At 61.5% G+C, this 57,671-nt stretch carries 46 protein-coding genes; 20 read left to right on the forward strand and 26 right to left on the reverse strand.

From position 1 onward, the window contains the following. A partial coding sequence (locus CKW29_RS00005; RefSeq protein WP_143496809.1) for an RHS repeat-associated core domain-containing protein occupies positions 1 to 3,152 on the forward strand: 3,152 nt, incomplete at its 5' end. Between the two features lie 67 nt (positions 3,153 to 3,219). Here CKW29_RS00005 and CKW29_RS00010 read toward each other — a convergent pair. Both CKW29_RS00010 and CKW29_RS00015 read right to left on the reverse strand, forming a co-directional pair. Beyond that, positions 3,220 to 3,954, reverse strand: a complete 735-nt coding sequence (locus CKW29_RS00010; protein ID WP_095147618.1) for a response regulator transcription factor — start codon at positions 3,952 to 3,954, stop codon at positions 3,220 to 3,222. Between the two features lie 52 nt (positions 3,955 to 4,006). Continuing rightward, entirely contained in the window at positions 4,007 to 4,291 is a 285-nt protein-coding gene (locus CKW29_RS00015) for a helix-turn-helix domain-containing protein (protein ID WP_095147619.1), read from the reverse strand. 488 nt (positions 4,292 to 4,779) lie between these two features. Here CKW29_RS00015 and CKW29_RS00020 point away from each other — a divergent pair, with 488 nt between their 5' ends. Further along, positions 4,780 to 6,174 (forward strand): fibronectin type III domain-containing protein, encoded by a 1,395-nt coding sequence (locus CKW29_RS00020; RefSeq protein WP_159950195.1) that lies wholly within the window; start codon positions 4,780 to 4,782, stop codon positions 6,172 to 6,174. Between the two features lie 97 nt (positions 6,175 to 6,271). Here the strand turns inward: CKW29_RS00020 and CKW29_RS00025 are convergent, their stop codons facing one another. The 3 genes from CKW29_RS00025 to CKW29_RS00035 form a co-directional block, all read right to left on the reverse strand. Then, the gene (locus tag CKW29_RS00025) at positions 6,272 to 6,913 is read right to left on the reverse strand and encodes a DUF1345 domain-containing protein (RefSeq protein WP_095143553.1); all 642 of its coding nucleotides are present in this window, start codon (positions 6,911 to 6,913) and stop codon (positions 6,272 to 6,274) included. Positions 6,914 to 7,035: 122 nt separating this feature from the next. Further along, positions 7,036 to 10,134 carry an efflux RND transporter permease subunit gene (locus tag CKW29_RS00030; protein WP_095147621.1) on the reverse strand — a complete coding sequence of 1,033 codons (3,099 nt, stop codon included), beginning with the start codon at positions 10,132 to 10,134 and terminating at the stop codon, positions 7,036 to 7,038. Positions 10,135 to 10,150: 16 nt separating this feature from the next. Then, entirely contained in the window at positions 10,151 to 11,308 is a 1,158-nt protein-coding gene (locus CKW29_RS00035; protein ID WP_095147622.1) for an efflux RND transporter periplasmic adaptor subunit, read from the reverse strand. A 385-nt stretch (positions 11,309 to 11,693) separates the two neighbouring features. Between CKW29_RS00035 and CKW29_RS00040 the strand changes: the two genes are divergently transcribed. The 3 genes from CKW29_RS00040 (at position 11,694) to CKW29_RS00050 (ending at position 14,093) form a co-directional block, all read left to right on the forward strand. Then, the gene (locus CKW29_RS00040) at positions 11,694 to 12,395 is read left to right on the forward strand and encodes a response regulator transcription factor (RefSeq protein ID WP_095143556.1); all 702 of its coding nucleotides are present in this window, start codon (positions 11,694 to 11,696) and stop codon (positions 12,393 to 12,395) included. A gap of 4 nt (positions 12,396 to 12,399) precedes the next feature. Continuing rightward, a complete protein-coding gene (locus CKW29_RS00045; protein WP_095147623.1) occupies positions 12,400 to 13,701 on the forward strand; it encodes an ATP-binding protein in 1,302 nt (433 codons plus the stop codon). A 176-nt stretch (positions 13,702 to 13,877) separates the two neighbouring features. Further along, positions 13,878 to 14,093, forward strand: a complete 216-nt coding sequence (locus CKW29_RS00050) for a hypothetical protein (protein WP_095143558.1) — start codon at positions 13,878 to 13,880, stop codon at positions 14,091 to 14,093. Here the strand turns inward: CKW29_RS00050 and CKW29_RS00055 are convergent. After that, on the reverse strand, positions 14,083 to 15,480 hold the full coding sequence (locus CKW29_RS00055) for a HAMP domain-containing sensor histidine kinase (protein ID WP_095147624.1): 1,398 nt from the start codon (positions 15,478 to 15,480) through the stop codon (positions 14,083 to 14,085). The two genes, CKW29_RS00050 and CKW29_RS00055, sit on opposite strands and share 11 nt — an antisense overlap. Further along, positions 15,458 to 16,141, reverse strand: coding sequence for a response regulator transcription factor (locus CKW29_RS00060; RefSeq protein WP_095143560.1), 684 nt, complete (start codon positions 16,139 to 16,141; stop codon positions 15,458 to 15,460). The genes CKW29_RS00055 and CKW29_RS00060 overlap by 23 nt, the downstream gene beginning before the upstream one ends. A gap of 203 nt (positions 16,142 to 16,344) precedes the next feature. Between CKW29_RS00060 and CKW29_RS25885 the strand changes: the two genes are divergently transcribed. The 9 genes from CKW29_RS25885 (at position 16,345) to CKW29_RS25895 (ending at position 23,356) form a co-directional block, all read left to right on the forward strand. Next, positions 16,345 to 16,668, forward strand: coding sequence for a hypothetical protein (locus tag CKW29_RS25885; RefSeq protein WP_095143615.1), 324 nt, complete (start codon positions 16,345 to 16,347; stop codon positions 16,666 to 16,668). A 374-nt stretch (positions 16,669 to 17,042) separates the two neighbouring features. After that, positions 17,043 to 18,095: a YCF48-related protein gene (locus tag CKW29_RS00070; protein ID WP_095147625.1), complete on the forward strand. Its 1,053-nt coding sequence runs from the start codon at positions 17,043 to 17,045 to the stop codon at positions 18,093 to 18,095. Between the two features lie 32 nt (positions 18,096 to 18,127). Beyond that, a complete protein-coding gene (locus CKW29_RS00075) occupies positions 18,128 to 20,503 on the forward strand; it encodes an RND family transporter (protein ID WP_095147626.1) in 2,376 nt (791 codons plus the stop codon). A 155-nt stretch (positions 20,504 to 20,658) separates the two neighbouring features. After that, the gene (locus CKW29_RS00080; RefSeq protein WP_095147627.1) at positions 20,659 to 20,955 is read left to right on the forward strand and encodes a DUF5629 family protein; all 297 of its coding nucleotides are present in this window, start codon (positions 20,659 to 20,661) and stop codon (positions 20,953 to 20,955) included. Further along, a complete protein-coding gene (locus CKW29_RS00085) occupies positions 20,948 to 22,117 on the forward strand; it encodes a lactonase family protein (protein WP_095147628.1) in 1,170 nt (389 codons plus the stop codon). The genes CKW29_RS00080 and CKW29_RS00085 overlap by 8 nt, the downstream gene beginning before the upstream one ends. 156 nt (positions 22,118 to 22,273) lie before the next feature. Next, complete coding sequence (locus CKW29_RS00090; RefSeq protein ID WP_095147629.1) at positions 22,274 to 22,453, forward strand: hypothetical protein; 180 nt, start codon at positions 22,274 to 22,276, stop codon at positions 22,451 to 22,453. A gap of 195 nt (positions 22,454 to 22,648) precedes the next feature. Further along, positions 22,649 to 22,774, forward strand: coding sequence for a hypothetical protein (locus CKW29_RS25890; protein ID WP_256584804.1), 126 nt, complete (start codon positions 22,649 to 22,651; stop codon positions 22,772 to 22,774). Between the two features lie 115 nt (positions 22,775 to 22,889). Further along, the gene (locus CKW29_RS00095) at positions 22,890 to 23,102 is read left to right on the forward strand and encodes a hypothetical protein (RefSeq protein WP_095147630.1); all 213 of its coding nucleotides are present in this window, start codon (positions 22,890 to 22,892) and stop codon (positions 23,100 to 23,102) included. Beyond that, positions 23,099 to 23,356 carry a hypothetical protein gene (locus tag CKW29_RS25895; RefSeq protein WP_095143567.1) on the forward strand — a complete coding sequence of 86 codons (258 nt, stop codon included), beginning with the start codon at positions 23,099 to 23,101 and terminating at the stop codon, positions 23,354 to 23,356. The genes CKW29_RS00095 and CKW29_RS25895 overlap by 4 nt, the downstream gene beginning before the upstream one ends. 136 nt (positions 23,357 to 23,492) lie before the next feature. Here the strand turns inward: CKW29_RS25895 and CKW29_RS00105 are convergent, their stop codons facing one another. From CKW29_RS00105 to CKW29_RS00165, 13 genes are all read right to left on the reverse strand, one after another. Beyond that, positions 23,493 to 24,104, reverse strand: a complete 612-nt coding sequence (locus CKW29_RS00105) for a glutathione S-transferase (RefSeq protein ID WP_095147631.1) — start codon at positions 24,102 to 24,104, stop codon at positions 23,493 to 23,495. Next, positions 24,101 to 27,742 (reverse strand): AAA family ATPase, encoded by a 3,642-nt coding sequence (locus CKW29_RS00110; protein ID WP_095147632.1) that lies wholly within the window; start codon positions 27,740 to 27,742, stop codon positions 24,101 to 24,103. Before CKW29_RS00110 ends, CKW29_RS00105 begins: the two co-directional genes overlap by 4 nt. After that, positions 27,739 to 28,983, reverse strand: coding sequence for an exonuclease SbcCD subunit D C-terminal domain-containing protein (locus CKW29_RS00115; protein WP_095147633.1), 1,245 nt, complete (start codon positions 28,981 to 28,983; stop codon positions 27,739 to 27,741). Before CKW29_RS00115 ends, CKW29_RS00110 begins: the two co-directional genes overlap by 4 nt. A gap of 82 nt (positions 28,984 to 29,065) precedes the next feature. Beyond that, on the reverse strand, positions 29,066 to 30,706 hold the full coding sequence (locus tag CKW29_RS00120; protein WP_095147634.1) for a BatD family protein: 1,641 nt from the start codon (positions 30,704 to 30,706) through the stop codon (positions 29,066 to 29,068). Then, positions 30,703 to 32,460 carry a VWA domain-containing protein gene (locus CKW29_RS00125; RefSeq protein ID WP_095147635.1) on the reverse strand — a complete coding sequence of 586 codons (1,758 nt, stop codon included), beginning with the start codon at positions 32,458 to 32,460 and terminating at the stop codon, positions 30,703 to 30,705. The genes CKW29_RS00120 and CKW29_RS00125 overlap by 4 nt, the downstream gene beginning before the upstream one ends. Then, a complete protein-coding gene (locus CKW29_RS00130; RefSeq protein WP_095147636.1) occupies positions 32,457 to 33,533 on the reverse strand; it encodes a VWA domain-containing protein in 1,077 nt (358 codons plus the stop codon). Before CKW29_RS00130 ends, CKW29_RS00125 begins: the two co-directional genes overlap by 4 nt. Next, entirely contained in the window at positions 33,526 to 34,020 is a 495-nt protein-coding gene (locus CKW29_RS00135) for a DUF4381 domain-containing protein (protein ID WP_095147637.1), read from the reverse strand. Before CKW29_RS00135 ends, CKW29_RS00130 begins: the two co-directional genes overlap by 8 nt. Then, entirely contained in the window at positions 34,017 to 34,961 is a 945-nt protein-coding gene (locus CKW29_RS00140) for a DUF58 domain-containing protein (RefSeq protein ID WP_095147638.1), read from the reverse strand. Before CKW29_RS00140 ends, CKW29_RS00135 begins: the two co-directional genes overlap by 4 nt. A gap of 5 nt (positions 34,962 to 34,966) precedes the next feature. Further along, complete coding sequence (locus tag CKW29_RS00145; protein ID WP_095147639.1) at positions 34,967 to 35,926, reverse strand: MoxR family ATPase; 960 nt, start codon at positions 35,924 to 35,926, stop codon at positions 34,967 to 34,969. A 211-nt stretch (positions 35,927 to 36,137) separates the two neighbouring features. Continuing rightward, positions 36,138 to 37,466 (reverse strand): MFS transporter, encoded by a 1,329-nt coding sequence (locus CKW29_RS00150; RefSeq protein WP_095143576.1) that lies wholly within the window; start codon positions 37,464 to 37,466, stop codon positions 36,138 to 36,140. Positions 37,467 to 37,511: 45 nt separating this feature from the next. Further along, a complete protein-coding gene (gene lhgO, locus CKW29_RS00155) occupies positions 37,512 to 38,705 on the reverse strand; it encodes an L-2-hydroxyglutarate oxidase (RefSeq protein WP_095147640.1) in 1,194 nt (397 codons plus the stop codon). A 116-nt stretch (positions 38,706 to 38,821) separates the two neighbouring features. Continuing rightward, complete coding sequence (locus tag CKW29_RS00160; protein ID WP_095147641.1) at positions 38,822 to 39,532, reverse strand: FadR/GntR family transcriptional regulator; 711 nt, start codon at positions 39,530 to 39,532, stop codon at positions 38,822 to 38,824. Positions 39,533 to 39,608: 76 nt separating this feature from the next. Next, positions 39,609 to 39,962 (reverse strand): hypothetical protein, encoded by a 354-nt coding sequence (locus CKW29_RS00165; RefSeq protein ID WP_095147642.1) that lies wholly within the window; start codon positions 39,960 to 39,962, stop codon positions 39,609 to 39,611. A gap of 256 nt (positions 39,963 to 40,218) precedes the next feature. Between CKW29_RS00165 and CKW29_RS00170 the strand changes: the two genes are divergently transcribed. Together CKW29_RS00170 and CKW29_RS00175 are read left to right on the forward strand one after the other, a co-directional pair. Beyond that, a complete protein-coding gene (locus CKW29_RS00170) occupies positions 40,219 to 41,703 on the forward strand; it encodes a hypothetical protein (RefSeq protein ID WP_256584805.1) in 1,485 nt (494 codons plus the stop codon). A gap of 487 nt (positions 41,704 to 42,190) precedes the next feature. Further along, positions 42,191 to 47,062, forward strand: coding sequence for an NAD-glutamate dehydrogenase (locus CKW29_RS00175; RefSeq protein WP_095143581.1), 4,872 nt, complete (start codon positions 42,191 to 42,193; stop codon positions 47,060 to 47,062). A 124-nt stretch (positions 47,063 to 47,186) separates the two neighbouring features. Here the strand turns inward: CKW29_RS00175 and CKW29_RS00180 are convergent, their stop codons facing one another. The 3 genes from CKW29_RS00180 to CKW29_RS00190 all read right to left on the reverse strand — a co-directional run bounded on the left by CKW29_RS00180 (position 47,187) and on the right by CKW29_RS00190 (position 49,604). Then, the gene (locus CKW29_RS00180) at positions 47,187 to 47,606 is read right to left on the reverse strand and encodes a cupin domain-containing protein (protein ID WP_095147644.1); all 420 of its coding nucleotides are present in this window, start codon (positions 47,604 to 47,606) and stop codon (positions 47,187 to 47,189) included. A gap of 145 nt (positions 47,607 to 47,751) precedes the next feature. Next, a complete protein-coding gene (locus CKW29_RS00185) occupies positions 47,752 to 48,045 on the reverse strand; it encodes a putative quinol monooxygenase (protein ID WP_095144076.1) in 294 nt (97 codons plus the stop codon). A gap of 125 nt (positions 48,046 to 48,170) precedes the next feature. Beyond that, on the reverse strand, positions 48,171 to 49,604 hold the full coding sequence (locus tag CKW29_RS00190; RefSeq protein ID WP_095147645.1) for a PLP-dependent aminotransferase family protein: 1,434 nt from the start codon (positions 49,602 to 49,604) through the stop codon (positions 48,171 to 48,173). Positions 49,605 to 49,822: 218 nt separating this feature from the next. Here CKW29_RS00190 and CKW29_RS00195 point away from each other — a divergent pair, with 218 nt between their 5' ends. Together CKW29_RS00195 and CKW29_RS00200 are read left to right on the forward strand one after the other, a co-directional pair. Beyond that, positions 49,823 to 50,344, forward strand: coding sequence for a GNAT family N-acetyltransferase (locus CKW29_RS00195; protein WP_095144078.1), 522 nt, complete (start codon positions 49,823 to 49,825; stop codon positions 50,342 to 50,344). 137 nt (positions 50,345 to 50,481) lie between these two features. Continuing rightward, on the forward strand, positions 50,482 to 50,976 hold the full coding sequence (locus CKW29_RS00200) for a hypothetical protein (protein WP_095079153.1): 495 nt from the start codon (positions 50,482 to 50,484) through the stop codon (positions 50,974 to 50,976). A gap of 56 nt (positions 50,977 to 51,032) precedes the next feature. Here CKW29_RS00200 and CKW29_RS00205 read toward each other — a convergent pair whose 3' ends face one another. Then, the gene (locus tag CKW29_RS00205) at positions 51,033 to 51,254 is read right to left on the reverse strand and encodes a CcoQ/FixQ family Cbb3-type cytochrome c oxidase assembly chaperone (protein WP_095147646.1); all 222 of its coding nucleotides are present in this window, start codon (positions 51,252 to 51,254) and stop codon (positions 51,033 to 51,035) included. Positions 51,255 to 51,311: 57 nt separating this feature from the next. Further along, a complete protein-coding gene (ccoN, locus tag CKW29_RS00210) occupies positions 51,312 to 52,739 on the reverse strand; it encodes a cytochrome-c oxidase, cbb3-type subunit I (protein ID WP_095144080.1) in 1,428 nt (475 codons plus the stop codon). A gap of 263 nt (positions 52,740 to 53,002) precedes the next feature. On the opposite strand from ccoN, the gene CKW29_RS00220 reads away from it, so the two are divergent. Beyond that, positions 53,003 to 54,676: a nitrite/sulfite reductase gene (locus tag CKW29_RS00220; RefSeq protein WP_095147647.1), complete on the forward strand. Its 1,674-nt coding sequence runs from the start codon at positions 53,003 to 53,005 to the stop codon at positions 54,674 to 54,676. Beyond that, positions 54,673 to 55,155, forward strand: coding sequence for a DUF934 domain-containing protein (locus CKW29_RS00225; RefSeq protein ID WP_095144082.1), 483 nt, complete (start codon positions 54,673 to 54,675; stop codon positions 55,153 to 55,155). The genes CKW29_RS00220 and CKW29_RS00225 overlap by 4 nt, the downstream gene beginning before the upstream one ends. Positions 55,156 to 55,225: 70 nt before the next feature. Here the strand turns inward: CKW29_RS00225 and CKW29_RS00230 are convergent, their stop codons facing one another. Next, positions 55,226 to 57,577 carry a tetratricopeptide repeat protein gene (locus tag CKW29_RS00230; RefSeq protein WP_095147648.1) on the reverse strand — a complete coding sequence of 784 codons (2,352 nt, stop codon included), beginning with the start codon at positions 57,575 to 57,577 and terminating at the stop codon, positions 55,226 to 55,228. Positions 57,578 to 57,671 lie beyond the last annotated feature (94 nt).

Below are 57,671 nucleotides of genomic sequence, written 5' to 3' on the forward strand. Positions count from 1 at the left end.
TGCTGCAGGTCGGCAATGATCAGGAGCCACTGCAAGTCACGGCATATACCTATATCGACCAACCGGACAACCCCTTCGAGCACGGCCGCAAGCTGCGCGATGAGGTGACCCTCAACGGCAAGACCACCACCACGGGTTACCGCTACACCCAGGAGCGTTTTGCCCGGACTGATGAAGCGGTATTACGCACTGATAGCGAGACGATCGGTTTTGATGACCAATCTGTACGGTCGGTGCGCAAGCGCATCACGCTGTTGGACTCCTTGCACAGTGGTGAGTCGCTGCGTACCCATGACGACACCAATGTGGAAATAGACTACGAGTACGATGTGTTGCGCCGCGTGACCAAGGAAACCGTGGCACCGAATTCAACCCAATACAAAGCCAGCCGTACCTATACCTACACGCTCACTAACGCGGTCGGTCAGCAGGCGATGCAAACCGCCTGCGATGTCAAGGGTGTCACCACCACCACCTGGTTGGACGGGTTGAACCGGGTGATTGAGGAGGCCCGCCAGGATGCCGATGCGACGGGCTTCGATCGCAATGCCGAGCCTCGCAAGATCTACCAGGCGAGATACAACAATCGAGAGCAGTTGGTCAGCGAAACGGTCATCGATTGGGAAGGCGCTAAGGATGTTGTCCTGACCAGCACCTTCAATTACGACGATTGGGGTGAACAGCGCCGGATGATCCGTCCGGACGGCATCGAGGAGTACGAAGTCACCGACCCGATCAACCAGACAACGACTCAATGGCTTGGCGTCAAGGACGAAGAGGGCAAGGACAAGCAGGTCAGGGGAAAAACCGTGACCACCAACAATCTGTTCGGCAAGCCTGATGATATCAAGCGTTACCACCTAGGTGATGACGTTCGGCCGTACAGCGAGCACATTTACCATTACGACGGTATGGGGCGGACCGCCGAGGAATATGATGCTGTCCATAACAAGACGATGTATGAGTACGATGCGTTCGACCGCATGATCAAAACCCGGCTGCCGGACTATAACGTCGTCGAGCGAGTGTACGCAGTGCATAGCCGTGAAGACTTGCCGATCAAGATCAGTGTCAACGGTGTTGTCCTGGGCGAACAACGCTACGATGGCCTTGACCGGATGATCACATCCATCACCGGCGGGCGTGAAAGTGTCTACACCTTCGATCCTGGGCAAACCCAGCCCAAGAGCGTCAAGCGCCCCAGCGGCGTGGAAACCGCTTATGTCTACCGTCCGGAGTTGGGCGAGGACCCGGAGCAGCGCATTGCGCTCGAGAGTACCGCCAACTATGAGTATGACCACGAGAACGCACGCCTGCGTAAAACCGAGGAGGTCGATAAGGACTGCATCACCCATAACCTTGTCCGTGAGTATTTCAGCACCGGTGAACTGAAGAGCGAACGACGCGAGAAACGACGCGAGGGTGAAGAAGAGCCGTTCGAGAGTTTCGAGATGCATTACGGGTACAGTCGGCAAGCGAGAATATTGAGCTACACCGATGTCCTTGGGCAAACCCAGACGTACACGTACGACGCGAGTAAAAACGCACGGCTGATTGCCACGAAACTGGGCAACACGGAATCGACCTTTGCCTATGACGAAGCAGGAGAACTGGCGAAAATCGACACCCGCGATGGCGCGCAGAGGCTGATAACCGAGCTCGAGTACGATGACTTTGGTCGCGAGGTACTGCGTACATTCCATCTGGGTAACGGGATCACCCAGACCCTGAGCCAGACCTACGATGAGGTCGACAGGCTGACCCAGCGTACCCTCACGCAAATGGTTGAAGGCGAGCCCGAGGAAACCTTGCGTGAGGAAATCTACAGTTATGACGAGCGTGGACGTCTGGTCTTTTATGACTGCAGCGGCAGACAGCCACCGGTGGACCCATATGGCAAAGCCATCAAGAGCCAGATGTTCAGTTTTGATGCCCAGGACAATCTGGATTTCGTGGAGACCACATTCGACGGGGGGCGCCATTCGATCTACTTCGAGTACGGGAATGAGCTCGACCCTTGCCAACTGACCGGGCTGAGAAATGATCTGAAACCTCCGCGGCCTGGAGACCCGGACTACCCGGACAGGATCGATTTTCCTTATGACGATGATGGCAACCTGTTGCAAGATGAAGTCGGGCATTTCCTGAGTTACGACAGCCTGGGTCGTTTGATCAGCGTCAGCGTCGGGTCGGGCGGAACGGCCAATGAGTATGACTATGACTCACTGGATACGCTGAGTGGCGGCAGCAACGGCGGCACTCACGAACGGCGTTTCTACCAGGGCGATCAACTGGCGAACCGGATTCAGGGTTCTGACAGCAGCACCTACGTGCGAGCGAACAGGGTTGTGCTCGCCGAGCACCAGGCAGGTGCTGACCCAAAGTCCCTGTTGTTGGCCGGTGATGACAAGAACAGTGTGTTGTGTGAGGTCAGTCAGCACCAGCGCCAGGAAAGCGCTTATTCACCTTATGGCCATCGTGCGAATGATGCGGCGGCGAGCAGTCATTTGGGCTACAACGGAGAACTGCGTGAGGAACAGACCGGTTGGTATTTGTTGGGCAATGGCTATCGGGCTTATAACTCAGAGGTGATGCGTTTTCAGAGCTCGGACAGTTTGAGCCCGTTTGGTCGGGGGGGAAGGAATGCCTATATGTATTGTGGGGGCGAACCGATCAATTTTCTGGACAGGACCGGGGGTTATCGCTTCTTTCATTGGCTAGCGAAGCGACTTGGGCTCTCTTCAAAAACAGCAGCAAATAAAGCACCCAAGAGAGCGACAGCCCCAACGGTCAAATCTTCCGGTCGCGCAGAAAAACCGAATGCGGGTTTAGTTAATGAAGAGGCAGCGACATTTAAAGGTTACGAAAAGGGAGGGCGAGCTTCTGACAAACCATTGTCACCAGCACAGATCGAGTATACAGAACGGCTGATTAGCCGAGGGGAACCCTTTGATCTTAAAAACGAATTTAACGTTTTGGGGTTTCGCACAAATGCAATTGAAGAATTGCCTATGACACCTCCAACTCCTCGTCGTATTGGGGCCGCGCCGACGTCATCACGTACAGCAGTAGTTGATACGGCGACAGTCATTAGAACAACAGAAAAAAAGCCTAGTGTAATGTCGAAAGCCATGCAAAGACGCAACCAATAGTAACGCCTGCTGTTAGCTCCCGTGCTTCACGGTACGGGAGCTGCTTTCTTCTGTGCGCTAGTGCAGATTACTCCCTCAACCCACTCACCCGCGCAAACTCCACCAACCCACCGTCATGGTCAAGTCCCAACTTGTCCATGGCGGTGCGTTTTTGCCGGCTGATGGTTTTTTCGCTGCGATTCAATTGCGCGGCGATCTGCCGGCCGGATAGGCCTTGAACGAACAGGCGCACCACTTCCAGTTCCCGTTCTGACAGGTTTACCAACGGTGTGTCGGCGCTGGAAGACGGCAAGGTCTGGGCCTCAAGAATCCTGGCGAATGTCGGGCAGAGGTGGCGACGGTCTCTGACCACGCTCTGTACCGCACGTCTGAGTTCACTCAAGGGGCTGCGTTTGTCGAACAGTCCGCAGGCCCCCTGGTTGAGCAACGCCTGCAGCAGGGACGGATTGCGCAGCATAGTCATCACAATCAACCGTACATGGCCGAAGTGGCGTTTCACGTAGCCCATCAACGCCAGGCCATCGGGAAAGCTGCCGTAAGGCATCGAGTAATCGCTGATCAGGATGTCACAGGGCGTGCGCTCCAGGCGGTCGATCAGCTCATCGGCGCTGTGGGCCTGGGCGACAATCGCGAACCCGTTGCTGGAGGGCGGGCACAAGGCCATTTCGGCGCCCATCAGTACAACGGGGTGGTCGTCGGCGAGAATAATGCGCGGTGCGTTCAGTGTGCGGCGAGCACGGTGTTCAGGTGTGTCGCCGCTGCAGGTGGTAGCAGTAGGGTATAGCAATTGCTCAGGGTTCATGCAGTGTCTCGACAGGGGCCAATGGCGCGCCGTACACCGCAGTCAGCCAGGCTCAAGACAGCTGAATCAAACCTTGCTCCAGTGCCTTGAACACTGCGGTCCAGCGCGAGCTCACGCCGAATTTTCGGCGGATATTGCAAAAGTGATAATTCACACCGGATTCGCTGCAATTGACGATTTGACCGATTTCCCAGGACGACTTGCCTCTGGCACTCCATAGCAGCACTTCTTTTTCACGCGTGGTCAGTGTGATGCCTTGTGGCTGCCCGGTTTGCTGCAGTTGTAACCCGGACTGGATGTTGCGAGCGCGAGTGGCGATCGGGGCCGAATGGTTCATGACAGGCACTCCCATTTATCAATCAATGAGGTGGGCGCGACGGATCCTTCCTGAGGCGGGCGTGGTTCCTGCGTCCGGCTGACAGACGCTGCTTAGGGCGCTGTCGGTTCGGCCCAGTTATAGCGTGGATCCAACACCTTGAAACCTGTAAGAACTAACAGGTAGGGCACCTTAATGCAGAGGGTTGAGACGTTTCTGTCTTTTTTTTCTCGGGTTCGAGCAGGACTTTTCTCTGAATTTGCGCGATTAAACGCTCTCGTAAGTCTTGGCATGGAACAGGTTTTGCCGTTTATGCCGTTCATCACATTTTTACCGGCAGCGGGTTATCGAGCGGAACGCACGAGATTTGCGCCGCACATCCTGAATGGTTGCACCGGGTGGCACGTCTGATGATCTGGCGAAGGTGCCGCCACCGTCGACCAGCACACAATTCTCAGGAACACCACTATCAGATCTGTCAGTGGCGTGGACCCTCGAACAGTTCTTCAATGACAACCCATCGTGATCCGCCGACCGAGGCTGTTTCGGGCCTGGCGCTATCAAAACGTAGAGGCGATCAAAAAATGACGGCTGAAGAAATCGACCTTTCAGTGCTCACCCAAGTGCGCAATCTACGCAATCCAGGGCGAACGTTTAATGAGGCGTGGATCACCTGGGAGGTACCTTTCGACTCTTCCTACCTGATCGATTATGTCGTCAGGTGGGGAGGGCCGGCGCCGGTCCATACCACGGAGTGCGAATGCCTTCTCCAGGGATTGACTCCTGAAGTCGAATACACGGTAGAGGTTCAACCCAGGCGTTCCCAGGGAGCGCCGGCACCTGTGGTATCGATCAAGGTGGTGACGCATGATCGAGTGCCGCCCACCCGCCCCCGGGGATTACACCTGGACAGGATGCCAGGCAACAGGTCGATGCTGAGTTGGGATGTGTCGCAAGATAATGTGGGTGTCACCGGTTATTTGCTCCGATGGAATGAAGGGGCTGAACTCCCGATCAACACCTCTACGTTTGCCGTGGACTTGCCTGTGGAACGTATGAAATCCTGGCAGGTAAGAGCCCGGGACGCTGCTGGAAACCTTTCTCGGGTAGCCCGTTGGAACAGCGGGGTGCCACCAAGCAAACCCACCGGCCTGAGCGCTTCCAGTGTGACCGGGAACAGTGCCACCCTGGAGTGGGTCGCATCCATTGATGATATTGAGGTTACCGGCTATCAGATCTACCGTGACAACAGGCCGATCGACAATGTCGACAGCACCCGTTACACCGCCATCGGCCTGGATGATGCAACCACTTACACGTTCAAGGTGCGTGCGCTGGATGCCGATGGACATTTTGCCGATTCCGACCCATTGACGGTCACCACCGCGGATACGAAAGCCCCTTCCATGCCCGGAAATTTCAGGGCGACTACTATTACCAGCCATTCGGTTGGCCTTGAATGGGCCTCGTCGCAAGACAATGTCGCGGTCACCGGTTATGAAATCTACCAAGGTGCCGCGTACCTGGAAACGATCCCGGATATTCATTACACCATCAGCGGATTGAGCAGCTCCAGGCTTTACAGCTTTGCAGTGTGTGCCATGGATGCAGCGGGTAATCGTTCGATAATGTCGACCATCCAGGTGACAACACCCGTGAGCAATGCGCCAACCAATCTGGAGTTTAATCGGCTTTCCTTCATGCACGGAGCCCTCCAGTGGGCGCCACCGGTCGAGAGTGAGGGCGTCACCGGTTACGAGCTATCGCGCGATAGCGTCGTCTTTCGAGAAATCCCGGAACTCTATTTCTTGTTTACTGATTTGGAGGCTGGCACGACTTATCTCTTTGAGGTGCGCGCAATACGTCACGGAAGGCTCTCCGAGCCCGCATCGATCAGAGGATAAGTGGTGTTGCACAAGGCTTGTTTTCGATCACGTTGCCAAGCTTCCCGAGTCAGGCGTTTCGCAGTTAAACCCACGGCAATGAAATAGCGTATGTAGTCTAACCAAACAACCCTGCCGCGATATTGATCGAAAACCCCAATATCGCGGTATTGAACACAAACCCGATCAAGGACTGCGCGAGAACAATCCTGCGCAGTTCCCGAGTGGCGACCCCAACATCGGCGGTTTGCACCGCCACGCCGATGGTGAAGGAGAAATACAGAAAGTCCCAGTAGTCGGGGGTTTTCAAGCCTTCGGCGAACCGTAGCGCCGGCTCCTTGCCACCCCAGGTGTAGAACAGTCGGGCGTAATGCACGCTGAAAATCACCCCGGTCAGCAGCCATGAGCCAATGACCGTCATGCCGGTAAAACCGTAGTGCAGGAGCTTGCGCGAGGTTTCCAGGTCCCTGTTGCCCGCCAGTTCAAAGGTAATGGCGGCGAGGCTGGTGATGGCGGCGATGCTGACGATGAACAGCACCAGCCCGGCATTTTCGTCTTCGACTTCGGCAATGTGTTTGACGTCATCGGCCTTGGCGCGGACGGTGAGCCATAGCATCAGCCCCAGATAAACCCAGACGCCGGCATTCCAGCCGACGAGGACTTTGCTGATCAGGGGGTGGGCGGGAACCAGGATGCCGACCGCCACGCCCAGCAAGGTTGCGGCGGTCAGGCGAGGGTGGGTGCGTAGGAGGTGGGGCATGCGAGCTCGATGGGCCGGGGTGTTGCATCACCTTAGCCCAGTGCGGTCCATTGTGGCGAGGGAGCTTGCTCCCGTTTGATCGTTCCCACGCAGAGCGCGGGAACGATCACCGTCACTGCCTGTCAGCTGTCCTTATGGCGTTTACGAACCAGCCTCATCACCACCACAAAGAACACCGGCACAAACACCACGGCCAAGGTTGCGGTGATCATCCCGCCAATCACTCCGGTGCCGATCGCCTGCTGGCTCGCCGAGCTGGCGCCGGTAGCGATCGCCAGCGGCACCACACCGAGGATGAACGCCAGCGAGGTCATGACAATCGGCCGCAGACGCAGGCGCGCGGCTTGCACCGTGGCGTCGATCAGGTCGTGGCCTTCGTCATACAGGCTCTTGGCGAACTCGATGATCAGGATCGCGTTTTTCGCCGACAGGCCAATGATGGTGATCAGGCCGACCTTGAAGAACACATCGTTGGGCATGCCCCGCAGGGTCACGGCCAATACCGCTCCCAGTACCCCCAACGGGACCACCAGCAGCACCGAGGTCGGGATCGACCAGCTCTCGTACAGCGCCGCCAGGCACAGGAACACCACCAGCAACGACAGGCCCAGCAAGATCGGCGCCTGACTGCCGGACAAGCGCTCCTGCAATGACAGCCCGGTCCATTCCTGACCCAGGCCGGTCGGGCCGAGGGCCACCAGGCGCTCGATTTCCGCCATGGCTTCACCGGAGCTGCGACCCGGGCTCGGTTCGCCGGAAATGCTGATGGCCGGGTAGCCGTTGTAGCGGGTCAACTGGGTTGGCCCCTGGGTCCATTCGGCACGGACGAAGGTCGACAGCGGCACCATTTTCCCGGCGTTGTTGCGCACGTGGATCTTCAGCAAGTCCTCGACCTGGCTGCGTTGGTCGCCTTCAGCCTGCACCACCACCCGTTGCATCCGCCCCTGGTTGGGGAAGTCATTGATGTAGGCCGAACCCACGGCCGTGGACAGCACGTCGCCGATATCGGCGAACGAAACTCCCAGGGCGTTGGCCTGTTTGCGGTCGACGATCAGTTGCACCTGTGGGGCTTCGGCCAGGGCGCTTTCGCGCACGTTCATCAGCACCGGGCTTTTCTCGGCGGCGTCCAGCAGAGCGGTGCGTGCTTGCATCAGCGCGGCGTGGCCAAGGCCGCCACGGTCTTGCAGGCGGAATTCGAAACCGCTGGAGGTGCCGAGGCCGTCCACCGGCGGTGGCAGTATGGAATAGGCCACCGCGTCCTTGATCTGGCTAAAAGCGATGTTGGCGCGGTCGGCGATGGAGGCCGCGGAGTCCTGGCTGTCGCGCATCGACCAGTCCTTCAGCGTACTGAACGCCAGCGCCGCGTTCTGGCCGCTGCCGGAGAAGCTGAAGCCGAGAATGATGGTGCTGTCCCCGATCCCCGACTCCGTGGCGTTGTGTGCTTCGATCTGTTCCACAACCTGCACCGTGCGATTCTTGCTGGCGCCCGGCGGCAGCTGAATGTCGGTGATGGTGTAGCCCTGGTCTTCGACGGGTAGGAAAGAGGAGGGCAGGCGGCTGAAGAGTACGCCGAGGCCAATCAGCAGCACGACATAGATCAACAGATAACGCCCGTTGCGTTTGAGCGCATACACCACCCAGCTTTCATAGCGCGTGGTCAGTTGGTCAAAGCGTCGGTTGAAGGCGCCGAAGAAACCACCCTTGGCGTGATGCTCACCCTTGGCAATGGGCTTGAGCAAGGTGGCGCAGAGTGCCGGGGTCAAGGTCAGGGCGAGCAGCGCCGAGAACAGGATCGAGGTGGCCATCGACAACGAGAACTGCTGGTAGATCACGCCCACCGAGCCCTGCATGAACGCCATCGGGATAAACACTGCCACCAGCACCAGGGTGATGCCGATGATGGCCCCGGTGATCTGGCTCATGGCTTTGCGCGTAGCCTCCTTGGGCGACAGGCCCTCGGTGGCCATGATCCGCTCGACGTTCTCCACCACGACGATGGCGTCGTCCACCAGGATGCCGATGGCCAGCACCATGCCGAACATGGTCAGCACGTTGATCGAGAAACCCAGCGCCAGCATGGTGGCGAAGGTGCCCATCAGTGCCACCGGCACCACCAGGGTAGGGATCAGCGTATAGCGGATGTTCTGCAGGAACAGGAACATCACCGCGAACACCAGCACCATGGCTTCGCCGAGGGTCACCACCACCTTGGTGATCGAGACTTTGACGAACGGCGAGGTGTCGTACGGGATCTTGTATTCCACGCCGGCCGGGAAGTAGCGCGCCAGCTCGTCCATCTTCTCGCGCACCAGGGTCGCGGTGTGCAGGGCGTTGGCACCGGGTGCCAGTTGTACGCCGACTGCGGTCGAAGGCTTGCCATTAAGGCGGGTGGAGAACTGGTATTCCTGGCTGCCGACCTCGACCCGCGCCACGTCGCTCACGCGCACGGTGGAGCCGTCGGGGTTGGCCCGCAAGACAATGTCAGCGAACTCTTCGGGTGTGGACAGCTGCCCCTTGACCAGTACGGTGGCGGTGATTTCCTGGGTGGTGCGGGTCGGCAAGTCACCGATGCTGCCGGCCGAGACCTGGGCGTTCTGCGCGACAATCGCGGCGTTGACGTCGGCCGGGGTCAGGTTGAAACCGACCAGTTTCCGCGGGTCGATCCAGATCCGCATGGCCCGTTCGGAGCCGTATAGCGTGGCCTTGCCGACGCCGTCCAGACGCTTGATCTCGTTCATCACGTTACGCGCCAGGTAATCACTGAGCGCCACGTCGTCGAGCTTGCCGTCGCTGGAGGTGAGGGTGATCAGCAGCAGGAAGCCGGCCGAGACCTTCTCGATCGACAAGCCTTGCTGGATCACCGCTTGCGGCAGGCGCGACTCCACCGCCTTGAGGCGGTTCTGCACATCGACCTGGGCCATTTCCGGGTCGGTGCCGGGCTGGAAGGTGGCGGTGATGGTGGCGCTGCCGAGGCTGCTCTGGGACTCGAAATACAGCAGGTGATCGGCGCCGTTGAGTTCTTCCTCGATCAGGCTGACCACGCTTTCATCGACCGTCTGCGCCGAGGCGCCGGGGTACACCGCGTAAATCTCGATCTTCGGCGGTGCGACGTTGGGGTACTGCGCCACTGGCAGTTGCGGGATGGCCAAGGCGCCTGCCAACAGGATAAACAGCGCGACCACCCAGGCGAACACTGGGCGGTCGATAAAGAATTGCGGCATAAAGTCTGCGTCCTGCCTACTGCCCGGTGACCTGGGCAAGGGGAAGAGGGGTGTCGTCGATCGCTACTTGCTCGCCGGGACGGGCGTGCTGCAGGCCTTCGATGACAATGCGGTCGCCGGGCTTGAGGCCACCGGTGACGATCCAGCGATCCTGCTGTGCCTGGCCCAGTTGCACCGGTTGCTGGCTGACCCGGGCCTCGCTGTCGAGCAACAGCACCTGGGCGATGCCGGCGCTGTCACGCAGAATCGCCCGTTGCGGCACGCTGATGCCTTGCAGCTGTACTGCTTGCTCAAGGCGCACGCGAATGAAGCTACCCGGCAGCAGGTCGAGGTCCGGGTTGGGGAACTCGCTGCGCACAATGATCTGCCCGGTGCCCGGGTCGACACTGATGTCGGAGAACAACAGCTTGCCGGGCAACGGATAGAGGCTGCCGTCGTCCTGAATCAGCGTGGCCTTGGCTTGATCCTGGCCGACCTGTTGCAGCTGGCCAGCCCGTAGGGCCCGGCGCAGGTCGTTAAGCTCGCGGGTCGACTGGGTCAGGTCCGCGTGGATCGGGTCCAGTTGTTGGATCACCGCCAGGGGCGTGCTTTCGTTCTGCCCCACCAGTGCACCCTCGGTCACCAGCGCCCGGCCAATGCGCCCGGAGATCGGCGCGGTGACGGTGGCATAACCCAGGTTCAGCCTGGCCAGCGCGACAGCGGCCTTGCTGGCGGCAACGTCGGCGGCGGTTTGCAGGGCATTGGCCCGTGCGTTGTCGTAGTCCTGGGCGCTGATGGCCTTGTCCGCGATCAGGCTGGCGTAGCGCTGCTCTTGAAGTCGGGCCTGGAAGGCATTGGCCTCGGCCTTGCGCAGTGCGGCCTCGGCACTGTCCAGGTCGGCCTTGAACGGTGCCGGGTCGATGCGAAACAGCACCTCGCCCTTTTTCACATCGCTGCCTTCGCGGAAGGTGCGTTGCAGAACCACACCGGCGACCCGGGCGCGCACTTCGGCGATGCGCGGCGCGGCAATCCGCCCGCTCAGTTCGCTGCTGATCGACAGCGGGCGGGCTGAGAGGGTTTCGATTCGTACCGTGGCCAGCGGCGCGGCCTCATCGCTGGTGGAGGACTTGTCGCAGGCGCCCAGCGTCAGGCCCAGTGCAATCAGGCCGAGCTTCGCCAACAGGTTCTTTGACATGTGAATACCCCAATAATGACCCCGGCATGCTACGGGCAGCCGGGCAGGGTAGCGGTGAACGTTTGTAGTGGCTGTGTGAAATTGTGTGAAGGTTTTGCTCGCGTGCGCGTGAGGGCGTATATCCTTGACGTCTTGATTTCTAATGCGACTGATCGATTGCTCTTGCGGACAAGCCCCAATGCCAGTCAGTTAAGCGAACGCCGACCTGTGTAGGAGCGAGCGTGCTCGCGATGGACGTTAACGATTACGTGTATTTTCTGAGTAATCGCGTAGCTCTTGAGTTCATCGCGAGCACGCTCGCTCCTACACATTCGGCCTCATCTCCTTAACTGATCGGTATTAGGGCCAGCCCCGACAGTCACCTCAGCACTTCCTGGAAACACCCATGCCCAACATCCTCCTGGTCGAAGACGACTCCGCGCTCTCTGAGCTGATTGCCAGCTACCTCGAACGCAACGGCTATCAAGTCAGTGTGATCAGCCGTGGCGATCAGGTGCGCGAGCGTGCGCGGCTCACGACGCCGGACCTGGTGATCCTCGACCTGATGCTGCCAGGCCTGGATGGCCTGCAGGTGTGCCGCTTGTTGCGCGCCGACTCGGCAACGCTGCCGATCCTCATGCTCACCGCCCGTGACGACAGCCACGACCAGGTGCTGGGCCTGGAGATGGGCGCCGACGACTACGTCACCAAACCCTGTGAGCCGCGGGTGCTGCTGGCGCGGGTGCGCACCCTGTTGCGGCGCAGCAGCCTGAACGAGCCGCAGACCGCCAGCGACCGGATTCTCATGGGCAACCTGTGCATCGACTTGTCGGAGCGCACCGTGACCTGGCGCGAGCAGCCGGTGGAGCTGTCCAGTGGCGAGTACAACCTGCTGGTGGTGCTGGCCCGGCATGCGGGTGAAGTGCTCAGCCGCGACCAGATCCTGCAACGCTTGCGCGGGATCGAATTCAACGGCACCGACCGCTCGGTGGACGTGGCCATTTCCAAACTACGGCGCAAGTTCGACGACCACGCCGGTGAGGCGCGCAAGATCAAGACCGTGTGGGGCAAGGGCTATCTGTTCAGCCGTTCCGAGTGGGAATGCTAAAGCCATGCTGCGCATTCTGATTCGCCTGTACCTGATCACCATCGTCACCTTCAGTGCGGCGATCTATCTGGTCCCTGACCTGGTCATCAAGGTTTTTCACGAGCGTTTTGCCAGTTACAACCTCGACCATTCCCGAGGGATACAGAACCTCATCGTCCAACAGTTCCAGCGTGTGCCGCCCGAACAGTGGCCGGCGCTCGCCACTGAGATGGATCAACAGTTCCGGCCGTTGCAGATCGCGGTGGCGCGGATTGACGACAGCGGTTTTACCGCCCATGAGCGCGAGCGCTTGCAACGCGGCGAGATGGTCGTGCGCATGGGGGACTGGGGCTGGCGCACCTTGGCGGTGGCGCCATTGAACGCTGAGCTGGCGGTGAAACTGATCGTCCCGCCCGACCCGATAGACGTCAGTTTGCTGTACTGGAGCATCAATGTGCTGATCGGCGCGGCGTTGCTGGCCTGCCTGCTGATCTGGCTGCGTCCGCACTGGCGTGACCTGGAACGCTTGAAACATACCGCCGAACGCTTCGGCAAGGGCCACCTGAGCGAGCGCACCCAGATTACCGCCAGTTCCAACATCGGCCATCTGGCCCATGTCTTCGACACCATGGCCGGCGACATCGAAGACCTGCTCAACCAGCAGCGTGACTTGCTCAATGCGGTGTCCCATGAACTGCGCACACCCCTGACCCGTCTGGATTTTGGCCTGGCCCTGGCCCTGTCCGACGACTTGCCGGCCGCCAGCCGCGAGCGCTTGCAGGGGTTGGTGGCGCACATTCGCGAGCTGGACGAGTTGGTGCTGGAGTTGTTGTCCTACAGCCGGCTGCAAAACCCGGCGCGCCTGCCGGAGCAGGTGGAGGTGTCGCTGGACGAGTTCATCGACAGCATCCTGGGCAGCGTCGATGATGAACTGGAGTCGCCGCAGATCGTCATCGATGTGTTGCTGCACGGTCAGCTTGAACGCTTCAGTCTCGACCCGCGCCTGACAGCTCGGGCCATTCAGAACCTGCTGCGCAATGCCATGCGCTATTGCGAAAAGCGCATTCAGGTCAGTGTGCAGGTCGTGGCCCTGGGCTGCGAAATCTGGGTCGACGACGACGGCATCGGCATCCCCGAGGACGAGCGCGAACGGATCTTCGAACCCTTCTACCGCCTGGACCGCAGCCGCGACCGCGCCACCGGCGGCTTCGGCCTCGGCCTGGCCATCAGCCGTCGGGCCCTGGAAGCCCAGGCCGGTACGCTGACGGTAGAAGCGTCGCCTTTGGGCGGGGCACGGTTCCGGCTCTGGCTACCGAGCCTCACCTGAGGTGACGGTCTGTTGACCCGATCGCTTGGACACGATCAAGCAGGGTCACGATCAATAAACGCGGTCAGCTTGCCCAACGACTGAACTATCAGAAACCCGCGCGGCTCTACTGATCAGGCCGGCTCCTCGGGAGCGGGGCCTCTGATGGTTCAATCAACGCACTGGCAGGTTACCTCATGAACACTGTGTTCAGATCTGCGTTCACCGCCCTGTTGTTCGGACTCTGCGCCGCTGCCCTGAGCAGTTGTGCCAGCCCGCCGCCGCCCGTAGTGGTTCACGCGCCGCCCACCAAAGAGTGCAGCAGCACTGAAAACACCCAGGTGCTGGGCGATGCCCGGGCCGAGGGCGAAGTCACCCGGGTGACCACCAAAACGGTGTGCGTCACTCAGTAGCGGGCAGTAGACGCTGGCAGCAATCGAGCGTCAGGCGGGCGCCGCCCAGTTCGCTGCTGCCCACGTCCAGGCTGAAGCCGTGGAGGTTGACGATGGCCGCGACAATCGATAAGCCCAGGCCGAAACCGCCGTTCTTGGCGGTGTCGTCGACACGGTAGAAACGCTGGAACACGGCGGCGCGCTTGTCCGCCGCAATGCCGGGGCCGGAGTCGAGCACCTCGATGCGCGTGCTGCCGGCGTTGTTGCTCGCCCGTACCCGCACCTGGCCGTCCGCCGGGGTGAACTTGATCGAGTTGCTCAGCAGGTTCGACAGGGCCTCGAACATCAGCGCCCGGTCGCCGGTCAGCGCCGGCAGGTCCTGCGGCGCTTGCAGGCTCAAGCTCAAGTGACCTTCCTCGGCCAGCGGCAGGTAAAAGTCGTGCAGTTCCTGCAGCAGCGGCAGTGGGTCGAACAGCACAAAACCCGAGCGGCGTTGCTGGTCCTCCAGTTCGGAAATGCGCAGCAAGCCGCGAAAGCGCGCCATCAAGGTGTCGGTTTCGGCGATCACCTGGTCCAGTTGCGCGGCCTCGCTCGAGCCTTCGGCAGCGTGTTGTTGAATGCGGTAGAGCTGGGCGCGCAAGCGGGTCAGCGGGGTACGCAGGTCGTGAGCGATGTTGTCGCAGACACCTTTGACTTCGTTGACCAGGCGCTCGATGCGTTCGAGCATGGCGTTGACGATGGCGGCCAGCATGTCCAGTTCGTCGCGGCGGCTGGACAGCGGCAAGCGGTGATTCAGGTTGCCGGCGACAATGGCTTCGGCGCTGGCCTGCAGGGCACGAATCCGTTGTAGCGGGCGACGGCGCAACAGGTACCAGCCGGCGATACCGGGAATGATGGTCAGCGACACTCCCCACAGCAGTGCATGCAGGATGATCCGGTTCACGGCAAACAGCGAGCCGTTGTCGCGTGCCAGCACCAGCCAGCGTCCATCCAGGGTACGGGTCGCCACGGCATCGCAGCTGTCCGGCGGCAGGCTGGCGTCATCCGGTTCGCTGCAGCGGTCGAGTTCGTGCACCTTGCCGTCCAGCGGCAGGTCCGCCGGAATCTGCCGGATTAGCCCGTGCAAGGGCCGTTGCTGTTCGTCGAACAAGCCGTAGGCATCGACGCCGCGCTGGTCGAAGGTGGTGCTGGCGATCAGCGCTTCATCCAGTTGGATGCCGTGAAAGCGTGAGAACAGATGCTGGCGCTGCATCATCGAGTGCCGGGCCAGGTTGTCCAGGTAGTGCGACACCTCGTAGTACATCACCCCCATGAGCAAGCCGCTCCAGACCACGAACAGCGCGCTGTAGAGCGTCAGCAGGCGGCTGCTGGACGAGCGCCAGCCTTTAGACGGGTTCAGCAATGACATAACCCGAGCCTCGCACGGTGCGGATCAGCGGCAGCAGGCCCGGTGGGTCGATCTTCTTGCGCAGCCGTCCGATGTGTACATCGATCAGGTTGGTGCCGGGGTCGAAGTGATAGCCCCAGACTTCCTCGAAGATCATCATCCGCGAGAGTATCTGCCCGGTGTTGCGCAGGAGAAATTCCAGCAACTTGTATTCGGTGGGCAGCAGCGTCAGCAGTTGTCCGGCACGGGAGGCTTCGCGGCTGATCAGGTTCAGTTCCAGGTCGGCCACCCGCAGCAGGGTTTGCACGTCCTTGACGGTGGTCTGGCGGCGCAGCAGGACTTCGACCCGGGCGGCCATTTCATCGGTGGCAAAGGGTTTGGTCAGGTAGTCGTCGCCACCGGCCCGCAAGCCGCGCACGCGCTCGTCGACATCGGACAGGGCGCTGATCATCAGAATCGGCGTCGCCACCCCCATGGTGCGCAAGGTGGTGACAATGGCCAGCCCGTCGAGCTCCGGCAACATGCGGTCCAGGGTGATCAGGTCATAGTCGCCGCTGACCGCGCGGGCCAGGCCCTCGCGACCATTGGCCACCCAGTCCACGTCCAGGCCATGGCTACTCAGCTCGGCCACGATCTCCCGGGCGGTCACGGCGTCGTCTTCAATGGTCAGGATTCGGGTCATGGGGTTTGCCTGAAAGAAAATGAAACATGGGCGCCAGTGTGCCAAGAAATGCCTGGCAGGTTTCTAAAAAAACTTTCATACAGGGTAGAGGGTGCGCTGCCGGATGGCGGCGAGACTTTTCATGTGATCGACGAACATTGATATCATCGGGCCATAACTTGCCTGGAGGCTTCAAGGTGCGCGCACTGTCCCGCCGTGGCTGGATGCCATTATTGATACTGTCGTCGGTCCTTTCGTTGGGCGTTGCCACTTCCTCGGCGTGGGCGGCGAATCAGCCCTGCTCGGGGAAAAAAGGCGGTATTGCCCGGTGTGACGGCGATATTTTCTTATGCAATGACGGTTCCATCAGCGCCTCGAAAAAGAGCTGCTCGGCGGTGTTTGGCCAGAAGGCCGGCAGCACACGGCCTCAGCCTCTCTTGCAAGGCGATGGGAGTTGTCAGTGTGGCACGGGGGCTTTTTGCACAGGGCCCAGAGGCGGCGTCTATTGTCTGACCCCCAGTGGTAACAAAAGCTATAAGCGCAAGTAACCCACTTGTTCAAGGCATACCCATCCTTCGTGGTAAGGAAGCGAAGGTCTTCGCCCCGAGCGTCCGGCCCCTCGCCAAGGCTCGGCCTGTTGAGTGGTGGTGCATTTGCTGGGTATGCCGATGCTTTATGTTGTGGTATGGGCGTGTTTTTGATCACGTCTTGGAGTGTCTTGTCATTCAGCGCCTACCCTTAATTCTCAGGTTAACAAAAGATAACGTGGCGTCGATTGTCAGACGTTTCGAAAGCTGGATAGGATAGGCCAGCTTCCGAAGGGGCTCTAGATTGCAGGTTTGCGCACTATGCGACGAATCCGCCATCGGACGCACGCCCTGAAAGGTTGAATGACCTAACAATAATAATGGGGGAAAGGTCTATGAGTGAGCCTGTCATGGGTGTGGGTATTGGCCGCCCGCCGGTATTACGCAGATTCGCGTTGCTGGCTACAGCGCTCTCGCTGTTGGGCACGGCCGTGTTGTCGGCGCCTGTGCTGGCGGTTGCCACGCCAGCGGTCGACACGGTCTATTCGATCGAGTCCGGCAAGTCCGCCAAGGGCTTGATGCTGGATGTCGTGCACGCCGGCAAACGCCTGATCGCGGTCGGTGATCGCGGGCACATTCTTTATTCCGATGACCAGGGTGTCACCTGGACCCAGGCCAAGGTGCCGACGCGCCAGCTGTTGACCTCGGTGTTCTTCGTCGATGACCAGCACGGCTGGGCCGTGGGGCACGATGCGCAGATCCTCGCCAGTGAAGACGGCGGCACCACCTGGACCAAGCAATTCGAAGATTTGAAACGCGAAGCGCCGTTGCTCGACGTCTGGTTCAAGGACGTCAACAACGGCTTTGCCGTGGGTGCCTACGGTGCAGTGCTGGAAACCAGCGACGGCGGTAAACACTGGGAAGACGCCAGTGACCGCCTCGATAACGAAGACCAGTACCACCTCAACGCCATCGCCGCGGTCAAGGATTCCGGGCTGTTCATTGTCGGCGAGCAGGGCAGCATGTTCCGCTCCGCCGACTGGGGACAGACCTGGGAGCGCGTCGAAGGGCCGTATGAGGGTTCGCTCTTTGGCGTGATCGGCACCCGCCAACCGTCGACGCTGCTGGCTTACGGCCTGCGCGGCAACCTGTTCCGCTCCACCGATTTTGGCACGACCTGGGAGCCGGTTGAACTCAAGGCCGCTCGCGGTGCGCTCGAGTTCGGGTTGTCGGGCGCCACCCTGCTCGATGACGGCTCCATCGTGATCGTCGGGAACGGCGGCAGCGTGGTGCGCAGCAGCGACGACGGACAGACCTTCAGTGTGTTCAACCGACCGGATCGCATTTCCGTCTCGGCCGTCACCGCGGCGGGCAACGGCAATCTGATTCTGGCAGGACAGGGCGGCGTTCGCGTCACTTCGCCAAATGGCGCCGAGCTGAGCAAGTAAGCCGGGCAAATAACAAGAAGGCGAGGATTTCCATGAGCAGTCATCATCAAGACAAGGCGACGTTTCTCGAACGCCTGATTTTCAACAATCGCCCGGCGGTGATCATCATCTGCCTGGCGGTGAGTATCTTTCTGTTCTGGCAGGCGACGCTGATCCGGCCGTCCACCAGCTTCGAGAAAATGATCCCGCTGCAGCACCCCTTCATTGAAAAGATGATGGAGCACCGCAACGACCTGGCGAACCTGGGCAACACGGTGCGTATTTCCGTGGAGGCCACCAACGGTGACATCTTCTCCAAGGAATACATGGAGACCCTGCGTCAGATCCACGACGAGGTGTTCTACATTTCCGGGGTTGACCGTTCGGGCCTCAAGTCGCTGTGGAGCCCGAGCGTACGCTGGACCGAAGTGACCGAGGAAGGCTTTGCCGGCGGCGAAGTGATCCCGCAGAGCTACAATGGCTCGACTGACAGCCTCGACCAGTTGCGCAACAACGTGCTCAAGTCCGGCCAGGTCGGGCGCCTGGTGTCCAACGACTTCAAGTCGAGCATCATCGACATTCCGTTGCTGGAGTCCTACCCGGACCCGGAAGACCAGGGCAAGCTGCTGGCTCTGGACTACCAGAAGTTCTCCCATGAGCTTGAAGACAAGATCCGCAACAAGTTCGAACAACAGAACCCCAACATCCAGATCCACATCGTCGGTTTCGCCAAGAAAGTTGGCGACCTGATCGATGGCCTGCTCATGGTGGTGATGTTCTTCGGTGTGGCTTTCGTCATCACCCTGTTCCTGCTGCTGTGGTTCACCAACTGCCTGCGCAGTACCGTGGCGGTGTTGAGTACGACCCTGGTGGCGGTGATCTGGCAGCTGGGCCTGATGCACGCATTCGGCTTCGGTCTGGACCCGTATTCGATGCTGGTGCCGTTTCTGATTTTCGCCATCGGCATTTCCCACGGCGTACAGAAAATCAACGGTATCGCCCTGCAGTCCAGCGAGGCGGACAACGCCCTGACAGCTGCCCGACGCACGTTCCGTCAGCTGTTCCTGCCGGGCATGATTGCAATCCTGGCGGACGCGGTGGGTTTCATTACCTTGCTGATCATCGACATCGGGGTGATCCACGAGCTGGCCATTGGCGCCTCCATCGGTGTGGCCGTGATTGTGTTCACCAACCTGATCCTGCTGCCCGTGGCGATTTCCTATGTCGGCATCAGCAAGCGCGCGATCGAACGCAGCAAAAAAGACGCGACCCGTGAACACCCGTTCTGGCGCCTGCTGTCGAATTTTGCCAGCTCGAAAGTGGCGCCGGTCTCGATCCTCATCGCGCTGGTCGCCTTTAGTGGCGGCCTCTGGTACAGCAAGAACCTGAAAATCGGTGACCTCGACCAGGGCGCGCCGGAGCTGCGTCCGGACTCGCGCTACAACCAGGACAACAACTTCATCATCAGTAACTACTCCACCAGTTCCGATGTGCTGGTGGTGATGGTCAAGACCAAGTCCGAAGGCTGCTCGCGCTACGAAGCCATGGCGCCGATCGACGAGCTGATGTGGAAGATGCAGAACACCGAGGGCGTGCAGTCGGCGATCTCGCTGGTCACGGTGTCCAAGCAGATGATCAAGGGCATGAACGAGGGCAACCTGAAATGGGAAACCCTGTCGCGCAACCCGGATGTGCTGAACAACTCCATTGCCCGGGCCGACGGCCTGTACAACAACAGTTGTTCGCTGGCGCCGGTGCTGGTGTTCCTCAACGATCACAAGGCCGAGACCCTCGACCGCGCGGTGCATGCGGTGCAGGAGTTCGCCCAGGAAAACAACAAGGACGGCCTGGAGTTCATCCTCGCGGCCGGTAACGCCGGGATCGAAGCGGCCACCAATGAGGTGATCAAGGAGTCGGAACTGACCATCCTGATCCTGGTGTACATCTGCGTGGCCACCATGTGCATGATCACCTTCCGCTCCTGGGCGGCGACCTTGTGCATCGTGTTGCCGCTGGTGTTGACTTCGGTGCTGGGCAACGCCCTGATGGCCTTCATGGGTATCGGCGTGAAAGTCGCGACCTTGCCGGTGGTGGCGCTCGGGGTGGGGATTGGCGTGGACTACGGCATCTACATCTACAGCCGCCTGGAAAGCTTCCTGCGTGCCGGCCTGCCGCTGCAAGAGGCCTACTACCAGACCCTCAAGTCCACGGGTAAAGCGGTGCTGTTCACTGGGCTGTGCCTGGCCATCGGCGTGTGCACCTGGATCTTCTCGGCGATCAAGTTCCAGGCCGACATGGGCCTGATGCTGACCTTCATGCTGCTGTGGAACATGTTCGGCGCACTGTGGCTGCTGCCAGCGCTGGCGCGTTTCCTGATCAAGCCGGAGAAACTGGCCGGGCAGAAGGGCAACTCGCTGTTTGCTCACTGATCCTCGCCTGACATGAAAAAGCCGCAACCTTCGGGTTGCGGTTTTTTTTTGCTGGAGCGATCAACATCCGCAGAGAAGGCGTGGCGCAGTAGACCTGACACCCCACGCGGGACGATGGGCTATCATGGCGCCTTTCAACTTGAAGATTGATCGCCATGACTGCTGCAACCGACACCCTGCTCAACGCCCTCGAAACCTGTGACATGCTGGAAATCGATGGCCTGCACGCCTTTGACTTCTCGCTGGACGAGGACGATCAGTTGCACATCGAATGCATGGACGGCCGCGCGGCCAAGCACTGGGTGTTCAGCATGGCCCAGGTGCAGGCGGCGGTATTCGATAGCACCTTGCAAAGCTGGACCATCACCGGTGATTCCGGCGAACACCGCCTGGTGTGCCTGAGCGCGTTCAGCGGTGCTAACGACGAAGACGACGAGCGTGAGGATGCGTAACGTCTGGCCATTGTTGATGGCCGGCAGCCTGGGGGCGATGAGCGCGCAGGCGGCGCCCGGCGAGTTGCATGACCTGTTGGTCGGCAGCTACACCCAGGGCCAGAGTCAAGGCATCTACCGACTGCAGTTCGACAGCCAGAGCGGCCAGCTCAATGCCACCCCCCTGCAGGTGGTCAAGAGTAGCAACCCGTCGTGGCTGACCGTGTCCAGCGACCAGCGCCAGCTATTCGTGGTCAACGAAAACGGGCCGGGGCAAGCCGATCCGGTAGGGCGGGTCAGCAGCTTTTCGATCGAGCCCAAGACCCGTCAACTGAGCCTGATCAACCAGGTGCAGAGCCTGGGCAACGAGCCGACCCATTCAAGCCTGAGTGCGGACGGCCAATATCTGTTCGTCAGCAATTACTCGGTAGCCGAAGACCCGGGCGGCAGCCTTGCGGTGTTGCCGGTCAACGCCGAAGGCCGGTTGGAGCCGGTCGTGCAACTGAGCAGCCATCCCGCGAGCCGGGTCAATCCCGAGCGGCAGATGTCGGCTCACGTTCACTCGACGGTGTCGTCGCCTGACGGTCAGTACGTGTTCTCCAGTGACCTGGGGGCCGACAAGGTGTTTGTCTACCGCTACGACCCCAAGGCCAATCCGCAGCGACCGCTGATTGCCGCCACACCGGCTTCGGTGTCGTTGCCGGCGGGTAGCGGGCCCCGTCATCTGTTGTTCAGCGGTGATGGCAAGCACGCATACCTGACCCTGGAAATGAGTGCGCAAGTGGCGGTGTTCGATTACCAGGCCGGCCAGTTGACCCAGCGTCAGCTGGTGGATCTGGCGGCGGGGCAACCGGCTGCCAGGAAAGCCGCAGCGGCGCTGCATGCATCAACGGACGGTAAGTTCCTGTATGTCAGCAACCGTGGCACTGCCAATGAATTGCTGGTGTTTGCCATCGACCCGCTCAACGGTGAGCTCAAGGCGCTGCAACGGCGCGCGGCAGACGGCGATCACCCTCGTGAGTTCAGCCTCGATCCGAGCGGCAGATTTGTGCTGGTAGCCAACCAGAAGAGCAACCAGGTCGTCGTCATTGAACGGGATGTGAACACCGGGCTGTTGGGCAAAACCGTGCAAAAAGTGCCGTTCGACGCTCCCAGCGATATCCGCTTTTTCCTCCATCAGTAAACCGCAGGCCCCGCCTGTCGGGGCCTCTACGGTTCTATTAATCGCAGTGATATCCGCTACTGCTACAAAAGATTTCAAGCGCGACAACCCTCGGGCGTACGTTTGCTTCACGGCCTACACAGGCAAGCACGCCAACTGAATACGAGGGTTACCGCCATGAATTTCAATCTCTTCTCCGTGATCGCCGCTTCCGCCATCTCCGCCAGCGTTGCACTGCCGGCCAGTGCCAGTGTCGAGATCAACTCGAAAAAAACCGGCACCCACACCTACACCCAGAAGTACCTGCAACAGAGCGCCAACTTCTACGCCGCGCTGGACCACAAGATCCAACACTGAAAATTCAACCCCGGCCAACGGGATGCAGGCGCGAAGTCACTGGATCCGTATCCGGACAACAGTGATGTCGCGCCTGCATGACGCATTTGCGACAAATCGCGGCGTCGAGGTAAAAAAAAGCGAGTAATGGCACATGGCTATATGTTTAAATTTGACGCTAATAAATTGACTCAATCTTTCCCAAGGATCGACGACATGGCAATGCGTCTGGCTGTGGTTCTGCTGTTTCTCTATTCCACCCCGATTCTCTCCGCGGCACAGCTGGTCGAAGGCGAGCCTGAAGTGTCGCGCGAGCGCTTGATGAGCCTGTTGCACGACTGACGTACGTGAGTTGATCGATCAATTTAACTGATAGCTACTATGGATAAAGGTCACTATTCATAGCTGCTTGATTGATTGATTCTGTGGGCACTGAAACATGCCCACGGAGAACCCCATGGCCAGCACCCTTCTTACTTCTGCCAAGCACGGCGCCTACGTTGCCATCGGTGTGTACGTGGCCATGGTCCTGGTCGTCAGCCTGTCGACTCAATCGCAACGGGACATTCAGGCGCCGGTAGAGGTCGCATACCCCTCTACCCAGTTCGAGCATCGCGCCCACAGCGCAAGCCTTGATTCAACCGACGTTGTGCAAGCGGTGGTGCTATGAGAGGACGCAAGCTCTGGGTCGTGGCCTTCCTGGCATTCTTGACCAATGGTGCTTCACTGCTTGGCGTCGGCCAGGCCTCGGCGGGCTCGCTGGCGCGGGCCATCGAGTGCAATCACACCATCGCCCGCAACATCGAAACGGCCAAGGCGCAGGGATTGTTGGCGGGGAATCCTCCCTGCAGATCCAGGTCGCCGATTCGGGGGCCGTTTCAGGTGAATTGCCAGTCGCTGAAAATGTGTAGCGCCCTGGCTTAACCCTCAATGCCGCGTTGTAGGAGCGAGCGTGCTCGCGATGAACCTGAGAGCGCCATGGGGTGTCAGGCTGCACACGTTATCGTTGACGACCTTCGCGAGCGCGCTCGCTCCTACCTCCTACAAAGGTTGGCGTGGGTTACCCCGGGTTTTTTGCCATCACCGCGCTGAACAATGCTGACGCCAGGATCCCCTCCAGCCAGGCCTGCAGATGCCGATACGGCGTCTGCGCAAACCAGTCACGGTCGACATGGGCGAATTGGCGTATGAACGGCGCCAGCGCGACGTCCGCCAGGCTCAAATGGTCGGCCAGCAAAAACCGCTGCTGTTGCAGCAACCCGTCGAGCGTGCGCAAGAACACCTCGCCCTCGGTGCGGTAGTGCTCCATCGCGTGCTCCGGGTAACGCTCGGCATACTTGTAGCGATTGAGATGCAGCTTGAACACCTGATCGTTTTCTTCGATCAGCACCGCCGCCAGCTGTTGCGCGGCGGGGTTGTCCTTGAGCCGCCAGTCCTGGGGGTCATGCTGGTCCAGTGCCCAGCGCATGATCTCCAGGCTTTCGTCGATCACCCGGCCATCAAGGCTCAACACTGGCACCGTGCCCTTGCTCGACAGCGCGAGCATCTGCGGCGGCTTGGCCTTGAGGCTGACCTCGACGATTTGCACGTCCACGGCGCTGTAACGCAGGGCCATGCGCGCTCGCATGGCGTAGGGGCAGCGGCGGAAGGAGTAGAGCGTCGGCGTGCTCATTTGACCTCCAGGGTACTGAGTCCATTGCCCTGGCGGCGCACCTGGATCTGCACCGGAATCCGTTCGTGCATCTCCTGGACGTGGGAGATCACCGCGACTTTGCGGCCTTGCGCCTGCAAGCCGTCGAGGGCGTCCATCGCCAGTTGCAGGGACTCGGGGTCGAGGCTGCCGAAGCCTTCATCGATGAACAACGACTCGATTTTCAGCGTGCTCGAGGCCATCGATGCCAGGCCCAGCGCCAGTGCCAGCGAGACGAGGAAGGTTTCGCCCCCGGACAGTGAGTGCACCGAGCGCAGTTCGTCGCCCATCTCGGTGTCCATCACCAGCAGGCCGAGCATGCTGCCACCGCGCTTGAGCCGGTAGCGCCGCACCAGTTGGCGCAACTGGGCGTTGGCGTGATGCACCAGCAGGTCTAGGTTGTAGGCCTGGGCGATCTTGCGGAAGGTGTCACCAGTGGCCGAGCCGATCAGGGCATTGAGTCGGGCCCAGCGTTGCCACTCGTTGTAGGCCTCATTGATGCGCTGCGCCAGCGCCTGATTGGCCTCCTGGCGGCGTTGATCCTCGGCTTGCTGCGCGCGCAATTCGGCACACAGCTGTTCGCTGATGCCAGCCTGGGCCTGAAGCTCAAGCAGTGCCTGGGCCAACTGCTCGTGCGCAAGGTTGCCATTGTGCTGAGCCTGATGGCCTTGCAGGCGTTGTTCACGCTCCTGCAGCAGCACCCTGGCTTGCTCGACGGCCTTCTCGCTCAGTTGCAACTGTTGGCGCAATTGGCTGAGCTGCTCGTCGCTGAACGCCAGCAGGTGCTCCAGGCCAGCGTCGTCCAGTTCCGGATGCAGAGCGCGCCAGTCGGCTATCTTGCCTCCCGACTCAAGGTTTTCCGTTTCCAGTGCCTGCTGACGTTGTTGCTCGGCTTTCAGCTCGGTAGCCAGCTGGATCAGTTGGTTGCGCACTTCCTGCAATTGCTGGTTGGCTGAGGCTTGCGCCTGGCGTGCCTGTTCAACGCCAAGATCGAGCTGCTGTTGCCAGTGTTCGGCGCTTGGTTGCTCACCCAGCAGTTGCGCCAGCGTCTGTCGGGCGCTGTGCTGTTGCTCGGCGAGTGCGTTGAATTGCTGTTGCGCCGCTTCCAGTTGTTGGCCGCGCGTGAGCTGGCGGTCCTGTTCTTTCTCGAGGGTTTGTTGACGTTGCTGCTGCTCGCCGAGCTCTTCGCGTTGTAGCTCCAGGTGCTCCAGGCGTTGGGCAACTTGCTGGTCGAGCTGCATGAAGGTCGCGGCAGGCTCATTGCGCAAGCCTTCAAGGGTGGGGGCCGGGAGCAGGGCGCTGAAGGCCTTGAGTTCTTCTTCCAGGCGTTGGCTGTCGCTGCTCAGCTCGCGCTGCTGGATCGTCAGCTGCTGGGCCGCCTGTTGGCTAGCGTGCTCGGCGGCCTGCAGTTGTTGCGCCAGGCGCGCAGCGTCTTGCTGCAGGGTGAGCAGGGCGTTTTGCCGTTGTTCATCCTGGGCGATGTTCTGTGTCAACTGCGCGTTTTGTTGCGTCAGCCAGGCGTCGCGCTTGACTGCGTCCTGGGCCTGCAAGGATGCGGCCAACGGATGGGCTTCAAGGATGGGCGCCAGGCTCTGCAGTTGAGTGGCAAGTTGTTCCTGCTGTTGCAGCAGTTCTTTTTGCTGAGCAATCCGCCCGCCCACTTCGGTACGCAGGTCGGCGAGTTTTTCCTTGAGCCGGTCAACGGCTTTCTGCGCGTTGGCCTGTTCGCTTTCATCGTGCCGACCCAGGCTTTGCAGCAAGGCTTCGGGCTGATGATAAGGATGCTCGACGCTGCCACAGACCGGGCACGGCTGATCGTCCTGCAATTGCCCGCGCAACTCTTCGACGCTGGCACTGCGCGCCAGGCGTTGGCGTTCCAACAGCTCCAGCGTGACCTTCAAAGTCTGCTCGGCCAGCGTCAGCTCGGCCCTGGCCTGCACGCCTTCGCGGGTCAGGCGCTCGCGTTCGTTGTGCGTGGTGTGTAGGCGTTGTTGCAGGGCTTGGCCGCGATGGTCGAGGTCCTGCTGGCTGGCCCACAACCGTGCCAGCTCTTCGATGGCGCGCTGCTGTTTGCGGTTGTCTTGCAGCAGGCTGCCGAGGATCTGAATCTGTTCGGCCACCGCTTCGGGTTCCGCCCCGGCCTCGCGGTACAGCAACTCCAGCTGTGTGCGCTGTTCGTCCAGTTGCCTGGCGCTGTCCGCTGCCCGTTGCTCAAGCCCGAGCAGTTCGGCCTGGCCCTGTTTCAGGCGATTGCCCACCAGCATCAGTTGCTGCAGGCGTTCACGATGAACGTTCCAAGCATCGCTGACCGGTGCCAGGTGCAGGCTGTTCTCCAACTGCGTGGCCATGTTCGCCAGGCGTTCGGCCACCCGTTGTTGCTGATCCAGCAGCCCGGTGATGGTCAGCTGGCCGTCAGCGTTGGCCTCCTCGGCGTTGTGCTTGAGTTCGGCCGCCGTGCTGATGGCCTGGTTCAGGCGCGCCAGGTTGCCCTGTTCTTCGAAGGCCTGACGCACCAGCGGGGCGTTGCTGCTGTGCTGGCTCTGGGCCTGGACCAGCGCGGCGTTGGCCGCCTCCAGAGCCTGCTCCAGTTGCGCCTGGTGCTGTTGCCGTTCGTGGTGCTGTTGATGGTGTTGCTGGATCAGCATCGCCAGCGGGCTCAGTTGCGCCGTGAGTTCGGCGTGTCGGGCAAACAGGTGACGCTGTGGCGCCAGGTGTTCCAGGCGCGTCAGGTCCAGGCGTTCGCTGGCCTGTGCCGCCCATGACTGTTGTGCCTGCTGCAGCTGCTCGGCGCCAGCCTGTTGCTGGTCCTGCAACGACTGCAGTTCCTTGAGCCAGGTGTTTTGCTGCTCCAGCTGCTTGAGTTGGGCTTGTTGGGTGCTGAGCTGTTGTCGGGCGTCGTTGAAGCGTTGGTCGAGTTCGGCGCGCGCTTCGGGGTCCAGTGGCGTGATCCCGCTGGCCTGGTCTTGCAGGAGCTTGTGGGCTTCGCGGGTTTCCTTGGCCTTGTCGAACGCACGCTTGCCCAAACGGGTGTAGAGCGCGGTGTCGGTGAGCTTTTCCAGCAGCTCGCTGCGGTCGTTGTCATCGGCCTTGAGGAAGGCGCTGAACTCGCTTTGGGCCAGCATCACCGCACGGGTGAACTGTTCGAAGTTCAGGCCCAGCACGGCTTCGAGCTGGCTCTTGTATTCGCCTTTCTGGCTGGCCAGCAGTTGATCGGTGTCCAGGTCGCGCAGGCTCTGGCGGCTGGCCTGCAGTTTGCCGTTGGCTTTTTCCCGGGCGCGATTGGCTTCCCAGCGTGCGCGATAGCGGCGGCCGTCGATCCCGTGGAAATCCACCTCGGCATAGCCCTCGCCGGTGCCGCGTCGCAGCAGGGTGCGCGGGTCGCCCGTGGCAATCTCGCCGTCGGCATCCGGCACCTTGGCATCCCGCCCGGTGTTGTTCAGGCGCGGCACCGCGCCAAACAGCGCCAGGCACAAGGCATCGAGCAAGGTGCTTTTGCCGGCGCCGGTGGGTCCGGTGATGGCGAACAGGCCGGCACTGGCCAGCGGTTCGGCGGTGAAGTCGATCTCGAAGGGGCCTGCCAGGGAGGCGAGGTTCTTCAGGCGGATCGCGAGGATCTTCATGGCTGTTCGCACTCCTGCTGAACGTCCTGCAGCAACCGGGCAAAGTCGTTGAGGGTCTGTTCGTCGACCGCACTGCCGTAGTTGTCCAGCCAGGCGCGGCTGAACAGTTCCTGTGGGGTCAGTTGATCCAGTTCAATCAACTGGCCGCTGTCGTCGCTGGCGTCCCGCCCACCGGCACCTGCGTATTCGGCGGCGATGCGTACCAGGCGCACGGCCTTGCCTTGCAGCGCGGTTTCGATTTGCTGGCGCAGGTCCGGTTGCGGTTCGTCCAGGCGTACCCGGACTTCAAGCCAGGGCTGGCGCTGGATGTCGGCCAGCAGGTCGATGTCCGGCAGTTGCGCCAGTTGAGCGAGGATTTCACTCAGCGGCGCCGGGCCGAGACGTTGCAGTTCCACGGCCCGGGGGATCAGGCGCGGTTCGACGCTGACCAGTGTTTCGCCCTCCAGGGCGATGTCGAGAATCTGGTGGGGGTAATTGATCTCGGAAAACGACAGCGGAATCGGTGAGCCACAGTAGCGAATGCGCTCCTCGCCGTTGACCTTCTGCGGCTTGTGCAGGTGGCCCAGGGCGACGTAGCTGATGCTCGGGCCGAACAGGCTGGCGGGCAACGCTTCGGCGTTGCCGATGATCAGGCTGCGTTCGGAGTCCTCGGACACCGAACCGCCGGCCATGTGTGCATGGCTGATGGCGATCAGTGCCTGGCCCGGCTGGCGCTTGGCATTGGCGGCCTCGATCAGCCATTCATGCACCTGGCCGATGCCGCGCAGGTAGTCCTCGCCCAAGTGGGCCCCGGTGACTTCGGCGGGCCGCAGGAACGGCAGCGCCAGGCACCAGCCGGCGATGGCACCCGAGGTGTCCGGCAGTGGAATCAGCAGGCGTTCGGCGTCCAGTTGCCCGTCATCCAGCCACAAGACCCGGCCCAGCGCGTGCGTGCGCAAGCGACGCATCAGCGGCGCGGGCAACTCGATGCGCGAGCCGGAGTCGTGGTTGCCGGCAATCATCACGATGGTCAGCGCCGGTTGTTGCTCGTGAGCGCTGACGATGAAGTCATACAGGCGTTCCTGGGCTTTGACCGGCGGGTTTACCGTGTCGAAGATATCGCCGGCAATCAGCAGTACGTCGGGCTGTGCCTGCGCCAGTTGCCGCAGCAGCCACTCAAGGAAGCACGCGTGTTCGAAGTCGCGTTCCTGGCCATGCAGGTTTTGCCCAAGGTGCCAGTCGGAGGTGTGAAACAGACGCAAGGCAAACTCCGCTCAATCGATAAGTGAAAAGTCGGCCGTGCAGCAGTCGGCTTGGCGGCTGCTGCACGGGGGGTGTCCGGGGTTACTTGGGGTACAGCGGCGGCAGGCTGCTGTCGCCGACGGGGGCCTGGACCCGTTCGGAGGCCGGGATGGCGCGTATGGCGCGCCACAGGTCTTCGCCTTGCCAGGACTGTCCGGTTTCGCTGTAGAGCGCGCCGTTCAGGCCGTCCAGGGCATCGGACAGCGGCACGAAGCGCGCCGCCATGTCGGCCAGGGTTTCCGGCTGCTGGCGGGCCCAGGCATCCAGTGCCTGGCGGGTGGCCTGTGGGTCGTTGGCCTGGCTGGCACGCTTGAGATCGTCGAGCAGGGTGCGCGGGCTGGGACCGGTCTGGGCTGCGCGCAGAATCGCCGGTTGCCAGCGCGCACGCCACCACAGGCCGAAGCCGAGCAGGGTGGTGCAGGCGAGAACCAGGGTGCTGAGTTTCCAATACCACAGCGTCTCGGCGTCGACGGAGGGCGAGACCGGAGCGTTGCCTGCCGGCGTGTCGACCATCAGGCTGGGATTATTGACGATGTTCAGGGTGCGTGGCGGCAAGCTGCTGCGTTCCAGACGGTCCTCAAGGGTGTTCCACCAGACCACTTCCACGGCAGGCAAATCGATTGCGCCGCTGTGGGTCGGCACCAGCGCTTCGCGGTCCTCACGGCTGCCGATCAGTCCACGGTCGCTGGTCTGATTGCTCAGTTGAGGCTGGTCGGGATAACGCCGCAAGCCGCTGACGTCAGTCGCCGGCAAGGGTGGAAGTTGCGAGCTGGCCAGGCCTTCGACCTTGAGGGTCAGGCTGCGTGTCAGTGAATCGCCGACCTGGCTGTGATCGGGTTCCGGGTTCCAGCTTTCGCCAAGGCTGAGGCTGCGGGCCGGGAGCCAAGGTGTATCCAGCGGGTACTCAATGGGTTTGGCCTTGACCGTCAACGTCGTTTCGCTGGAGCTCACGCGCATCAGCTTGCCCGACTTCGGGCCTTGGCCCGTGGCGTCCTGGGCGGGTTGGGCATCGACCAGGGTGGCGCTGAAAATCTGTTCCGGAATGGTGAGCTCGCCACTGTGTTGCGGGTAAATCCCGTAGCGTAATTCGATCACGCCATGACGCAGGTCGTTGATGACCTTTTCATAGGTCCGCGATTCGCCCAGTTGTTCGATGCGGGCATCGGGAATCTGCAAGGGTGTGACGCTGCTGTCATCGTACAGCGACACTGAGTGGTAGATACGCAGGGTGAGGATCGCCTGTGCCTGCACGTACACGGCGTCCTGATCAAGGCTGGATTCGATGAACACCGGTGCCAGCTTGTCGGGCATGTCCTGGGTCTGGCTTGGCAGCACCTGCAGTTCGATGGGCTCGCTGGTGAACTCGCCCAGTCGCAGCGGCGCAATCACCACGGTGCCATTCTGTCTGGGCAGCAGGGTGATGATCCAGCGGGTGGTGGCGTGGTTTTCGCCATTGAGGGTATTGAGTTGGTTGACCTGCCGGGTGCCACGCACCTCGAACTGGGGCTCAAGGGCGCTCAGGTCGGGTTTGCCGAACTGGGTGACGTCGCTGGATTCCAGGGTCAGTTCGACCGTTTCTCCGGAGCTCAGGCGGCTGCGATCGACGCTGGCAACTAACCCGGTAGCCTGGGCGCCCAAGGGCCAGAGCAACAGGCCGAGCAGTAGTGCGGTGAAGCGGGTCATCGAGTTTTTCCCTGATCCTGATGTTGTTGCTGTTCGTACCAGAACTTGCGCCTGAGCAGTTCACCCGGTTCATCCGGGATTTTTCGCAGCCATTGTTCAAGGGCCTCGCGGTGTTCGCCGTTGAAGTTGGCGTCGGCACTGCGCAGAGGCGGCGTGGTGGTTTGTTCGTCCCCCAGTTCGCTGCCCGGCACTTCATTATCGCCCGGTTGCGGCGGCTTGTCGGTGATCGCCGCGGCCTCGCCCTCGGCGGTGTCGGAGGAGGGCGGGGTTGGCGCGGCGGACTGTTGCTCGACACCCGGCGCCGGCTCGCTTGCAGCGCCAGGTGGCGGCGTCGATTCTGACTGTGCCGGTTGCTCATCCATGGAACTCTCTGGCCCCTCTGGAGGCACCGGTGCGCTTTGTTTGATCAGGGCTTGCACCAGCGCCTTGTTGGTCAGGGCCGGGCGCAGGTCTGGTTGCTGCTCCAGGGCTTGCTCGTAGGCATCCAGTGCCGCTTCCAGCTCACCGCTCCTGGCCAGTGCGTTGCCGCGATTGTAGTGCGCACGAGCGTCGTTGCCCTGGGCGAAGCGCTCGGCGGCCGCGGCGTACTCACCGGCTTCATAGAGCGCCACACCTTGCCATTGCGGGTCCTGAAAGTGCCTGGCGGCTTCGGCGGGCTGTTGTTGCTTGAGCAGGTGCAGGCCCTGTTGGTCCGGGCGCAACCAGAGATCATTGAAGCCAAAGGCGTAGCTCGGTTGTGGCAGCAGCAACAGCAGCGGCAAACACAGCAACCAGCCCCGTCGCCCGGCGCAGGCTGTCAGCAGCAACAGCGGCAGTAACAACCAGTAACCCTGGTCGGCCCAGGTGTCCAGGCGCAAGGTCTGGCCATCCTCGCGCAGGCTGTGGGGCGCATCCAGCAGGCCCAGGCCGCGCAGGTCGCTGTCGTCCACTCGCGCTTGCCGGTAACGTCCATCCAGTTCATTGGCAAAGGCTTTGAGGCCCGGGCTGTCGAGGCGAGGCACCAGAATCGCACCCTGTTCGTCCTTCAGAAAGCTGCCGTCTTCGGCGGTGACCGGTGCGCCTTGAGCGGTGCCGATCCCGAGCATCAGCCACTGCGGTGCCCGGCCACGCAAGGCCTGGCGAATGCCCAGGCGTTCCTGTTCGCCCAGGGATGAGCCGATCAGCAGGATCCGCCCCTGGCCAAGGGCGCCGCGTTCCAACAGTGTCAGCGCCTTGGCCACGGCCAGATCGGCGCGATGACCGGTTTCGGGCATGATCGATGGCTTGAGCGCCTCAAGCAGGTTACGGCTGGTGCTCAGGTCATCCGACAGTGGCACCAGGGTGTGGGCGCTGCCTGAGTAGACCACGATTGCCGTTTGTGCATCGCTGCGGTACTGCAACAGGTCGAGCAGCTTGCGTCGCGCCTGTTCAAGGCGTGTGGGCACCACATCGGTGGCGAGCATTTGCGGGGTCAGTTCCAGCAGCACCACCAACGGGTCGGCGGGTTTCTGTGCGGCCTGCTCGAGCCGTTGCCAGCTGGGTCCCAGCAAGGCCACTACCGCCAGCACCCAGGCCAGGCCCAAGGCAATCCACGGCAACTTGCTTTCGCGGCCGTTGCCGCCACTGAGCAGGGCGGCATGGAAGGCCGGTGGCAGGATCATCTGCCAGCGGCCCGCGCGCTTCTGTCGATGCCACAGTTGCCACAGCAACCAGCCGAGCACGGGCAACAGCAGCAGCCACCAGGGACGGAACCAGTGTGGCCAGAGCTCGATCATCGACGCCTCCGCAGACGCAGGCGCTGGAGCCGCTGGCGCCAGTCAGGGTGCTGTTGCAGGAAATGCTCCTTGGTGAAAAACCGTTGCAGCGGGTTATCCGGCCAGCGCTCGCGGATCACCAGCAACAGGCTCATCAGTAACGCCGCGGCCAGCGGCCAGCTGTACAGTGCCTGGGCCGGGCGGGCCTGGGTCGGTTGCTGGTTCACCGGTTCCAGTTGATCGAGGGTTTGCCTGATCGCTTCCAGCTCCGCCGCGTCACGGGCGCGGAAGTAGCGCCCACCGGTGACCTCGGCAATCGCCTTGAGTGTGGGTTCGTCGAGGTCCAGGCTCGGGTTGACGCCCAGGAAACCCAAGGTGCCGGCTTCTTCCGGGTCGGCGCCAATGCCAATGGGGTAGATCTTCACGCCTTCTTCAGCGGCCAGCCGCGCCGCCGTGAGCGGGTCGATTTCGCCGCCGTTGTTGGCGCCGTCCGTGACCAGGATCAACACGCGACTCTGGGCCGGACGCTGACGCAGGCGTTTGAGCGCCAGACCGATGGCATCACCGATGGCGGTGTTCTTGCCGGCGATGCCGATCCGCGCTTCGTCGAGCCAGACCCGCACGGTGCGGCGGTCGAAGGTCAAGGGTGCCTGCAGATAAGCCTGGCTGCCGAACAGGATCAGGCCGATCCGGTCGCCATCGCGTTGCTCCAGAAAATCCCCCAGCAGGTGCTGGACCAGCGCCAGGCGACTGACCTCTTCGCCTTGCCAGTGCATGTCGGGAAAGTCCATGGAACCCGAGACATCGACAGCCACCAGCAAGTCGCGTCCGCTGGCGGCGATCGGCAGCGGCTCGCCCAGCCATTGCGGGCGAGCGGTGGCGGTCAGCAACAGTAACCAGAGCAGGATGAACGGCGCTTGTTGACGCCAGGTCGGCAGATTGGCCCGGGCGCGACGCCGGGCCAGGCCTTCGAGGTCGCTCAGGAAGCTGACCTTGAGCGAGGGCTCGCCGCTGTCGGCGGCCGGCAGCACAAGGCGCATCAACCACGGCAGCGGCAGCAGGGCGAAGATCCACGGCCAGGCGAACTCAAACATGTTTGCGAATCCAGGTGTCGACAGCCTGGGTCAAGCCGGCGATGGCCTTGTCATCCAGTTTGCATTCGGGCTTGTAGGCGCCCTCCACCAGAATCATCCAGCGGGTCAGGCCGGCGGCCGGGCAACGGTTGTCGAGAAAGGCCAGCCATTTGCGCCCGTTGAGGGTATGGCTCTGGCTATAGGGGTAGTCATTGCGGCACAGGCGCTTGAGCAGCCCGTTGAGCTGCTGCAGCCAGGCGCCCGCCGGTGCGCCGTCATAGGGCTTGGGCATTTGCGCCAACTCGGCCAGTGCCGCTACACGCAATGGGTCCAGCGGGATCTCGGCGCGCACGACGTTGCGTTTGACGGGAAGTAAATGGCGCAGCTTCCACAGGCCGTACCCGAGCGCGGGCAACAGGATCAACAGCAGCCACCAGCCGGGCGCGGGAGGCCAGAAGGGGATCGGCGGCGGTGTCATCAACGGTTGCAGTTGCGCAAGGTCGCTCATTGGCTTTTCCCCGGACGTTGCGGGTTCAGGTATTCGCGCAGTTGTTCGACCATTTCGCTCTGGGTGCTTAGGGGCATCAACAGGACCCGCAGTTTCTGCGCCAGTAGCTCCCAGCGGGCGATGCGGGCTTCGGCCTGGGCGCGATAGCTTTGGCGCAACTCGAAGTTCAACGTGTCGAGTTCTAGCTGGGCGCCGCGCTCGGCAAAGCGCAGCAGGCCGGCAGCAGGCAGGGCGTGGTCCAGCGGGTCGGACAAGGGCAGCAACAGCAGGTCGCAATGGCGCGACAACAGGCTCAGCTGCTGCTCGGCCCCGTCCGACAGGGCTCGCTCGTCGCAGATCACGATGACCAGGCTGCCGGGGCGCAGTACTTCACGGGCACGCCGCAGGGCCATGCCCAGGTCATCGCTGGCGGGCTCACCTTCGGTGCTGAGCGACTGGTTGACGCGCACCAGGCGGTTGAGCAACTGCAGCAGGCTTTGCTTGCTGCGCCGAGGCTTGATTTCGTAGTGCTCGTTGTCGCCGTATACCAGCCCGCCGACCCGGTCGTTATGGCCCAGGGCCGCCCAGCCGATCAGGCTCGCGGCTTGCGCGGCCAGGACCGACTTGAACATCAGCCCCGAGCCAAAGAACAAGCGCCGGCTCTGCTCGACCATGATGAAGATCGGTCGCTCGCGCTCTTCGTGGAACAGTTTGGTGTGGGGTTCCTGGGTGCGTGCGGTGACGCGCCAGTCGATGGTGCGCACGTCGTCGCCGGCCTGGTAGACCCGGACCTGGTCGAAGTCCACACCACGTCCGCGCAGCTTGGAGTGGTGCAGGCCAATCAGCGGGCTGCGCTGGCTTGGCGTGGAAAACAGCTGCACTTCGCGCACGCGATGGCGCATCTCGATCAGCTCCGACAGGCTGACGCGGATGCCCGGTTCGGGCGCGGAGGCTGTGGTCATCGGCGTCAAGCGACGGCTACGACGTCGAGAATCCGCTGGACCACGCGGTCCTGGTCGATACCGGCGGCCTCGGCTTCGAACGACAGAATGATCCGGTGGCGCAGCACGTCAAAGAGCACCGCCTGAATGTCTTCCGGGCTGACGAAGTCACGGCCGGCCAGCCAGGCGTGGGCGCGGGCGCAGCGATCCAGGGCAATGGAGCCCCGTGGGCTGGCGCCGTAGGCGATCCACTCGGACATTTCCGGGTCGAATTTGCCGGGCGTGCGCGTGGCCATCACCAGTTGCACCAGGTATTCCTCCACGGCATCGGCCATGTACAGTCCGAGGATTTCCTTGCGGGCGGCGAAGATCGTTTGCTGGGTCACCCGACGCTCAGGCTTGGCTTCGCCGTTCAGTGCTTCGCCGCGGGCTTGCTGCAGAATCCGGCGTTCGACGGCGGCATCGGGGAAGCCGATTTTCACGTGCATCAGGAACCGGTCAAGCTGGGCTTCGGGCAGCGGATAGGTGCCTTCCTGCTCGATGGGGTTCTGCGTGGCCATCACCAGGAACAGCGGCGACAGCTCATAGGTGCTGCGCCCGACACTGACTTGCCGCTCGCCCATGGCCTCGAGCAAGGCCGACTGAACCTTGGCTGGTGCCCGGTTGATTTCGTCGGCCAGCACCAGGTTATGGAAGATCGGTCCTTGCTGGAACACGAAGCTGCCGGTTTCAGGGCGATAGATTTCCGTGCCGGTGATGTCGGCGGGCAACAGGTCGGGGGTGAACTGGATACGATGGAACTGCGCCTCGATCCCTTCGGCAAGCTCTTTGATGGCCTTGGTCTTGGCCAGGCCCGGTGCGCCCTCGACCAGCATGTGGCCGTCGGCAAGCAGGGCAATGAGCAAGCGCTCGATGAGTTTTTCCTGGCCGAGAATCTGCGTTGAAAGAAAGGATCGCAGCGCCAGAAGCGCCTCACGGTGTTCCATCGTTGAATGTTCCTGGAAGAAGGCCGGGGACGCTTGCTGAAAGCGCCCGGGCGGGGGCTGATACTTTAATCTATCCGGCCCCCTGGCGACTAACGGCACCTTGGAAAAATCTGCAAATAACCGGTATTTGTGCGCAAACCTGCGCGTGTGCAGGAAACAGGCGTGCCCTTGTCGCTGCACTGGGCGGCAGGACAAGGGCAGGACAGGCGGGTCAGTTCTTGAAGCTGGAGTGCTTGCGTCCCTGGTCAAACAGGGCAAAGACTACGACCAGTACGCCAGCAACCACCAGAATCACCGCCACGCCGTCGGTGGAGTGGGTCGCCGAGTTGGCGACCAGCGCCAGGCCGCCCAGCGGTGCCAGGCCACCGGCAATGGCGGTGCCGATCTCGCGGCCGGTGCCGAAGCCCGAGGAGCGGGTCTGGGTCGGGAACTGGCGGCTGAGGAAAGAGCCCTGGGGGGCGAACATCATGGGCGCGAGGATCCCGGTGCCCACCGCGATCGCCAGGTAGATCATCATCGGTTCGCCGGTATTGAGCAGGGCCAGGAAGGGATAGGCGAACAGCACTGAGCACAACCCGCCCAGCATCAGCACCTTCTTGCTGCTCCATTTGTCGCAGAGCCAGCCGAAAAGCGGCACGGCGATGATCGCCACCAGGCTGGCAATGGTTACCGATAGCGAGGTGACGTGGGCTTCGACGCCCTTGAACTGGGTCAGGTAAGCCAGGGAGAACGTCTTGAAAATGTAGCTCAGGGCGTTGTAGCCGATGGCCACGAAGAGCACCACCATCAGGCCCTTGAGGTCATTCCTGAACAGCAACGTGAGCGGCGAGACCTGCGCCTTGGCCGCGCTTTCGTCGAGTTCCTTGAACTGCGGGGTTTCCGGAATGCTGCGACGTACCCAAAGACCCACCCCCACCAGCACGATGCTGCAGATGAACGGGATGCGCCAGCCGCCGGAAAGCAGGAACTCGTTGCCGTTCATGGTCAGCAGGTAGACGGTCAGCGACGACAGCAACAGCCCCAGGTTCAGGCCCAGTGCCGGCCAGGCACCCTGGCTGCCGCGCTTGCCTTCGCTGGCATGCTCATACGAGGTGACAGCGGCCCCGGACAGTTCGGCACCCGCGCCCAGGCCCTGAATGATCCGCACCAGCACCAGGATGATCGGTGCCCAGATGCCGATCGAGGCATAGCTGGGAATCAGGCCGATCAGGGTGGTGCACACCCCCATCATGCAGAACGTGATGACCAGCACCTGTTTGCGCCCGAAGCGGTCGCCCAGGTAGCCGAACAGAATGCCGCCGAAAGGACGGGCGATGAAACCGATGGCGAAGGTGGAGAAGGCCAGCAATGCAGCCACCTTGGGGTTGCCGGGATCGAAGAAGATCTTCGAGAACACGATCGCCGCCATGGTGGCGTACAGATAGAAGTCATACCACTCCAGCATCGAGCCGAAGATGGTGGCAGCAGCTACCTTGCGCAGCCGCTTGCGCTTTTGTTCCGGGGTTTCATGGGCGGTCGGGGCCGCTTGATGTACCGACATCGGTGATTTCCTTCTTGGTCTTTGTAGTTATTGTTGAAGCAGGGTTCAGCGGGCGTTGAGAATCTTCTCGGCAATCATCTGGCCGATGGGGATGGCCGAGGTCGCGGCCGGGGAAGGGGCATTGCAGACATGCACCATGCGTGGGGTTTCGGCGAACAGGAAATCGTGCACCAGGGTGCCGTCGCGCATGACCGCCTGGGCCCGGATACCGGCTTCGTAGGGCAGCAGGTCCTCGACTTCCAGTGATGGGCAATACTTGCGGCACTGTTCCAGATAGCCGCGTTTGAACAGCGAATTCTTCATTTCCGTGGTGCCGGAACCGAGGTTGTTCCAGAGGGTTTTCCAGAACCCCGGGAAGCGGGTGTACTCGGCCACGTCACGCCAGTTGATCGAGAACTTGCGGTAGTTCTCCCGGCCCAGTCCCAGCACGGCGTTCGGCCCGACCGTGACGCTGCCGTCGATCATCCGCGTCAGGTGTACGCCCAGGAAGGGCAACTCCGGGTCGGGAATTGGGTAGATCAGGTGGTTGACGATGGCGTTCCTGGAGGCGGGCAGGCGGTAATACTCGCCGCGAAACGGGATGATCTGGTGATCGATCCTGACCCCGGCCAGCGTCGCCAGGCGATCGGATTGCAGGCCTGCACAGGCCACCAGTTGCCGGGCCTGCCAGACCTTGTCCTGGCTGCTGATGGTTACGTTGTCGGCGGATTCGCGAATGGCGGTGACGGTGGTCTGCAGGCAGATCTCGCCGCCCGCGGCCTCGATCACCCGAGCCATGGCCTGACAGACCTCCTTGTAGTCGACAATCCCGGTGGCATCGAGAAACAGCCCGCCCAGACCGACGATGTTCGGCTCACGGCGTTGCAGTTCGGCGGCATCCAGGCGCTCGACTTTCAGCCCGTTCTGCTGCGAGCGCTCGTACAGCGCGTGCATGCGCTCGACTTCCAGTGGGTTGGATGCCACCAGCAACTTGCCACAGACGTCGAACTTGATCTGGTGCTCGGTGCAGAACGCTTTGGTCGCCTGGGCGCCACGCTTGCACAGCTCAGCCTTGAGACTGCCTGGGGCGTAGTAGATGCCGGCGTGGATCACACCACTGTTGTGCCCGGTCTGGTGCCGGGCCAGGCTGGTTTCCTTTTCCAGGATCAGCAACGAGGCGTCAGGCTGACGCTCGAGGAGTGCCATGGCGGTGGCGAGGCCGACGATACCGCCGCCGATGATGCAATAGTCATAGATCATGCAGGTGTCACCTTGGCTTTCTTGTCAGAGAGTCTGCTTATCAGGTTGTCAGACAAAGTCATTCAAACGAAAGACGCTGCCGCGCAGCGCCCCGGGTACAGCGGGTTCAGGGTGTTTCAGTCGATGCTGGGCAGGTCTATGTTCAAGCGCTTGGCCGCAGCGCGTAGATGCGCCTCGGCACAGGCCGCGGCTTGGGTCCGGTCACCGGCGGCGATCGCTTCGTACAGGGCTTGGTGTTCACGACCGGCATCGGCGGAGCCGCCGACCGAATGCGCCGCGGAGTTTTCCCAGGCGGTGCGTCGCGCCTCGGCCAATTGCCCGCGCAGAAAGTCGTGGAAAGCGACGAAGTAGTCATTCTTGCTGGCGTCGGCGATGGCGCGGTGGAACTCGACATCGGCCAGGGCGGCGGCGGCAAAGTCGCTGCGCTTGTCGTGCATCTCTTGCAGCGCGGTGCGCATGCGCAACAAGTCGGCCTCGTCACGGCGCTGGGCGGCGATGGACGCGGCCTGGGTCTCGGTCCACAGGCGCATTTCGAACATCTGTACCAGATCCGGCTTACGTCCCTTCTTGCTGGGAAAGCGAAACACCGTGCCATTGGGGTTCTGGGAAATGTACGAGCCAAGCCCCCGGCGGCTGATCAGGATGCCATCGGCCTTGAGTTGCGCCACGGCCTCGCGTACCACCGAACGGCTGACGTTCAACTGTTCGGTCAGTTGCTGCTCGGTGGGCAGTCGCGATTCGGCGGTCAGGCGGCCGGAATCGATTTCTTCACGGATGGCGTTGACTACCCGTTCGACCAGGGAGTCGGGGCGCTGAAGTTGAAGCATGAGAGGGATGGCTCGCAAGTCAGGTTGTCAGACAATGCCTTTGTGCTGATTTCTTGTCAAGAAATCAGCCGTCGGCTCACAGTTCGCTGATGTAGGTGCCGGTGCCCTTGAGGATGTTCTGCAGGGTTTCTTCGACCTCGGCCAAATCGGCTTGCGCCGTGCTGTGGAGGATTTCCAGGTGGTCGTCGCCGTTGAGCGCATCGGCGTCTGCCGCAGCGATTTCGATCAGCAGGCGGGTAGGGCTCAGGGTGACCTTGACGCCGTCGAGCGTGGAGGGCTCGCCATCGAGGGTGATTTCCAGCTCGTCCTCGTCCGGGTAGCGGGTCATCAGGAACATGTCGCCCTGATTGCTGTGGCAGCACAGCATGGCCAGGTTGTCTTCTTCGTCATCGCACGGGTTGGCGATCAGGTGGGCGGTGGTCAGTTGCATGTGAACAGTCCTGGCGCGGGGCGCGGTGTGGGCAGGCAAAGGGCGATTTTGCCAGTCCCGGTGTTTTTTTGCTGGGTTGTGTTGGGTGGGCACCCGATATTTTTCTTATGTGCCCAATGAATCGGGCGTTGTCCGAATATCAGCCGTGTTAATTGAGTAGGACGTTTCCTTAAGTTAAAGTGTGAATCTTGTGATGAACTTTCCTATGGTTTTGTAGGGCGTTTATTGGACGTAGGAATAATAAGAATAAATCGGGTTGTTTATTGTTTTTTCCTCTGTTTGTAACTTATGTTGTCGTCCCGAATGCAACGGAATGCAACGAACGATGAGTGAAGAGGGAGTTAGGTTGATGAACGAGTATTTTGAACCGCTGGGTGAAGTAAAACATCTGTCCGAGCCGGAAATCGAGGTCCTTTATCAGCGTTATCTGGCGGGGGAAAAAACCAGTCACCTGATTGCCGAATACAAAATACCGGGGGCGGTGAGAAGTTTGCTGAAAGTGTTGCCGCCGTTGCTCAGCAAAGAACTCAAGTGTCCTTACTGTGACCTGCCGATGTGGGTCAAAAGGCATGCGCGGGGAACACCTGAGTCCCTGCGTCCGCCGTTCCAGTGTGTGCGCTGTGAACACCGGGTTTACCCTCACGGGCCATACAGTCGACACATGGCCTGTAGTTGCACGACCTGTTACAAGGTCAGGCAACAGGCGCTGTCTGCCCAGGCACAGCGTGACCGCGATGAACTGGTCAGACAGTACGGCGTTTGCCGTGAACCCGTGCCTTACGCCACCCTGAGTTTCGTCCAGAAACTGACGCTGCTGGCGGTACTCGACGCAGGTAAGCCCGGCACGGACAGTATCGCGCCGCTGGATGCCTTGACGCGCAACGAAGCCTTGGCGCCCAGCGAGGTAATCAGTGAAGACCTGTTGAAGAAGTTTCACGAGGCCGGGGTGTTGCGGGTTGATCCTGAATCGGACATCCACGCCTTTGAACGCGCGGCAGGCTGCAGGATCCGTAATTTCCTGGCGGTGCGCTGGCTGCCCAATGTCGCGCTTGAAGCGGGCCAGTGCAGTACACGTGATGCGCTGTATCGAGCGCTTTATCAGGAATTGTCGGGGCGTGTCCAGCCAGCCTGGAAGAGCGAGTTGTATAACTTGATGTTTAATCTGGCCCGAGAGGAGTCCTTGGCCTATATCCGTGTGCTGGCCAGTGAAGTCAACTTTGTGTTTGGCGCCGAGAATCGTGCCGAATCGGTTGTGGGGCAGTTACTGCAAGACTTCTCGGTCAGTGAAATTTACTACTTCGCCCGGATCGCGGTAAAGAATGCAGCGCATTTTTATGCCACCGGCAACTCCAAGGGGCGAAACCATGCCTCCAACACCATTCCCGGTAATATGTTGAGCACCGCCCAGAGTGCACTCGCCGACAACTGGCGAAAGTCGGCCTATCGAGACCCTCGCGTTGCACAATCGGCTTTGCATCGGCTGCTGTACGACGTCGTGCTCAAGGATAGCGGGGCCGGCTTTTCGAAATCTCCCGGCGTGTACTGGCGCGAAGAGCTGGTGCCGCGGTTTTTTTCAGCCCCGGGGTTCGGTGCGGGCACGTCCCCGTCTGTGGAGGTGTTCTGTCGTGAGTGCGACTCCGGCAACATCGATGTCAGGATGGACAAGGTTTCCCTGGATACGCTGTGCTACGACTGTGGGACGGTGAGTCAATTCCAGGCGATTCATGATGTGAGTGATTGAGGCGAAGTTGCCTGGACGGGGTTAGCGCGGGAGGGCTGGGTGAGCCTGCTGTGTACTGAGCTAAATGTCACAAAATGTGCCGCGAACAGTGTCTGACTTATCGGTTTTTTTTGGTACGAAAGTACCGCAATTCCCGGCATGGAACCGCCATTTTTCCCCGCGACTGCTAGTGTTAGTCGAGGCGCCGCCCTTGAGCTGCGTGACGATGACCGAATATGTCGCAGCATCGCAAGCACGGGCCTTGCCGCACTCGTTAAGCTGCGCAACGGATGGACACCTGTAAAGGCATTGCTTGTTAAGTCGGCAGTCGTTTTTGCAGATGCCCATCCTTGGAAGGTGAATGTGACCTGAGTGTCTCGTCCAGCTTCACCCACCTGTCGTCCTGTTTCCTCTGCCCGAGAATCAGGAACAGGGTGACGGGTTGCCCCGAAAAGGGGTTTTGCACGCGACGCTTCCATCAATAACAAGCCCAAGCGGAGTACCACAGATGGCGTTCTTCACCGCAGCCAGCAAAGCCGACTTCCAGCACCAACTGCAAGCGGCACTGGCGCAGCACATCAGTGAACAGGCACTGCCACAAGTGGCGCTGTTCGCTGAACAATTCTTCGGCATTATTTCTCTTGATGAACTCACCCAGCGCCGGTTGTCCGACCTCGCCGGCTGCACGCTTTCCGCCTGGCGCCTGCTTGAGCGCTTTGATCACGCGCAACCTCAGGTGCGCGTATACAACCCCGATTACGAACGCCACGGCTGGCAGTCGACCCACACCGCGGTCGAAGTGCTGCACCACGACTTGCCATTCCTCGTGGACTCGGTCCGTACCGAGCTGAACCGTCGCGGCTACAGCATCCATACCCTGCAGACCACCGTGCTGAGCGTGCGTCGTGGCGCCAAGGGCGAGTTGCTGGAAATCCTGCCTAAAGGCACCCAGGGTGAGGGCATTCTTCAAGAATCGCTGATGTACCTGGAAATCGACCGCTGCGCCAACGTGGCCGAACTCAATGTGTTGAGCCGGGAACTGGAACAGGTTCTCGGTGAAGTCCGCGTTGCGGTCGCCGATTTCGAGCCGATGAAAGCCAAGGTCCAGGAAATCCTCACCGGGCTGGACAACAGCCAGTTCGCGGTCGATGCCGACCAGAAAGGCGAGATCAAGGGCTTCCTGGAATGGCTGGTGGGCAACCACTTCACCTTCCTCGGCTATGAAGAGTTCGTGGTCCGCGATGAAGCCGATGGCGGCCATATCGTCTATGACCAGGACTCGTTCCTGGGCCTGACCAAGCTGTTGCGTACCGGCCTGACTCATGACGACCGTCGCATCGAAGACTACGCCGTGAACTACCTGCGCGAACCGACCCTGTTGTCGTTCGCCAAGGCCGCGCACCCAAGCCGTGTCCACCGTCCGGCTTACCCTGACTACGTGTCGATCCGTGAAATCGATGCCGACGGCAACGTCATCAAGGAATGCCGTTTCATGGGCCTGTACACCTCGTCGGTGTATGGCGAGAGCGTGCGGGTCATCCCGTACATCCGCCGCAAGGTCGAGGAAATCGAACAGCGTTCCGGCTTCCAGGCCAAGGCTCACCTGGGCAAGGAACTGGCGCAGGTGCTTGAAGTCCTGCCCCGTGACGATCTGTTCCAGACCCCGGTGGACGAACTGTTCAGCACCGTGATGTCGATCGTGCAGATCCAGGAGCGCAACAAGATTCGCGTGTTCCTGCGCAAGGACCCGTACGGCCGCTTCTGCTACTGCCTGGCCTATGTGCCGCGTGACATCTACTCCACCGAGGTGCGCCAGAAGATCCAGCAAGTGCTGATGGATCGCCTCAAAGCCACCGATTGCGAGTTCTGGACCTTCTTCTCCGAGTCGGTACTGGCTCGTGTGCAGCTGATTCTGCGGGTTGACCCGAAGAACCGCCTGGACATCGACCCGCTGCTGCTGGAAAAGGAAGTGGTCCAGGCCTGCCGCAGCTGGCAGGACGACTACGCCAGCCTTGTGATCGAAAGCTTCGGCGAAGCCCACGGCACCAATGTGCTGGCCGACTTCCCGAAAGGCTTCCCGGCAGGTTTCCGCGAGCGCTTCGCCGCGCATTCGGCCGTGGTCGACATGCAGCACCTGTTGAGCCTCTCCGAGGCCAACCCGCTGGTCATGAGCTTCTACCAGCCGCTGGCCCAGAGTACCGGCCAGCAACTGCTGCACTGCAAGCTGTATCACGCCGATACCCCATTGGCGCTGTCCGACGTGCTGCCGATCCTGGAAAACCTCGGCCTGCGCGTGCTGGGTGAGTTCCCGTATCGCCTGCGTCACAACAGCGGCCGCGAGTTCTGGATCCACGACTTCGCGTTCACCGCCGCCGAAGGCCTGAACCTGGACATCCAGCAGCTCAACGACACGCTGCAGGACGCCTTTGTCCACATCGTTCGCGGCGATGCCGAAAACGATGCGTTCAACCGCCTGGTGCTGACGGCCGGCCTGCCATGGCGCGACGTGGCGCTGCTGCGTGCCTACGCCCGTTACCTGAAGCAGATTCGCCTGGGCTTCGACCTGGGTTACATCGCCAGCACCCTGAACAACCACACCGACATCGCTCGCGAGTTGACCCGGTTGTTCAAGACCCGCTTCTACCTGGCCCGCAAGCTGACCAGCGACGATCTGGACGACAAGCAGCAGCGCCTGGAACACGCGATTCTGACTGCCCTGGACGACGTTCAGGTGCTCAACGAAGACCGTATCCTGCGTCGCTACCTGGACCTGATCAAGGCTACCCTGCGGACCAACTTCTACCAGACCGACGCCAACGGTCAGAACAAGTCCTACTTCAGCTTCAAGTTCAACCCGCACGCCATTCCAGAGCTGCCAAAGCCGGTGCCGAAGTTTGAAATCTTCGTGTACTCGCCGCGTGTCGAAGGCGTGCACCTGCGCTTCGGCAACGTGGCGCGCGGTGGCCTGCGCTGGTCCGACCGTGAAGAAGACTTCCGTACCGAAGTCCTGGGCCTGGTAAAAGCCCAGCAAGTGAAGAACTCGGTCATCGTGCCGGTGGGCGCCAAGGGCGGCTTCCTGCCCCGTCGCCTGCCGCTGGGCGGCAGCCGTGACGAGATCGCGGCCGAGGGCATCGCCTGCTACCGCATCTTCATTTCGGGCCTGCTGGACATCACCGACAACCTGAAAGACGGCGCCCTGGTGCCGCCGGCCAACGTCGTGCGTCATGACGACGATGACCCGTACCTGGTGGTCGCAGCGGACAAGGGCACTGCAACCTTCTCCGACATCGCCAACGGCATCGCCATCGACTACGGTTTCTGGCTGGGTGACGCGTTCGCCTCGGGCGGTTCGGCCGGTTACGACCACAAGAAAATGGGCATCACCGCCAAGGGCGCGTGGGTCGGCGTACAACGTCACTTCCGCGAGCGCGGCATCAATGTCCAGGAAGACAGCATTACCGTGGTCGGCGTCGGCGACATGGCCGGTGACGTGTTCGGTAACGGTTTGCTGATGTCCGACAAGCTGCAACTGGTCGCCGCCTTCAACCACCTGCACATCTTCATCGACCCGAATCCTGAGCCTGCCAATAGCTTCGCCGAGCGTCAGCGCCTGTTCGACCTGCCGCGTTCGGCCTGGTCGGACTACGACACCAGTATCATGTCCGAAGGCGGCGGGATCTTCTCCCGTAGCGCGAAGAGCATTGCCATCTCCGCGCAGATGAAAGAGCGCTTCGACATCCAGGCCGACAAGCTGACCCCGACCGAACTGCTGAACGCCTTGCTCAAGGCACCGGTAGACCTGTTGTGGAACGGCGGTATCGGTACCTACGTCAAGGCCAGCAGCGAAAGCCACGCCGATGTCGGCGACAAGGCCAACGATGCACTGCGCGTCAACGGTAACGAACTGCGCTGCAAGGTCGTGGGCGAGGGCGGTAACCTGGGCATGACCCAACTGGGTCGCGTCGAGTTCGGCCTCAATGGTGGCGGTTCCAACACCGACTTCATCGACAACGCCGGTGGCGTGGACTGCTCCGACCACGAAGTGAACATCAAGATCCTGCTGAACGAAGTGGTTCAGGCCGGTGACATGACCGAGAAGCAACGTAACCAGTTGCTCGGCAGCATGACCGATGAAGTCGGCGGCCTGGTGCTCGGCAACAACTACAAGCAGACCCAGGCCCTGTCCCTGGCGGCCCGCCGTGCCTTTGTGCGGATTGCCGAGTACAAGCGCCTGATGAACGACCTGGAAGGCCGTGGCAAGCTGGATCGCGCCATCGAGTTCCTGCCGTCGGAAGAGGCGATCACCGAGCGTGTCGCGGCAGGCCATGGCCTGACCCGTGCCGAGCTGTCGGTGCTGATTTCCTACAGCAAGATCGACCTCAAGGAGCAGTTGCTGGGCTCCCTGGTGCCGGACGACGACTACCTGACGCGCGACATGGAAACCGCTTTCCCGCCGATGCTGGTGAGCAAGTTCTCCGAAGCCATGCGTCGTCACCGCCTCAAGCGCGAGATCGTCAGCACCCAGATCGCCAACGATCTGGTCAACCACATGGGCATCACCTTCGTCCAGCGTCTCAAAGAGTCCACCGGCATGAGCCCGGCGAACGTGGCGGGTGCGTACGTGATCGTGCGTGACATCTTCCACCTCCCGCACTGGTTCCGTCAGATCGAGGCTCTGGATTACCAGGTCTCGGCGGATGTCCAGTTGGAACTGATGGATGAACTGATGCGCCTGGGCCGTCGTGCCACGCGCTGGTTCTTGCGCAGCCGTCGCAACGAGCAGAATGCTGCCCGTGACGTCGCCCACTTCGGTCCGCACCTGGCCGCGCTGGGTCTCAAGCTCGACGAACTGCTCGAAGGCCCGACCCGTGAAGGCTGGCAGACCCGTTATCAGGCTTACGTCGCCGCTGGCGTGCCTGAGTTGCTGGCACGCATGGTTGCAGGTACCACGCACCTGTACACCCTGCTGCCAATCATCGAGGCGGCCGACGTGACCGGCCAGAACGCAGCCGACGTGGCCAAGGCCTACTTCGCCGTAGGCAGCGCGCTGGACCTGACCTGGTACCTGCAACAGATCAGCGCCTTGACGGTTGAAAACAACTGGCAAGCCCTGGCCCGTGAAGCGTTCCGTGACGACATCGACTGGCAGCAGCGTGCGATCACCATTTCGGTCCTGCAAATGGGCGAGGGTGAACAGGACGTGGAAACCCGTCTGGCGCTGTGGATGGAGCAGAACCAGGCCATGGTCGAGCGCTGGCGCGCAATGCTGGTGGACATCCGTGCCGCTAGCGGCACCGACTACGCCATGTACGCGGTGGCCAACCGCGAACTGCTGGACCTGGCGTTGAGCGGTCAAGCGGTGGTGCCTGTCACTGCCTGATTGAGCGTTGAATGAAAAAGCCCCGTCTCGAGAGAGGCGGGGCTTTTTTGTCTGCGTGATTCCCTGTGTTCCCCCCCCCTCATTCGTTGTGGGGTAGGCCCGCTCACGCAGGCCGATTCAGTGATCAGTTCTGCAGTGGGATCAGTATTTTCTCGTCAGGCGACAGGACCATGAACACCAGCAATTTGGCCGGTTGGGTGCTGCTGGCATTTTTCGACACCAGGTGCTCGGAGCCTGCCGGTTCGTACCAGTATTCGCCTGCCTTGTAGGTGATGGCCTTGCCGCCCTTGACCTGGGAAACAACCTCCCCCGAGACCACGTAGGCCATGGCGGTGCCCTCATGTTTGTGGGCGATGGACGACTGGCCGGGCAGGTAGTCGACTTCGATCATCAGCGCCTTCTTGCCGGGTGCGTTTTGCAGCATCTCGTCCTGCAGTACCGTGACTTTTTCTGACGGGGCACCGGCTTCGTGGGCCAATACAGGGGCGGATGCCAGCAGGCTCAGGACGGTCAGGGTGCTTGCGAGTAACGGTAGCGGTCTCATGCTCATCACCTATGGGTGTGTTGATCAAGTGTGCGAATCAGGCTTAACGTTAAGCCTGCATCCGGGATCAACAAACAGCCAATTGTTGCGAAGCTGAGCAGACCAATGAGCGCCGGGCGAGTGTCCGGGGTGCACTTGTTATCGTTCAAACTATCGGAAAGCTGTTGAAGTCGATGCTGCTGGCCAGTCGACTGTCGAGCAAACTGATGAAACCTTGCACCTCGGGGCAGTTGAAGTGGGTTTGCATGGCGGTTTCCGATTGCCAGTGGGCACTGACGGTCCACCGATTGTCATCCTCCGGGCAGCGATCAACCATGTAGGTGTCGCAATCGGGGAGTTGGCGCAAGGTGTCGACGATCTGCTGCAAGTGCCGGCCCAGTTCATCGGAGCAGCCAGGGGCGGCCTGGACCTGGACCGTGTTGATCATTTTCGCGGGCATCGCACAGGCTCCCTTTTCAAGCCGCACAGGCCGTGTTCAGGATGGGGTGACATTCGTGCAGGATAGGCCCGTATACGGTAGCGGCCAACGACCAATTGGCTGTAAAAGCCCCATGCCAATAGACCTCAGGCGACTTGCTGCAAGAGGTCGCGCAGGCGGTCCAGGGCGGTATCGATGTCCAGGGTATCGATCGCGCCAAACCCCATGAACAGCCCGGCGCGAGGGGCTTGCTGATAAAAGAATTCGCTCAGGCCATAGAGCCCAACCTCGACGTCTTTCGCTCGCTCAATGAGTCGCGACACATCCACCTCCACCTTGCACAGCAGCACCATGTGAAACCCGGCGGTGCTCGGCACGGCCTCAAGCCAGGGTGAAAGGTCGTCGGCAACCCGCGCCAGGATTCGCTCGCGACGCCCGGCGTAGACCGTGTGGCAGCGGCGAATATGCTTGAGCAGGCAGCCTTCGTCGATGAACTTGGCCAACGCCCATTGCGGCAGGGTCGAGGTGTGCAGGTCGGTCAACTGCTTGGCGCGGATGACCGCCTCGAGGATGGCTGGCGGCAGGATGGCGTAACCCAGCCGCAACTCGGGCAGCAAGGTTTTGGAGAAGGTCCCGACATAAGCCACGAGCCCGTGTTGATCCAGGCTCTGCAGGGAGTCGGTGGGCCGGCCCTCGTAGCGGAACTCGCTGTCGTAGTCATCCTCGATGATAATCGCGCCCAACGCGTGAGCCCTGGCCAGCAAGGCTTCACGTCGAGCCTGGCTCATGGGCATGCCCAAGGGGAACTGGTGCGAGGGCGTGACGTAGATCAGCCGGGTGCCTTCGGGAATCGACGCCACCTCAATGCCTTCGCCATCGACCGGCACGCCGACCACCTCGGCACCGTGGGAGGCGAACAGCAGGCGGGCCGGCGGATAGCCGGGGTCTTCCATGGCCACCAGGCTGCCGGGCTGGATCAGCACCCGGCCAATCAGGTCCAGCGCCTGCTGCGCACCGTTGCACACCACCACGTCCTGGTCCTGGCAAATCACCCCGCGAGAAAACGCGATATGCCGGGCGATGGCACTGCGCAGGGCCGGGAGACCTTCGGCCTGACTGTAAAAGCCCATGACGCTGGCGACCTGGCGCAGTGCATGGGCGGTGCAACGGCGCCAGTCGTCCCGGGGGAACAGGCCCTTGCTGGTGGCGCCGCCAATGAAGTCATAACGCAATGAAGCGTCCGGGGCGGGGTGACGCAGGAACGTCGGCAGGTTGCGCCAGCGTTCTATGATTTCGCGGCTGGCCAGCTCCGAGTGGCTTTGCTTGCGCGCCAGCGCTGAAGTCCGGATGTTGACGTAGGTGCCTTTGCCGACGATCCCGGTCAGGTAGTTTTCGTAGGTCAATTGCGTATAGGTGTCGGAGATGGTCTTGCGCGAGATCCCCAGTTGCTCGGCCAGCAAGCGGCTGGGCGGCAGTTGCGTGCCGGCGGCCAGGCGGCCCGATTCGATGGCGCTGCGCAGCTGCTGGTACAGCTGGCCTGCGAGGTCCTTGCGGCCATTGATCACAACGTGAAGTTCCATACCCGCGAGGCTCCTGCGGTGGTGAGGGTGAGGCGGCTGACGACAGGTTACTCGCAGAGGCGGGGGGCTGCACCTGATCAACGCCCACGCCCGGGAGCAGGCCACGCTCGCCAAGGCAGGCATATTGCGATTACCCTCGAAGGCCAGGCTGCACGTGGCCACTGGATCACAGCGGGCAACGGATACCGCGCAGCACCGCTTTCAAGGAAGAATTCCCTATGTCGACCTGCGATCCCGTCATCACCCTCGAGCGTTTCAGCGAAGCTCACATCGAGGGCATTACCACGCTGTACAACGACCCCGCGGTTGCTCGTCAGGTGCTGCAAACGCCTTACCAGTCCACCGAGGTCTGGCGCGAACGCCTGGCGTCCAGGAACGAGCGGGTGGTGCAACTGGTGGCGTTGCATCAGGGGCAGGTGATCGGCAACATCGGCCTGGAGCAGTTCTCGCGCATTCGGCGCAGTCATTGCGCCAACATCGGCATGGGGGTCGCGGTGGCGTGGCAGGGAAAAGGCTTGGGTACTCGCTTGTTGGCCACGGTGCTGGACCTCGCGGACAACTGGATGAACGTGCAACGGGTGGAATTGTCGGTGTATGCGGACAACGACGCGGCGATCGGGCTGTATCGCAAGTTCGGCTTCGAGACCGAGGGCCTGTTCCGCCAGTATGCGGTGCGTGACGGTCAGCTGGTAGACGCCCTGAGCATGGCACGTTTGCGCCATTCGCCCAAGGCGTCCTGACTCAGTCGCCCAAGGCAAAGGCCACGGCGGCATGGGCGTGCAGTTCGGTGGTGTCGAGCAGGTATTAGTCGTACATCGCCCGCGAGCATCTGTCATGCTCAGTGTTCGTAACACGGGTTAGTCCGAGGAACAGCGCAATGGACGACGTACAGCAACTGGGTGAAATGCTTCGCCACTACGCAGAAAGCGAAGCGCACAAGAAACAGGTGTTTGAAAGCCAGTCGGCGGTGTGGGCCATGCGAATCGGCGAATTGTTCGACCAGATCGAACAATGGCTGGCACCGGTCAGGACGCCGAATTTGCTTGAGGTGAGCCGGGAGGTCTATGTCGCGTTCGGGGCCAGTGTGCCGGTGGAAACCTCGGCTTTCAAGTCCGAGAAACTGAGCATTCTGATCGCCGGCAAACCGGTGGAGTTCGTGCCCGAGGTGATGGGCGCCGGCGGGTTGATCACCTTGGCGGTGGTGGGCCTGACCGCCGCGCGTTATGGCAGTGTGTCACTGGTGTGCCTGCCGCCATCGACCGAGTGGCAGTGGCGCAAGACCAACGGTTTGAAAGACCCGGACACCTTTGCCTTTGATGCCAATTTCCTGGCCCAGCAGCTGCAGAGCCTGATTCCGCGTGAGCGGGGGTGAGGTAGTTGGGACCAGCACCCGACTTTGTGGCGGGCATCTGACCCTGTGGGAGCGCATCAAACCTCCACATTGCCCCAGCCCGGTTTCGCCACCTCGGGTGCGACCGCGTTGATGGTCTTGCCGGTGGCCTGCTCCACGCGCCGCGCCACTTCGGGGTCGTCGGCAAAGGGGATCAGGCTGGCATCGTCCAGGCTCTCGGGCGATTGATGCCGCAAGCAGTACTCCACCGACAGATACAGGCACGCCACCGCCGCCAGATTCAGCATCACGTCCATCATGATCAACGTTCCCTCAGGTGAGTGACGCAAGCCGGGGCGGCTTGCGTCGTGGGGCAATCAGGCAAACTGCGCTTCGCGCTCGGCCAGCGTTGCGTCGGCAACCCGCACGGTGCGCCAGGTGTTGTAGGCCATCAGCAGCATGCCGCCGAGGAAGAACACCCCCCCGGTAAACCGCACGATGAAGCCAGGATGGCTGGCCTGCAGCGCTTCGACGAAGGAGTAGGTGAGGGTGCCGTCGTCGTTGATGGCGCGCCACATCAGGCCCTGGGTGATGCCGTTGACCCACATCGAGGCGATGTAGAGCACGGTGCCGATGGTCGCCAGCCAGAAGTGCAGGTTGATCAGTGGCACGCTGTGCATCTGTTCGCGGCCGAAGATCTTCGGGATCATGTGGTAGGTCGCGCCGAACGTGATCATCGCTACCCAACCCAGGGCGCCGGCATGGACGTGGCCGATGGTCCAGTCGGTGTAGTGGGACAGCGCGTTGACGGTCTTGATCGCCATCATCGGGCCTTCGAAGGTCGACATGCCGTAGAACGCCAGGGACAGCACCAGGAAGCGCAGGATCGGATCGGTGCGCAACTTATGCCAGGCACCCGACAGCGTCATCATGCCGTTGATCATCCCGCCCCAGCTCGGCGCCAGCAGGATCAGCGACATGGCCATGCCCAGTGACTGGGCCCAGTCCGGCAGTGCGGTGTAGTGCAGGTGGTGGGGGCCGGCCCAGATATACAGGGTGATCAGTGCCCAGAAGTGCACGATCGACAGGCGATACGAGTACACCGGGCGGCCGACCTGCTTGGGCACGAAGTAGTACATCATCCCCAGAAAGCCGGTGGTCAGGAAGAAGCCCACGGCGTTGTGGCCGTACCACCACTGGACCATGGCGTCGGTGGCCCCGGAATACACCGGGTAGGACTTGAACCAGTCCACCGGGATCGACAGGTGGTTGACCACGTGCAGCATGGCGATGACCACGATGAACGCGCCAAAGAACCAGTTACCGACATAGATGTGTTTGGTCTTGCGCTGCACTACGGTGGTGAAGAACACGATGGCATAGGCCACCCAGACCACGGTCATCCACACCGCGCCGGTGAACTCGATCTCGGCGTATTCCTTGGTGGTGGTGTAGCCCAGCGGCAGGGTGATCAACATGCTGACGATTACCGATTGCCAGCCCCAGAAGGTGAACGCCGCCAGCTTGTCCGAATACAGCCGTACCTGGCAGGTCCGCTGTACTGCGTAGTAACTGGCGGCAAACTGTGCGCTGCCGGCAAAGCCGAAAATCACCAGGCTGGTGTGCAGCGGCCGCAAGCGGCCGAAGGTGGTCCAGGGCAGGTCGAGGTTCGCCTCCGGCCACACCAGCTGCGAGGCGATCCACACGCCCATCGCCATCCCGATAACACCCCATACCACTGTTGCCACGACGAATTGGCGGACGACCTTGTAGTTATAGGCCTGTCCGATTGTTGCTGTGCTCATGGTCATTGCTTCCACGGTTGCAAAGTCATGCCAGGCCACCCGGTCTGGCAGGGTGTGAACTGTAGAAACACCCGGGGAAACAAAACAGGCTCAGAAAAAGCACATTAATACGGATCAGAAATTACCCATGTCTACGGCAATTGGATGGGGTCTGATCTGGTTTTTTAGTGGTTAGCTGAATCTGTAACGTCCTGAGCTGCTGATCCATAGTCATTCACCTTGAAACGAGCCGTAGAGCCCGATCACCCTGATGAGGTAGCGACATGTATCAGTACGATGACTACGACCGGGCCCTGGTCTTTGAACGGGTTGCGCAGTTTCGCGATCAGGTCGAACGGTTCATGGCCGGCGCCTTGAGCGAGGAAGAGTTTTTGCCCTTGCGCCTGCAGAACGGCCTGTACCTGCAAAAGCACGCGTACATGCTGCGGGTGGCCATTCCCTACGGCACCCTGAATGCCTGGCAGATGCGCACGCTGGCCAGCATCGGCCGGGATTACGATCGTGGCTACGGCCACTTCACCACCCGGCAGAACCTGCAGTTCAACTGGATCGAACTGGCGCAGGTGCCGGACATTCTCCAGCGCCTGGCCGAAGTCGAAATGCATGCGATCCAGACCTCTGGCAATTGTGTACGCAACATCACCACCGAGGCGTTTGCCGGGGTGGCGGCGGACGAGTTGATCGACCCGCGTCCCCTGGCGGAGATCCTGCGGCAGTGGTCGACCATCAACCCCGAGTTCCTGTACCTGCCGCGCAAGTTCAAGATCGCCATCTGCTCGGCCGTACAGGACCGCGCGGCGATCATGATGCATGACATCGGCCTGTACCTTTACCCGGATGCCTCCGGGCAGATGCTGCTACGGGTCATCGTCGGCGGTGGCCTGGGGCGCACGCCGATCCTCGGCCTGCAGATCCGTGAAGGCCTGCCCTGGCAGCACCTGCTGTCCTACGTCGAGGCGGTGTTGCGGGTGTACAACCGTCATGGTCGGCGCGACAACAAGTACAAGGCACGGATCAAGATCCTGGTGAAGGCCCTGGGGATCGACGCCTTTGCCAGGGAAGTGGAGCAGGAGTGGCAACACCTCAAGGACGGCCCGGCACAGTTGACCGAACTCGAGTACCAGCGGGTCGCCAGCGCCTTCGTGCCGCCGAGCTACGATCGATTGGCGGACACTGATCTGGATTTCGGCACGCGGCTGGCCGAAAACCCGGCGTTCGCGCGCTGGGTGGCGCGCAACGTACAGCCGCATAAAGTGCCGGGTTACGCCAGTGTGGTGCTGTCGACCAAGCCCGGCCTGTCCGCGCCTCCGGGTGACGTCACTGACCGGCAGATGGATGCGGTGGCCGACTGGTCCGAGCAGTTCGGCTTCGGTGAGATCCGCATTGCCCACGAGCAGAACATCGTGCTGCCGGACGTGCCCAAGGCGCACTTGTACGCTTTGTGGTGCCTGGCCTGCGAGGTCGGGTTGGGGTGCGCGAACATCGGCTTGCTGACCGACATCATTGCCTGCCCTGGCGGTGATTTCTGTGCGTTGGCCAACGCCAAGTCGATTCCGATTGCCCAAGGCATCCAGGCATGTTTCGACGACCTCGACTACCTGCATGACCTGGGGGATATCAGTCTCAATATCTCCGGTTGCATGAACGCCTGCGGTCACCACCACATCGGCAACATCGGCATTCTCGGGGTCGATAAGAACGGCAGCGAGTGGTACCAGATCACTCTGGGGGGTGCCCAGGGCAAAAACAGTGCGTTGGGCAAAGTGATCGGTCCGTCGTTCAGCGCGGCTGAAGTGCCCGGGGTGATCGAGCTGATCATCGCGACCTTTGTTCGCTACCGGGAAAGTGAAGAGCGGTTTGTCGACACCGTGCAGCGTATCGGGCTGGAGCCATTCAAGGAGTGCATCTACCCCAAGACCCTGGAGGGCGCGGCATGAACAATCTGCTACGCCTGTTGGATGGCGTTGCCCACAAGGTCGACGATGATCCATGGACCTTGATCAAGGACATTGATGCGCAACGGCCGGTCGGGCCGTTGATCTGGCCCCTGGCGCTATGGCATGAGCACCGTCGCGCCTCGGATGCCGTGTGGCTGGGGCCGGATGACGAGGTGGAAAGCCTCGAACCCTGGTTGCCCCGGTTGCCCATGATCGCGTTGGAGTTTCCCAGCTTTCGCGATGGCCGGGCCTACAGTCAGGCGTACCTGTTGCGCACGCGTTTGGGCTGGACGGGGGAGCTGCGGGCGGTGGGCGACGTGCTGCGTGACCAGCTCAGCCATATGCGTCAGTGCGGGTTCGATGCGTTCGCCGTGCGCGAAGACAAGTGCGTCGACGATGCACTCAAAGGCCTGGCGGGCATGAGCGTGCAGTATGGTCGCTCGGTGATCGAGCCTCGGCCGTTGTTTCGCCGACGCTGAAATACCCTGTGGGGTTCTGCCTATCGCCTGCTGTCCACCCGCAATGGCGCGGGTGGACAGGGTTTGGCGCTCACTTGAGCGCCGGATCCTGCGGGTTCAACTGCTTCCAGCCTTGCAGCAAGACCTGGGCCTTGGGTTCCTGGCCGTTGTCCAGGTAGTACTGGATCAGCGACAACCGTGCATTGCGGTTGGCTGGTTGCTGTTTGACCAGTTTTTCCAGCAGTGCGCACGCTTCATCGATCTTGCCACCCTCGTACAGGGCCACGGCCAGTACATAACCGTACTGTGCATTCAGCGGCTCCAGGCGCGCGGCATTGCGCAGGGCCGGCATGGCCTGGGCGGTCTTGCCCGCACGAATCAGGGCCAGGCCTTGGGTGTGCTGGAGCAGTGCGGCATCCGGGTGCTCCTTCAGGCTCGTGGCCAGCAACGCCTGCGCCTCCTCCTTGCGCCCGCGTGACTCCAGCCATTGCACCAGTGTCACCAATGCCGGGAAGAAGTCCGGGTCGCGCTGCAGGGCGGCTTGCAACCGCGGTTCGACCTCGGCACTGCGTCCACTGGCCTGGTAGAGCATCGCCAGGTTGAGGTTGGCTTCGGCGCGTTCGGCCAGGCTCAATTGAACCTGCTCATACTCATCGATGGCCGCCTTCCATTGCTTCTGAGCGGCACCCAATGTGTTGGCCACGCTCAGCAAATCCCGGGCGGCGGCAATGCGGATCGCCTTGACCGGATCGCTCAAAAACGGCGTGAACAACGCCACGCGTTCGGCGGGGGGAAGGAAGGCGCTGACCGCGTGAATGGCACTCTCGCGAACCTGCGGGTCGTGGTTGCCTAGGTCCTTGCTCGCCAGCTTCAACGCCTGCTCGCTCGGATACAGCGCCAGTTCCGCCAGCAAGGTTGCCCGTTGAATGGCCGGCAGGTTACTGCGCTGCAACTGCTCGTACAGTGCTTGCGCGGCACCGGGCTGGCCGGTACGCACCTGCCACAGGCTTTCGTCATAGCGTGGGGCCTGGGCCACGGGGTTGGCATTCCATAGTTTGAATTGCTCGGTGACCTTGTCGCCGGCCTTGCCCTGGTGGCACGTCAGGCAGGCGTCGGGCGTGCCCAGCTGCTGGGCGCGTACAGGGTTGGGCAGGCTGAAGCTGTGGTCATGCCGAAAGTCATTGCCCATGTAGAACTTGCCGGGCATGTGGCAATCCACGCACTGGGATCCCGGTTGGCCGGCGACATGCCGATGGTGCTCAGGCGAGTCGTAGTTTTTGGCTTGCAGGCCTTTGCCGTCGACCCCGGCGACCGTGGTTTTGCCCGCGGTGTTGTGGCATTGCAGGCAGACGCCGTTGCCCTGGGCCTTGAGTTCGGTGCTGTGGGGGTTGTGGCAATTGCTGCAACGCACGCCCTTGTCGGCCATCTTGCTTTGCAGGAATGAGCCGTGCTCGAACACTTCATCCTTGATCTTGCCATCCAGCGCGTACAGCTCGCGGGTCAGTACGCTGGGCAGGTAGTCATCCATCAAGCGCTTGCCGACGGTGTAGCCGTCGCCCAAGGGGGCTCGGCGGGCATGGCAACGGGCGCAGGTTTCGATCTCGGTGGTGGCGTTCTTGTCCTTGAGGTCCACGGCAAAGCCTGCATGGATCAGGTCGCTTTTCTTGCCGGCCCATTCAAGGTGATTCGACGCCGGGCCGTGGCACGCCTGGCAACCCACCCCCAGGCTGTTCCACTGGCTGGCAAAGGTGTTGCTGGCCGCATCGAAGTTACGCTTGTAGCCGGTGGTGTGGCATTCCACGCACATGAAGTTGGCGTTCTGGTTCGGCTTGCTCCAGTGCAGCGGGTTCTTGAAGTTCACACCCTGGCCCGGGTAGAGGTGAAACCAGCGGGTTTTCTCGGTATCCCAGGCCACGCCCAAGGCTTGCAGGCGACCTTCGCCGACCTCGATCAGGTACTGCTGCAGCGGCGCGATGCCGAAGGTGTAGGCCACCTTGAAGTCAGCGTTCCGGCCGTCGGCCCCGGGCGTGTTGACCCAGAAACCGTCGTCCTTGCGAAAGAACCGCGTGGTCTCTTTTTCACCCTTGAACGTGCTGTTGTCGAAGTTGGCCAGAACGGTCCCGGCATCGGCCACCTGCATCGCCAGTTGGTGGTGGGAGCCTTGCCAGTCCTTGACCTGTTCAGTGTGGCATCCCTGGCATTGCTGTTCGTCGACCAGGGTGGCCGGCGGTGCAGGGGCGGGTGGTGCCTGCGCAGCGGGGGCATTGGCGATGCTGGGCGCCACATAGGGCGGCGGCGTCGATTGGCCGGCCAGCAGGAACCAGCCAAGCCCGGCCATGACCAGCAACAGCGCGGCGGCGGTCACCGGGAACAGGTAGCGGGAAATCAGGGGTGGGGGCGAATCAGGGTCAGGGTTTATCGCTTTATTTTTATGCTTGGGCATTACGACTTCCGTGGTCCAGATGCGTTGGCCATACCGGCGCGCTTTTTTTAGCTGGGTGCAGCTTTGCCCCACGGCGTCCGTCTGTCAAATGACG

The organism is Pseudomonas sp. Irchel s3a18 (assembly GCF_900187535.1).
Classification (GTDB): Bacteria; Pseudomonadota; Gammaproteobacteria; order Pseudomonadales; family Pseudomonadaceae; genus Aquipseudomonas.

What these genes read in the sequence shown, in the direction of transcription:
- ccoN (WP_095144080.1), bottom strand. Translation starts at nt 52,739, where the DNA reads ATGAGCACAGCAACAATCGGACAGGCCTATAACTACAAGGTCGTCCGC.
- CKW29_RS00055 (WP_095147624.1), bottom strand. Translation starts at nt 15,480, where the DNA reads ATGTCATTGCTGAACCCGTCTAAAGGCTGGCGCTCGTCCAGCAGCCGC.
- CKW29_RS00180 (WP_095147644.1), bottom strand. Translation starts at nt 47,606, where the DNA reads ATGAGACCGCTACCGTTACTCGCAAGCACCCTGACCGTCCTGAGCCTG.
- CKW29_RS00015 (WP_095147619.1), bottom strand. Translation starts at nt 4,291, where the DNA reads ATGAACCATTCGGCCCCGATCGCCACTCGCGCTCGCAACATCCAGTCC.
- CKW29_RS00230 (WP_095147648.1), bottom strand. Translation starts at nt 57,577, where the DNA reads ATGCCCAAGCATAAAAATAAAGCGATAAACCCTGACCCTGATTCGCCC.
- CKW29_RS00130 (WP_095147636.1), bottom strand. Translation starts at nt 33,533, where the DNA reads ATGTTTGAGTTCGCCTGGCCGTGGATCTTCGCCCTGCTGCCGCTGCCG.
- CKW29_RS00145 (WP_095147639.1), bottom strand. Translation starts at nt 35,926, where the DNA reads ATGGAACACCGTGAGGCGCTTCTGGCGCTGCGATCCTTTCTTTCAACG.
- CKW29_RS00225 (WP_095144082.1), top strand. Translation starts at nt 54,673, where the DNA reads ATGAACAATCTGCTACGCCTGTTGGATGGCGTTGCCCACAAGGTCGAC.
- CKW29_RS00195 (WP_095144078.1), top strand. Translation starts at nt 49,823, where the DNA reads ATGTCGACCTGCGATCCCGTCATCACCCTCGAGCGTTTCAGCGAAGCT.
- CKW29_RS00110 (WP_095147632.1), bottom strand. Translation starts at nt 27,742, where the DNA reads ATGAAGATCCTCGCGATCCGCCTGAAGAACCTCGCCTCCCTGGCAGGC.
- CKW29_RS00085 (WP_095147628.1), top strand. Translation starts at nt 20,948, where the DNA reads ATGCGTAACGTCTGGCCATTGTTGATGGCCGGCAGCCTGGGGGCGATG.
- CKW29_RS00205 (WP_095147646.1), bottom strand. Translation starts at nt 51,254, where the DNA reads ATGATGGACGTGATGCTGAATCTGGCGGCGGTGGCGTGCCTGTATCTG.
- CKW29_RS25890 (WP_256584804.1), top strand. Translation starts at nt 22,649, where the DNA reads ATGGCAATGCGTCTGGCTGTGGTTCTGCTGTTTCTCTATTCCACCCCG.
- CKW29_RS00035 (WP_095147622.1), bottom strand. Translation starts at nt 11,308, where the DNA reads ATGTCAAAGAACCTGTTGGCGAAGCTCGGCCTGATTGCACTGGGCCTG.
- CKW29_RS00080 (WP_095147627.1), top strand. Translation starts at nt 20,659, where the DNA reads ATGACTGCTGCAACCGACACCCTGCTCAACGCCCTCGAAACCTGTGAC.
- CKW29_RS00185 (WP_095144076.1), bottom strand. Translation starts at nt 48,045, where the DNA reads ATGCCCGCGAAAATGATCAACACGGTCCAGGTCCAGGCCGCCCCTGGC.
- CKW29_RS25895 (WP_095143567.1), top strand. Translation starts at nt 23,099, where the DNA reads ATGAGAGGACGCAAGCTCTGGGTCGTGGCCTTCCTGGCATTCTTGACC.
- CKW29_RS00140 (WP_095147638.1), bottom strand. Translation starts at nt 34,961, where the DNA reads ATGACCACAGCCTCCGCGCCCGAACCGGGCATCCGCGTCAGCCTGTCG.
- CKW29_RS00150 (WP_095143576.1), bottom strand. Translation starts at nt 37,466, where the DNA reads ATGTCGGTACATCAAGCGGCCCCGACCGCCCATGAAACCCCGGAACAA.
- CKW29_RS00050 (WP_095143558.1), top strand. Translation starts at nt 13,878, where the DNA reads ATGAACACTGTGTTCAGATCTGCGTTCACCGCCCTGTTGTTCGGACTC.
- CKW29_RS25885 (WP_095143615.1), top strand. Translation starts at nt 16,345, where the DNA reads ATGCCATTATTGATACTGTCGTCGGTCCTTTCGTTGGGCGTTGCCACT.
- CKW29_RS00040 (WP_095143556.1), top strand. Translation starts at nt 11,694, where the DNA reads ATGCCCAACATCCTCCTGGTCGAAGACGACTCCGCGCTCTCTGAGCTG.
- CKW29_RS00060 (WP_095143560.1), bottom strand. Translation starts at nt 16,141, where the DNA reads ATGACCCGAATCCTGACCATTGAAGACGACGCCGTGACCGCCCGGGAG.
- CKW29_RS00090 (WP_095147629.1), top strand. Translation starts at nt 22,274, where the DNA reads ATGAATTTCAATCTCTTCTCCGTGATCGCCGCTTCCGCCATCTCCGCC.
- CKW29_RS00030 (WP_095147621.1), bottom strand. Translation starts at nt 10,134, where the DNA reads ATGCCGCAATTCTTTATCGACCGCCCAGTGTTCGCCTGGGTGGTCGCG.
- CKW29_RS00020 (WP_159950195.1), top strand. Translation starts at nt 4,780, where the DNA reads ATGACAACCCATCGTGATCCGCCGACCGAGGCTGTTTCGGGCCTGGCG.
- CKW29_RS00075 (WP_095147626.1), top strand. Translation starts at nt 18,128, where the DNA reads ATGAGCAGTCATCATCAAGACAAGGCGACGTTTCTCGAACGCCTGATT.
- CKW29_RS00220 (WP_095147647.1), top strand. Translation starts at nt 53,003, where the DNA reads ATGTATCAGTACGATGACTACGACCGGGCCCTGGTCTTTGAACGGGTT.
- CKW29_RS00045 (WP_095147623.1), top strand. Translation starts at nt 12,400, where the DNA reads ATGCTGCGCATTCTGATTCGCCTGTACCTGATCACCATCGTCACCTTC.
- CKW29_RS00135 (WP_095147637.1), bottom strand. Translation starts at nt 34,020, where the DNA reads ATGAGCGACCTTGCGCAACTGCAACCGTTGATGACACCGCCGCCGATC.
- CKW29_RS00010 (WP_095147618.1), bottom strand. Translation starts at nt 3,954, where the DNA reads ATGAACCCTGAGCAATTGCTATACCCTACTGCTACCACCTGCAGCGGC.
- CKW29_RS00175 (WP_095143581.1), top strand. Translation starts at nt 42,191, where the DNA reads ATGGCGTTCTTCACCGCAGCCAGCAAAGCCGACTTCCAGCACCAACTG.
- CKW29_RS00025 (WP_095143553.1), bottom strand. Translation starts at nt 6,913, where the DNA reads ATGCCCCACCTCCTACGCACCCACCCTCGCCTGACCGCCGCAACCTTG.
- CKW29_RS00165 (WP_095147642.1), bottom strand. Translation starts at nt 39,962, where the DNA reads ATGCAACTGACCACCGCCCACCTGATCGCCAACCCGTGCGATGACGAA.
- CKW29_RS00105 (WP_095147631.1), bottom strand. Translation starts at nt 24,104, where the DNA reads ATGAGCACGCCGACGCTCTACTCCTTCCGCCGCTGCCCCTACGCCATG.
- CKW29_RS00120 (WP_095147634.1), bottom strand. Translation starts at nt 30,706, where the DNA reads ATGACCCGCTTCACCGCACTACTGCTCGGCCTGTTGCTCTGGCCCTTG.
- CKW29_RS00070 (WP_095147625.1), top strand. Translation starts at nt 17,043, where the DNA reads ATGAGTGAGCCTGTCATGGGTGTGGGTATTGGCCGCCCGCCGGTATTA.
- CKW29_RS00160 (WP_095147641.1), bottom strand. Translation starts at nt 39,532, where the DNA reads ATGCTTCAACTTCAGCGCCCCGACTCCCTGGTCGAACGGGTAGTCAAC.
- CKW29_RS00200 (WP_095079153.1), top strand. Translation starts at nt 50,482, where the DNA reads ATGGACGACGTACAGCAACTGGGTGAAATGCTTCGCCACTACGCAGAA.
- CKW29_RS00095 (WP_095147630.1), top strand. Translation starts at nt 22,890, where the DNA reads ATGGCCAGCACCCTTCTTACTTCTGCCAAGCACGGCGCCTACGTTGCC.
- CKW29_RS00125 (WP_095147635.1), bottom strand. Translation starts at nt 32,460, where the DNA reads ATGATCGAGCTCTGGCCACACTGGTTCCGTCCCTGGTGGCTGCTGCTG.
- CKW29_RS00190 (WP_095147645.1), bottom strand. Translation starts at nt 49,604, where the DNA reads ATGGAACTTCACGTTGTGATCAATGGCCGCAAGGACCTCGCAGGCCAG.
- lhgO (WP_095147640.1), bottom strand. Translation starts at nt 38,705, where the DNA reads ATGATCTATGACTATTGCATCATCGGCGGCGGTATCGTCGGCCTCGCC.